Annotated in this window: 40 protein-coding genes, 3 pseudogenes and 1 riboswitch; of the genes and pseudogenes, 21 read left to right on the top strand and 22 right to left on the bottom strand. The window is 64.5% G+C overall.

Going from position 1 to position 56,830, the window contains the following annotated elements; genetic code table 11:
• From hemH to ACLL97_RS08755, 3 genes are all read right to left on the bottom strand, one after another.
• A partial coding sequence (gene hemH / locus ACLL97_RS08765; protein ID WP_411280091.1) for a ferrochelatase occupies positions 1–654 on the bottom strand: 654 nt, incomplete at its 3' end.
• 100 nt (positions 655–754) lie between these two features.
• Positions 755–2,827 carry a penicillin-binding protein 1A gene (locus ACLL97_RS08760; protein WP_411280090.1) on the bottom strand — a complete coding sequence of 691 codons (2,073 nt, stop codon included), beginning with the start codon at positions 2,825–2,827 and terminating at the stop codon, positions 755–757.
• Between the two features lie 84 nt (positions 2,828–2,911).
• Complete coding sequence (locus ACLL97_RS08755; RefSeq protein WP_411280089.1) at positions 2,912–3,385, bottom strand: hypothetical protein; 474 nt, start codon at positions 3,383–3,385, stop codon at positions 2,912–2,914.
• 42 nt (positions 3,386–3,427) lie between these two features.
• Here ACLL97_RS08755 and ACLL97_RS08750 point away from each other — a divergent pair.
• From ACLL97_RS08750 to ACLL97_RS08740, 3 genes and pseudogenes are all read left to right on the top strand, one after another.
• A pseudogene (locus ACLL97_RS08750) lies at positions 3,428–4,504 on the top strand (nitrilase-related carbon-nitrogen hydrolase); the annotation flags it as partial.
• 258 nt (positions 4,505–4,762) lie between these two features.
• Positions 4,763–5,593 carry an NAD+ synthase gene (locus ACLL97_RS08745; protein WP_411280092.1) on the top strand — a complete coding sequence of 277 codons (831 nt, stop codon included), beginning with the start codon at positions 4,763–4,765 and terminating at the stop codon, positions 5,591–5,593.
• 35 nt (positions 5,594–5,628) lie between these two features.
• Positions 5,629–6,222 (top strand): HupE/UreJ family protein, encoded by a 594-nt coding sequence (locus ACLL97_RS08740; protein ID WP_411280088.1) that lies wholly within the window; start codon positions 5,629–5,631, stop codon positions 6,220–6,222.
• Positions 6,223–6,533: 311 nt separating this feature from the next.
• Here the strand turns inward: ACLL97_RS08740 and ACLL97_RS08735 are convergent, their stop codons facing one another.
• From ACLL97_RS08735 to ACLL97_RS08725, 3 genes are all read right to left on the bottom strand, one after another.
• Positions 6,534–8,252, bottom strand: a complete 1,719-nt coding sequence (locus tag ACLL97_RS08735; protein ID WP_411280087.1) for a serine/threonine protein kinase — start codon at positions 8,250–8,252, stop codon at positions 6,534–6,536.
• 10 nt (positions 8,253–8,262) lie between these two features.
• Entirely contained in the window at positions 8,263–8,823 is a 561-nt protein-coding gene (locus ACLL97_RS08730; protein WP_411280086.1) for an ECF-type sigma factor, read from the bottom strand.
• 65 nt (positions 8,824–8,888) lie between these two features.
• Positions 8,889–9,935: a hypothetical protein gene (locus tag ACLL97_RS08725; RefSeq protein ID WP_411280085.1), complete on the bottom strand. Its 1,047-nt coding sequence runs from the start codon at positions 9,933–9,935 to the stop codon at positions 8,889–8,891.
• A 354-nt stretch (positions 9,936–10,289) separates the two neighbouring features.
• Between ACLL97_RS08725 and ACLL97_RS08720 the strand changes: the two genes are divergently transcribed.
• The 3 genes from ACLL97_RS08720 (at position 10,290) to ACLL97_RS08710 (ending at position 13,478) form a co-directional block, all read left to right on the top strand.
• Complete coding sequence (locus tag ACLL97_RS08720; RefSeq protein WP_411280084.1) at positions 10,290–12,407, top strand: M12 family metallopeptidase; 2,118 nt, start codon at positions 10,290–10,292, stop codon at positions 12,405–12,407.
• Positions 12,408–12,504: 97 nt separating this feature from the next.
• Positions 12,505–12,894, top strand: coding sequence for a DUF4377 domain-containing protein (locus ACLL97_RS08715; RefSeq protein ID WP_411280083.1), 390 nt, complete (start codon positions 12,505–12,507; stop codon positions 12,892–12,894).
• 59 nt (positions 12,895–12,953) lie between these two features.
• Positions 12,954–13,478 carry a DUF6702 family protein gene (locus tag ACLL97_RS08710; protein WP_411280082.1) on the top strand — a complete coding sequence of 175 codons (525 nt, stop codon included), beginning with the start codon at positions 12,954–12,956 and terminating at the stop codon, positions 13,476–13,478.
• A 487-nt stretch (positions 13,479–13,965) separates the two neighbouring features.
• Here ACLL97_RS08710 and ACLL97_RS08705 read toward each other — a convergent pair whose 3' ends face one another.
• The 5 genes from ACLL97_RS08705 to ACLL97_RS08685 form a co-directional block, all read right to left on the bottom strand.
• Positions 13,966–14,757, bottom strand: a complete 792-nt coding sequence (locus tag ACLL97_RS08705) for a creatininase family protein (protein WP_411280081.1) — start codon at positions 14,755–14,757, stop codon at positions 13,966–13,968.
• A complete protein-coding gene (locus ACLL97_RS08700) occupies positions 14,758–15,618 on the bottom strand; it encodes a neutral zinc metallopeptidase (protein WP_411280080.1) in 861 nt (286 codons plus the stop codon).
• 16 nt (positions 15,619–15,634) lie between these two features.
• Entirely contained in the window at positions 15,635–17,623 is a 1,989-nt protein-coding gene (locus ACLL97_RS08695) for a DUF3857 domain-containing transglutaminase family protein (RefSeq protein ID WP_411280079.1), read from the bottom strand.
• A gap of 38 nt (positions 17,624–17,661) precedes the next feature.
• On the bottom strand, positions 17,662–18,009 hold the full coding sequence (locus ACLL97_RS08690; RefSeq protein ID WP_411280078.1) for an HNH endonuclease: 348 nt from the start codon (positions 18,007–18,009) through the stop codon (positions 17,662–17,664).
• A gap of 305 nt (positions 18,010–18,314) precedes the next feature.
• Positions 18,315–18,779: an HIT family protein gene (locus tag ACLL97_RS08685; RefSeq protein ID WP_411280077.1), complete on the bottom strand. Its 465-nt coding sequence runs from the start codon at positions 18,777–18,779 to the stop codon at positions 18,315–18,317.
• 176 nt (positions 18,780–18,955) lie between these two features.
• Here ACLL97_RS08685 and ACLL97_RS08680 point away from each other — a divergent pair, with 176 nt between their 5' ends.
• The gene (locus ACLL97_RS08680; RefSeq protein ID WP_411280076.1) at positions 18,956–21,082 is read left to right on the top strand and encodes a thiamine pyrophosphate-dependent enzyme; all 2,127 of its coding nucleotides are present in this window, start codon (positions 18,956–18,958) and stop codon (positions 21,080–21,082) included.
• 31 nt (positions 21,083–21,113) lie between these two features.
• Here ACLL97_RS08680 and ACLL97_RS08675 read toward each other — a convergent pair whose 3' ends face one another.
• From ACLL97_RS08675 to ACLL97_RS08665, 3 genes are all read right to left on the bottom strand, one after another.
• Positions 21,114–23,084, bottom strand: coding sequence for a methyl-accepting chemotaxis protein (locus ACLL97_RS08675; RefSeq protein ID WP_411280075.1), 1,971 nt, complete (start codon positions 23,082–23,084; stop codon positions 21,114–21,116).
• 125 nt (positions 23,085–23,209) lie between these two features.
• Positions 23,210–25,171: a polysaccharide biosynthesis protein gene (locus ACLL97_RS08670; protein WP_411280074.1), complete on the bottom strand. Its 1,962-nt coding sequence runs from the start codon at positions 25,169–25,171 to the stop codon at positions 23,210–23,212.
• Positions 25,172–25,355: 184 nt separating this feature from the next.
• Complete coding sequence (locus ACLL97_RS08665; protein ID WP_411280073.1) at positions 25,356–27,851, bottom strand: SLBB domain-containing protein; 2,496 nt, start codon at positions 27,849–27,851, stop codon at positions 25,356–25,358.
• Between the two features lie 434 nt (positions 27,852–28,285).
• Here ACLL97_RS08665 and ACLL97_RS08660 point away from each other — a divergent pair, with 434 nt between their 5' ends.
• The 4 genes from ACLL97_RS08660 to ACLL97_RS08645 all read left to right on the top strand — a co-directional run bounded on the left by ACLL97_RS08660 (position 28,286) and on the right by ACLL97_RS08645 (position 33,764).
• Positions 28,286–31,228, top strand: coding sequence for a prolyl oligopeptidase family serine peptidase (locus ACLL97_RS08660; protein WP_411280072.1), 2,943 nt, complete (start codon positions 28,286–28,288; stop codon positions 31,226–31,228).
• A gap of 120 nt (positions 31,229–31,348) precedes the next feature.
• The gene (locus tag ACLL97_RS08655) at positions 31,349–31,918 is read left to right on the top strand and encodes an RNA polymerase sigma factor (protein WP_411280071.1); all 570 of its coding nucleotides are present in this window, start codon (positions 31,349–31,351) and stop codon (positions 31,916–31,918) included.
• On the top strand, positions 31,915–33,174 hold the full coding sequence (locus ACLL97_RS08650; protein ID WP_411280070.1) for a hypothetical protein: 1,260 nt from the start codon (positions 31,915–31,917) through the stop codon (positions 33,172–33,174). Before ACLL97_RS08655 ends, ACLL97_RS08650 begins: the two co-directional genes overlap by 4 nt.
• Before the next feature lie 98 nt (positions 33,175–33,272).
• Positions 33,273–33,764: a hypothetical protein gene (locus tag ACLL97_RS08645; protein WP_411280069.1), complete on the top strand. Its 492-nt coding sequence runs from the start codon at positions 33,273–33,275 to the stop codon at positions 33,762–33,764.
• 10 nt (positions 33,765–33,774) lie between these two features.
• Here the strand turns inward: ACLL97_RS08645 and ACLL97_RS08640 are convergent, their stop codons facing one another.
• The 3 genes from ACLL97_RS08640 to ACLL97_RS08630 are packed head-to-tail and all read right to left on the bottom strand — an operon-like array spanning position 33,775 to position 39,287.
• A complete protein-coding gene (locus ACLL97_RS08640) occupies positions 33,775–35,571 on the bottom strand; it encodes a Mur ligase family protein (RefSeq protein WP_411280068.1) in 1,797 nt (598 codons plus the stop codon).
• Positions 35,568–38,432, bottom strand: a complete 2,865-nt coding sequence (gene cphA / locus ACLL97_RS08635) for a cyanophycin synthetase (RefSeq protein ID WP_411280067.1) — start codon at positions 38,430–38,432, stop codon at positions 35,568–35,570. Before cphA ends, ACLL97_RS08640 begins: the two co-directional genes overlap by 4 nt.
• 6 nt (positions 38,433–38,438) lie before the next feature.
• Positions 38,439–39,287 (bottom strand): cyanophycinase, encoded by an 849-nt coding sequence (locus ACLL97_RS08630; RefSeq protein WP_411280066.1) that lies wholly within the window; start codon positions 39,285–39,287, stop codon positions 38,439–38,441.
• A 105-nt stretch (positions 39,288–39,392) separates the two neighbouring features.
• Between ACLL97_RS08630 and iadA the strand changes: the two genes are divergently transcribed.
• The 3 genes from iadA (at position 39,393) to ACLL97_RS08615 (ending at position 46,047) form a co-directional block, all read left to right on the top strand.
• A complete protein-coding gene (gene iadA / locus ACLL97_RS08625) occupies positions 39,393–40,556 on the top strand; it encodes a beta-aspartyl-peptidase (protein ID WP_411280065.1) in 1,164 nt (387 codons plus the stop codon).
• A 138-nt stretch (positions 40,557–40,694) separates the two neighbouring features.
• A riboswitch (cobalamin riboswitch) is annotated at positions 40,695–40,899 on the top strand.
• 189 nt (positions 40,900–41,088) lie between these two features.
• Positions 41,089–43,509, top strand: a complete 2,421-nt coding sequence (locus ACLL97_RS08620) for an ATP cone domain-containing protein (RefSeq protein WP_411280064.1) — start codon at positions 41,089–41,091, stop codon at positions 43,507–43,509.
• Between the two features lie 123 nt (positions 43,510–43,632).
• Complete coding sequence (locus ACLL97_RS08615; protein WP_411280063.1) at positions 43,633–46,047, top strand: TonB-dependent receptor domain-containing protein; 2,415 nt, start codon at positions 43,633–43,635, stop codon at positions 46,045–46,047.
• A gap of 118 nt (positions 46,048–46,165) precedes the next feature.
• Here the strand turns inward: ACLL97_RS08615 and ACLL97_RS08610 are convergent, their stop codons facing one another.
• Positions 46,166–46,660 (bottom strand): hypothetical protein, encoded by a 495-nt coding sequence (locus tag ACLL97_RS08610; protein WP_411280062.1) that lies wholly within the window; start codon positions 46,658–46,660, stop codon positions 46,166–46,168.
• A gap of 196 nt (positions 46,661–46,856) precedes the next feature.
• Here ACLL97_RS08610 and ACLL97_RS08605 point away from each other — a divergent pair, with 196 nt between their 5' ends.
• Both ACLL97_RS08605 and ACLL97_RS08600 read left to right on the top strand, forming a co-directional pair.
• Complete coding sequence (locus tag ACLL97_RS08605) at positions 46,857–49,655, top strand: M14 family metallopeptidase (RefSeq protein WP_411280061.1); 2,799 nt, start codon at positions 46,857–46,859, stop codon at positions 49,653–49,655.
• A 75-nt stretch (positions 49,656–49,730) separates the two neighbouring features.
• Positions 49,731–50,426, top strand: coding sequence for a TVP38/TMEM64 family protein (locus ACLL97_RS08600; protein WP_411280060.1), 696 nt, complete (start codon positions 49,731–49,733; stop codon positions 50,424–50,426).
• A gap of 46 nt (positions 50,427–50,472) precedes the next feature.
• Here ACLL97_RS08600 and ACLL97_RS08595 read toward each other — a convergent pair whose 3' ends face one another.
• Together ACLL97_RS08595 and ACLL97_RS08590 are read right to left on the bottom strand one after the other, a co-directional pair.
• Positions 50,473–50,826 (bottom strand): hypothetical protein, encoded by a 354-nt coding sequence (locus ACLL97_RS08595; RefSeq protein WP_411280059.1) that lies wholly within the window; start codon positions 50,824–50,826, stop codon positions 50,473–50,475.
• Between the two features lie 285 nt (positions 50,827–51,111).
• Complete coding sequence (locus ACLL97_RS08590) at positions 51,112–51,447, bottom strand: hypothetical protein (protein WP_411280058.1); 336 nt, start codon at positions 51,445–51,447, stop codon at positions 51,112–51,114.
• 228 nt (positions 51,448–51,675) lie between these two features.
• Here ACLL97_RS08590 and ACLL97_RS08585 point away from each other — a divergent pair, with 228 nt between their 5' ends.
• Together ACLL97_RS08585 and ACLL97_RS08580 are read left to right on the top strand one after the other, a co-directional pair.
• Positions 51,676–52,383, top strand: coding sequence for a TonB family protein (locus ACLL97_RS08585; RefSeq protein WP_411280057.1), 708 nt, complete (start codon positions 51,676–51,678; stop codon positions 52,381–52,383).
• Between the two features lie 111 nt (positions 52,384–52,494).
• Positions 52,495–53,955 carry a cyanophycinase gene (locus ACLL97_RS08580; RefSeq protein WP_411280056.1) on the top strand — a complete coding sequence of 487 codons (1,461 nt, stop codon included), beginning with the start codon at positions 52,495–52,497 and terminating at the stop codon, positions 53,953–53,955.
• A gap of 16 nt (positions 53,956–53,971) precedes the next feature.
• Here the strand turns inward: ACLL97_RS08580 and ACLL97_RS08575 are convergent, their stop codons facing one another.
• Complete coding sequence (locus ACLL97_RS08575; protein WP_411280055.1) at positions 53,972–54,151, bottom strand: hypothetical protein; 180 nt, start codon at positions 54,149–54,151, stop codon at positions 53,972–53,974.
• Between the two features lie 21 nt (positions 54,152–54,172).
• Here ACLL97_RS08575 and ACLL97_RS08570 point away from each other — a divergent pair.
• From ACLL97_RS08570 to ACLL97_RS08560, 3 genes and pseudogenes are all read left to right on the top strand, one after another.
• Positions 54,173–54,475 (top strand): annotated as a pseudogene (locus ACLL97_RS08570) (HNH endonuclease); the annotation flags it as partial.
• A gap of 102 nt (positions 54,476–54,577) precedes the next feature.
• Positions 54,578–54,730 carry a hypothetical protein gene (locus ACLL97_RS08565; protein WP_411280093.1) on the top strand — a complete coding sequence of 51 codons (153 nt, stop codon included), beginning with the start codon at positions 54,578–54,580 and terminating at the stop codon, positions 54,728–54,730.
• 145 nt (positions 54,731–54,875) lie between these two features.
• Positions 54,876–55,592 (top strand): annotated as a pseudogene (locus ACLL97_RS08560) (M48 family metalloprotease); the annotation flags it as partial.
• 237 nt (positions 55,593–55,829) lie between these two features.
• Here ACLL97_RS08560 and ACLL97_RS08555 read toward each other — a convergent pair.
• Positions 55,830–56,432, bottom strand: a complete 603-nt coding sequence (locus ACLL97_RS08555; protein ID WP_411280054.1) for a PEP-CTERM sorting domain-containing protein — start codon at positions 56,430–56,432, stop codon at positions 55,830–55,832.
• Between the last annotated feature and the right edge of the window lie 398 nt (positions 56,433–56,830).

Here is a 56,830-nt window from a genome sequence, read left to right as displayed (position 1 = left end):
CACCAGCACGTCGTCCCGCTCCTGCTCCGGATACTGTTCGAGGCCGTCATCGATGGCGCTGGCCATGGAGCGCACGAAGCCATCGTGCTCTCCCCACCGATCGATGATGCTCCAGGTAAAGGCATCCTGCAAGCCGGTACGATCGAGTGCACGCCAGAGGTCGTTCAAGCTCGAGCCGGTGGTCGAGCACGACCACTGCGGGTACTGGGTGAACGCCACGGCGCGCGTGATGCCGTCGGCCTTCATCGCCTGCAGGGCATCATCCGCGAACGGCGGCGCATAGCGGAAGGAAACATAGAACTTGTGCGGCGCCGTGTCGGGAGACATCTCGTCGAGCCGCGCGCACATGGCCTCGCCCTGCGCCTTCGTCCACGTCAGAATCGGCGATCCGCCCCCGATCCCATCATACAGCTTGCGCACCTTCGGCGCTCGTCGCGTCGCGATGAACTTGCCCAGCACACTCTGCCAGGGCAGCTGAATGATTTCCTTGTCGGCAAACAGCCGGAGCAGGAATGGCTCCACTTCATCGAGTGTGGCCGGCCCCCCGAGATTCATCATCACGATACCGGTGCCGCCGCCGGCGCGGGGCTGTTCGTGCGCGTGTTCGTGTGCACTCGACGGGCGACGGAACGGGAGAATATCGGAGGGCGTCATACAACGAATAGTCGACGCGCGCACCACGGCATTCCATTGGGGTGAATACGTGGTTCACCCCTCCGTAGCATTACGGACCACGCCGAGCGCACCGCAAAGCTCAGTACCCGATTGGTCCCAACCGGAACAAGCTCCACGGCCAGACCGGTGCGCCTGGTTCCGTGCCCGCCATGAACCATTCGATGTACCGCCGTTCACTGGGCGTCGTGGTGTCCGATGGCCGACCGCTGGCCCGATCGAGCTCCACCGGCACGAGCCCAGGCGGCGGAGTCCAGGCTCCGCTGGTGCGACTGCCATACGCGGCGGCGATGATTTGCCCCGCGATTGGCGCCGCGAGGGTGCCACCCACCGCCCCCGGTGAAATCATGGCGGGCTTGTCGAAACCGATCCAGACGCCCGTGACCAGCTCGGGCGTCATCCCCACGAACCAGACATCGGTATTGTCGTTCGTGGTACCCGTCTTGCCCGCCACGGGGATGCGCGACGGCACAAATTTGCGGAGCGCCGTGGCGGTGCCGCGGGTGACCACGTCCTGTAGCATGTCCCGCATGATGAAGGCCACCCGCGGATCCATGGCCGATCGCGGTGGTGCGAACTGCGGCGTGAACACCGTACGGCCTGTGCGGTCCTCAACGCGTAGAATGAATCGCGGCTCGACCGCCACACCGCCGTTGTCGAACGTCGCGTACGCCGCCACGAAATCGAGCGGCTGCACCACGCTCGCGCCCAGCGCACTCGAGGGATATGGCGCGATAGGCGCGCGAAGACCCGCACGGCGCGCGAGGCCAATCACCGAATCCATCCCGACGGCCAGCGCCAGCTGCACCGCCACCGGATTCCGTGACTTCGTGAGCGCCTCGCGCAGCGTGATCGCGCCGAGGAACGCGTTGTCGGCGTTGTCGGGGCTGTAGAATTGCCCGTTGTCGAGCCGAATACGCAGCGCGGTATCGGCCACCATAGCGTTGGCCGTGAGCCCCTCCGCGATCGCCTGAGCGTAGACGAACGCTTTGAAGCTCGAGCCGGGCTGCCGATTGCCGTCCACGGCGCGATTGAACGACGATCGCGCGTAGTCACGGCCGCCCACGAGCGCCCGCACATCGCCGGTGGTGGGATCGAGTACTACCGCCGCGCCTTCCAAGCAGGCCGCGACCTTCGCCGTCTTCGCGGCGATGGCCGTATCTCCCGCCACGCGGGCGCAGCGCTGTCCACGAAAGCCCGGACGTGTTTCGATCTCGTCGATCCCGCTGCTGAGCGCTTGTTGCGTTGCCCGCTGTAGCGCGACGTCGATGGTGGTGTGAATGCGGTACCCACCCTGCATCACCATGATACCCGCGCGCTCGGCCTGCACCCGCACCACATCGACCACCCACGGCGCCGGTGACCGCGTCGTGGTCACGGTACGAACGAGTTCACGTTGCGCGGTCGCTGACTGCGCGGCGGTGAGGTATCCCTGCTCTGCCATGAGCGCGAGCACCGTGTTGCGGCGCGTGCGATTGCGATCGGGATAGCGCGCCGGATCGTACTGTACCGGGCTCTTCGGCATGGAGGCCAGCGAGGCGGCCTCGGCCAGCGTGAGCTCGGCCGCGCCTTTGCCAAAGAACTGACGCGCCGCCATCTCGATGCCGTACGCGCCGCGACCGAAGGAGATCTGATTGAGGAACGCCTCGAGGATCTGCTCTTTGTTGTAGTGGCGTTCCATTTCACGCGCCGCTTGCTGCTCGCGCAACTTGCGTCCGGGCGACACATCCCGGCGATCGATGAGGTCGGGGTGCATGTTGCCGACCAACAGCTGCGTGATCGTGCTGGCGCCGCGCAGGTTGCCCTTGGTGACGGCGTCCTTGATGGCGCCAGCGACGCCCATCAGATCAACGCCGTCGTGCTGATAGAAGCGCTTGTCTTCCACGGCGACGAAGGCGTTGCCGACGTACTTGGGCAGCGAGCGCAGCGCGATGTTGATACGGCGCTCCCGGCCCAGCTCTCCGATGAGGGACCCGTCCCTCGCCAGTACGAGCGTGGCCTGGGCAGGCGCAATGATCTGCCACGCCTCGCCGGTGGAGGCGGGGGCTGCCTGCGCGGCGATAGCCCCAGGCAGGAATACCAGGGCCAACGACAACCAGCTCGGCGATACGAATGACGTGCGGGAACGCTCGTGTGGGGCGGTCGATGATCGCATGGCGGAATTGTACACGAATCGCGCGGGCCGGTTCACCCGCCGTGCTACCGGCTCACACCGGTGCCGACCGCGCACCGAGGAGCGCTACGGCCGCACGCCGAGCGTCAGGCTCCACGAGGTTCGCTCCCCAGTCGGCGGCAAGCGGGATGGCACCAGCGACTGCGCCCGCGTTTGCTCCATACGGACCGACAGCCAGAATGGCGTCGCCCCTCGCTGGACTCGCACAGTCGCCCATACCGCTACCGCGCGGGAATCTGCCGCATCATAGGCCAGCATCGGGGCGATCAGTCGACGATAACTCGCGCCTTGGTTGCTCACCGAGGGTACGGTCCTCTCGGGTGACACCGCCGTCCATGAACTACCGACCGCCACGCCATTGGATCGCGCATTTCCGGCCGCGCTTTGGCCGAAGCTCCGAGCGATCTCACCACCGGCGAACGGCGTGACGGCCTCGATGCGCGTGCGTAACGCCACCACATAGTCGAAGCGCGCATACGAATGTTTCGTCGCGCCAGCCGTGGCCGCCGCCTGCCAGCGTGAACCAAGGCGCCATCGCACCTCAGCCTCCACGGCGTTGCGAGAATCGCGCCCGTCGGTACAATGATGACGCCAAGCATGGTGATCACGGACGCAAAGCCGAGAAATCGCCGAGCCGAAAGAGTCATCGAATTTCACATGTTTGCCGTGCGGAGTTTTTTGTTCAAGATCACGATGCAGATAATGGAGCGAAGCGTCAAGCTGAACCGTGACTGTATCTGTAACGAGGCGGCGTGGCGCGGGATCGATCGAGCGGCGCGCTCGACTTTAGGCGATCCGTGCCCCGTCATCTATTTTACAGGCATGCCTGGTGATCCGATTCGTCCGCTAACGCTGGCCCTATGCCAGTTCGCCCCCCGCAAGGGCGACGTCGCCGCCAACCTTGCCCGTATCGGGCGGTTGTGCGCGCAAGCCTCCACGCTCGACCCGCGCCCGCAGGTCGTGCAGTTCCCGGAAACCGCGCTCTCCGGCTATTTCGTGGAAGGCGGCGTCCGCGAGGTGGCCTGCACGGCCGGCGCGCTGGCCTACGATGTTGACGACACCTACCGGTCGGCCTGCGCGGCCGCCGGGATCGACTGCGTGGCGATCGATATCGTAATCGGCTTCTACGAGCGCTGGCGCGATACACTGCACAACAGCGCGGCGTATCTCACCATCGGCCTCGACGACGGCCCGCCGGTGATCCGGCACGTGCACCGCAAGAATTACCTGCCCACCTACGGCCTCTTCGACGAAGAACGCTTCGTGGAGCGCGGCACTGACATTCGGGCCTTCGAAACGCCGTGGGGCCGGGCCGCCATTCTGGTGTGCGAAGATGCCTGGCATTCGATCAGCGGCACGATCGCCGCCCTGGATGGTGCGCAGGTGGTGTTCGTGTCGTCGGCCGCCCCTGCCCGTGGCATCTGGCCCCGTGACGACGGCGTGGCCGGGCCATACAGTGCCGCCCGCTGGGAGCGCCTCATTCGCGACATCGCGGAAGAACAGGGCGTGTACACCAGCTTTGTGAATCTGGTCGGTACCGAAGGTGGCAAGCGCTTCTTCGGCACGTCGCATCTGGTTGGTCCCGGTGGCGACGTGCGGGGCCGCGCGCCGGTGTGGGACGAGTCGTTCGTGTCCATCACCCTCGACCTCGACGACCTCGTCCGCGCGCGCGCCGATGGTCCACTGCTGAGTGATCTGCGTGTGGCGTTACCACATGTGATCGACAATATCCGGCGCGTGCAGGACGGCACGCCGGTGCCCTTGTCATACGACGGGCCAGAACCGGCGGCCGCCGACTTGCTGCGAGGGGCCGGTGGGTTCACCACCGGCGAATTCGCGATCCCCACCGAGGCGCTGCAGCGTGCCAACTCGATCGTGCGGGCGATTCCGGAATCGCTGCCGGTGATCCGACACGAAATGCGCGACCACGGTGGTCCGCCGCCGTTGGCGATCGACGCCGACATGACGGAAGAATGGCTCACCGGATTCCTGCGCGAAGAGCTCACGCGACGCGGCTTCGGCAAAGCGGTGATCGGCCTCTCGGGCGGCGTGGACTCGGCCGTGACCGCATTTCTCGCTGTGCGCGCCCTTGGACGCGAGAACGTGATCGGCATTCGCCTGCCCTACCGCACCTCGAGCGCGGAGTCACTCGACCACGCCCAGCTCGTCATCGACGCCCTCGGTATCGAATCGCGCACAGTAGACATCAGTCCTGCGGTTGACGGTTATCTCACCGCCGAACCCGACGCCGACGCCTCGCGTCGGGGCAACATCACGTCGCGCACGCGAATGATCGCGCTGTTCGATCTCTCCGCCCGCTATCGCGCGCTCCCGCTCGGCACCGGCAATAAAACAGAACGACTGTTCGGCTACTTCACGTGGCACGCCGATGATTCGCCGCCGATCAATCCGATCGGTGATCTCTACAAGACACAAGTGTGGGCGCTCGCCCGCCATCTGGGCGTCCCCGACATCATCATCACGAAGCCGGCCACGGCCGATCTCATCGCCGGACAGACCGACGAAGGCGATCTCGGTATCAGCTATGCACGCGCGGACGACATCCTGAATGGCATGCTGCACGGCTTCTCACACGAGGCGCTGCGCTCGCGCGGGTTCCAGTCCGACGAACTCACGCTCGTGTCACGACGCCTCAACGGCACACACTGGAAGCGCCGTCCGCCTGCAACCGCGTTGGTCAGTCATTCGGGGATCGGCGAATCGTATTTACGACCGGTGGACTATTGATCGCGTCCGCGCGATCGATGACCTTCGCGTAATCGATGTTCGACGACTTTCGCATTTACGCCGAACTCGGCTGTCGGCATATCGCCGATCTGGCTGGCTACGATCACATCCTGTTCGTGGCCGCACTTGCCATCCCGTTCCGTATCCGGGATTGGCGACGGCTCGCCATTCTGGTCACGGCGTTCACGTTCGGCCATAGCATCACCTTAGCCCTCGCCACGCTGCAATTGGTGTCGGTGCCGTCGCAGTTGGTGGAACCACTGATTCCGGCCACGATCCTGTTCATGGCGCTCGATGCGTACACGTCGGCCACGCCGCAGCGACCGGAGAATCCCGTCACCTTGCAGCGCTATGGCGTGGCGCTGCTGTTCGGACTCATTCACGGTCTCGGCTTTTCGACGTACCTGCGCGCCTTGCTGGGGACCGAGGAGAGCATTGCGTTGCCGCTGCTGGCGTTCAACGTCGGGCTCGAGATCGGTCAGCTCCTGATTCTCTCCATGGTGCTCGCGGTCGGAGCGGTACTCGTGCCAGCGGTCCTCCAGCGTCGCCGGTGGGTACAACTATGCGTGGGCGTGACCGGTGGTCTCGCGCTCTTGCTGTTGGTCCAGCGCCTTGGCGCTTGGAGTTGACCACCGACTTCATCGTCGGTCGCAGGCGAATCGCTGTCCACCATTTTCCGGCCGCATTCGTGGTGCCGCCTGCCGCCCCGCCGAGCGGCCGTGGCGGAACGCCGAGCAGAACAGCAAGGTCATCGCGTCGTCACCTTTGCTCGCGCACTGCCGGTCGACGCACCTACATCGCTTCCCGTGGCGCTACGTGCAGGACCATCCCTGAGCGATGATGGAGCCAAACGGCGGGCGGTCGCCGGCTCATGCCTCGAACGAGGTATACCCTGCCCAGGCCGCGAATCTCGCGATGACGCCGACTGTACTGCGAACCATTACGGCCGCGCTGGCCGGCTCGGTACAGGTGCCGGCGGAAGCTGCCCAGTGCGCAACGTGGCTACGTCGAGCAGCCTTCGTACACCTACGACGCTCAGCCCGCGATAGCTGCCCGATCGCTCGAGAATGGTGATCGCCTCGTGCGCATAACGGACGGCGGCTTCGGGAGTGCCGATGTACATCTCGAGCTGTGCCAGTTGGTGCAGCACCAGCGCGCGTCGCGGATCGTCGGCGTCCAGCGACGCGTGCTGCAGCGCCGCCGCCTGGACCAACAGTTCGTGTTCGCGCTGCCATTCGCCCAACGCATGGTAGGCTGGCGCGATCAGCGCGAGCAGATGGCCGCGGATCTCCGGTCGCGCTACCAGCGTGGTCTCGGCGCGCTGCGCCCCTCGATCCAGCACCTCGCGCAGGGTGGGCGGAACCGGGCCTCGTTTATGCGAATCCGTCGCGGCCAATGTCTGGGCTAGAAACTCCGAGACCTGTTCGGCGTTCTCGCGTTCCAGCGTGATGCGAAGGGCCTGCTGTCGGGTCACTGCGGAAAAGCCGATCAGCGCCACGACGGCCAGTGCCGACGCGCCCATGCCCACAGGATGCCGCGCGATAAACTTGCGGGCCCGATATACGGCGCTGTCGCGCCGGGCATGAATTGGTCGCCCGTCGAGCACGGCCTGCAGATCACCCGCAAGCGCCGCCGCCGACTCATACCGGCGGGCCGCATCGCGGTGCATCGTGCGTTCCACGATCACATCGAGATCGCCGTGCAGCACACGCGCCAGTCGACTGCTACTGAGGCCAGCCACAGTAAGCGAGCGGCGACGCACATGCAGCGACGGCCGCTCGCTGAGTCCTGCCAGAATCCGTAACTCGAGCGCGGTGCGCCCGTCGCGACCATCGCCAAACGGCAGCGCTCCCGTAAGCAGCAGATGCAGGAGTACGCCCAACCCGTAAACATCGGTGGCAGTACTGACCGGCTCATCGCGCAGTTGTTCCGGGGCCGCAAACGGCAGTGACATCGGCGCGCCACCCGTATACGTAAGCGGCGCCCCCTCGGCGCTGTCGGTTGCGACCAGCTTCGCGATGCCGAAATCCACCAGCCGCGGAGTACCGTTCGCATCGACCAGCACGTTGGACGGCTTAATGTCGCGATGCACGACTAGGCGCTGATGGGCGTGCTGCACAGCGTCGCAGATGCGAATAATCAGACGCAGCCGTTGCGGCACCGGCAACAGCTGCGCGGCGCACCACTGATCCACTGGCACGCCGTTTACATACTCCATGGCAAACCACGGCATCCCGTCTTTCGAGACCCCACCGTCCAACAGCCGCGCGATGCCCGGATGCTCGAGTCGCGCGAGAATCCGGCGTTCCTCGCGAAACCGTCGCACGCCGTGTCCGTCAAGCGCCACGGTGTCACGCTGTCGTTTGAGCGCTGCGCGCATCGGCATTTCGGCGTCGGTGTGTTCCACCAGATAGACCACACCCATGCCGCCGCGTCCAAGTTCGCGCACCACCCGCCAAGGCCCGATCCGCGACCCCGTCACCGGCGCATCAAGAAATCCCTGCACGTGATCGCAGCCGGCCAGCCAACGCTGCGCCGCATCACGCACAGCCAGGTCGCCGACGGCCAGCTCGTCGATCAGCGCCTGCCGAGCCTCCGGCGGCGTATCAAGTGCCGCATCTACGATCGGTGCCACGCGATCCCAGCGCATGTTGCTCATTGGCCGCTCACTAGGTCGCCAGTGCCGCGTACAGCCAGCCGCGCGCCTTCACCCAGTCTCGTCGCACCGTCCGTGCCGTGACACCGAGCGCCGTGGCGGTGTCCTCCTCCGACATACCGCAGAAGTAGCGGCATTCCACCACGCGCACCAGGCGCGGATCGACGCTCCCCAGTCGCTCCAGCGCTTCATCGAGCGCCAGCAACATGTCGTCGCGTAACTCCACCACGCCAATCGGTCCATCAAGTGTGGTGGGACGCACGCCGCCACCACGCTTCTCCGCGCGGAGCTCGCGTACATGATCGATCAACACACGGCGCATGGTCACGGCGGCGGCGGCCAAAAAATGGGGACGATCAGACTCGGCCAGCTGCCGCTGCGTGATCAAGCGCAGAAACGCTTCGTGAACAAGCGCCGCCGTGTCGAGTGTCGCCAACTCCGCGTCGCGCCGGCGCTCACGGTGTGCGATGTCACGCAAATCACCGTAGCAGCTCTCCGCCAGCGCGTGGATCGACCGCGGGGGCCGCGGGTTGGTGTCCGGTTCACGCGAGAGAATACGCCATGTCTCCAACAAGGGGGAACGGAAAATTGACGCGTCCTGACAGCCTATGGCAACCGGTGGGTCGGCTCGCCCACGCCTCAGTGACCACTGAGCCACCGCACCAAACGTGCGTCCGACTGCGCTGCACGCAGCAACCAGCTGCCAGGCATTGTGCGACGGTCCACGAATGTCGACTCGGCAAGCACCAGCGAGGCCGCACGTGACGGGTTGCCAAGTGCCTCGGCAATTATCGCGCGCGCCATCACGCGGCCGGATCGGAGCGCGGCGACCGTGTCTGCGGCCAGGACACGTTCAATACGTTGCGCCGCCGCTCGATCCCCGAGGCGAACAGACGCTACACCCAGCCACCCCTGCCGAAGCATCTCGCGGCGATCCGTCCGCAGCGCCGGCGTCACCAGCAGATCACGGGCCTCCGCCTTGCGCCCCAGCGACAGCAGCAGTCGGCCTCGACTGAGACGCACCGAGTCGGCTCCGGCAGGACCGCGCAGCGCTGCTCGTGGCGCGGTGGAGTCGAGTTTGACGAGTGCACGGGTCCACGCCGTGCGGGCCAGCGCAGCGTGCCCATGGCGCTGCAGCAGGTCACCGGCCGAGGCATACACCGAAACCGGATCGATGCGAAAACCTCGCGGTTCACTGGCCAGCAACGAGTCTACACGTGATGCCAGCCCGGCCGTGGTACCGGTCTGTACCCGCCCGCCGATCTCGAGCAGCACGGCAAGATGATGCCGCTCCCATCCGGGGTACCGGCGCATGGCGCGGCTGGCGCGCAGCATCGCAGTTCCGTCTCCGCGTAGCTGCGCGACGGTGGCCACGATCTCCTCGCGGAACGGCCGCGCCGGCTCAGCGAGTCCGGTCTTCCAGTGCGCCACCGAATCGAGCGCCTCGGAATATTCGCCCGCCGCCACCAATAACCGGACCATCCCCACGAAATAGTCGCGTCCGCCACGCGCCTTCGTCATGTCACGATATGCCGCGAGCGAGGCCGGAATGTCTCCCACGGCCGCCGCATGTAGGTAGATGATCTGCCTGAACTTGTCAGCTGGCATATCGCGTCGGCGCTGCAACAGTTCAGCAAACATTCGCACCGCTTTCGCCGGATCGTCAGAGAAAGCGAGATCGGCCATTGTCAGCACACTGTTGAGCGACGCCGAATCCAGCGGACCCGGCGGCGCCACGCGGTCTTGTGCCGCCCCCTGACGTGAAGTGATTGCAATGAGAAGCGACGCGCGCAGCACGTAGCGAGACCATGCATAACAGGTCGCTTGCCAACGCGCCGCTGAAAAGCTGTCGCATGCCATTTCGCCCAAATGACTCGACTTGCGCGCTGATCGCAATACCCGCTCACACGTTCTCAACGTTCGATCGCCCGACGGCAACCCGTGGCGCACCATCCGACGAATGTCCGCTTTGGCGTTCGCTTTCCGCCATGACCAGTCACACCCGCAGCGTAGCAGTCGACCTGTTCATGGGAGCACACAATGCAGAGGAGATCGTGGCGCGCCGTTGGCGCCTTGACGGTGGCATGGCTGTTGGCTGGTTGCCAAGACACGCCCGTAGCGGTGCCAGCCGGAATCGACGGCACGGCAGCGCGGGACAACCGCATTCCGCACGGTGAAGGCTACGCCGAGCGTGGTGAGAGACGCACGGGCTATGTGTTCGGGCGTGATGGCTCGCCCAAGCGTATCACCTATGAAGTTCAGGGTGAGCTCGCGGTTTGGCAGGGCGACATCATTCTCGGGCGGGCGCGGGACATCGCGGCCTCGGCGGCGAAGCTATCTCCCGCGACGGCCAGTGGCGTGCGCAAGGCGGTATACATCGACGGCGATGGCTTCCGCTGGCCAGGCGGTGTGGTGCCGTACGTCATTGATGCCAGCCTGACGAATACGGTGCGCGTGACCGATGCCATTGCGATGGTGGATCAGGCCACCGCCGGCGTCACGTTTGTGGTGCGCACGAACGAGGCGAACTACATCCGTTTCCAGCCTTCCACGGGGTGTTCATCGTCGATCGGTATGGTTGGTGGCGAGCAGGCAATCAACCTCGACACGGACTGCAGCACCGGAAACGCGGCGCACGAAATTCTTCATGCGCTCGGGCTGTACCATGAACACACCCGGTGTGATCGCGATGGTTTCGTCACGGTAAACTTGAGCAATGTCGAGTCGGGCAAGGCACACAATTTCGACAAGCAGTGCGACGATGCGAGCGATCATGGCGACTACGATGAAGGTTCGATGATGCACTACTCTCCGTTCGGCTTTGCCGTCGACCCGACCATTCAAACATTGACATCATCGCGCGGGCGGGACAATCTCATGGGACAGCGCGCCGCGCTCGGCCCGACCGACATCGCGACCATCACTTTTCTGTACGGGGCCAACAACGCGGCGCCGACGGCTGATCTCGATGTCTCCGCTCCGCCGTACACCGAAGGTGTCTCGGTGGCGTTCGATGGCACCGGATCCAGCGATCCGGACGATCTCGTGCTCACGTACGACTGGAACTTCGGCGACGGCAGCTGTGCCATTGTACCGAAGCCGGCCAAGTGCACGGCTGCGCAGCCCAGCCATAGCTACGCCGACGACGGCAACTACACAGTTACGCTCGTGGTGAGCGATGGGACGCTCACCGACGACGCCACGACATCACTCACCGTGCTGAATGCCCCGCCGGTGGTGAATGCTGGAGCGAACGGCGCCCGGAACGAAGGGCAACAGTTCACACAGTACGGCTCGTTCACCGACGCCGGGACAGACACGTGGACGGCCACCGTAGACTACGGTGACGGCTCGGGTGAACAGGCGTTGACCCTCACCGGCAAGACGTTCACGCTGGCGCACACGTACATCGACAATGGCAACTACATCATCACCGTAACGGTCTCTGATGACGACGGTGGTGAAGGCAGCGACGACGTGGCCATGACGATTGCGAATGTGGTGCCGGTAGTCAATGCGGGTGTCGACGGCACCGTGGTGTCCGGGTCCAATTACACGCTCATCGGTGGCTTCACCGACGCCGGCGTTATCGATTATCCGTGGGCGTGGACGGTAAACTGGGGCTTCGGCAGTAACTCGACTGGCTCCACCAATACACAAGGTGTCGGCGTGATCAGCGCCATGACCAGAGCGTGTGCGGCAGGCAACTATCAGGTCAATCTGGCGGTGAAGGACAAGGATAACGGCAGCGGCTCAGACCTTATGACGCTCGCGGTGACATACTTCGCCGTGACGATTGACATCACCCCCACGAAGACGCCCAATCCGATAAACATCGGCAAGGGTGGATTGGTTGCGGTCGCGATCCTCAGCACCCCCACATTCAACGCCACAAACGCTGATCCTTCCAAGATCACGCTTGGCAACGAAGTCGGGGCCGATACCCCCGTCGCGAAGCAGAACAAGGGCACCTATCACGCCAAGTTTGAAGATGTGAACGGCGACGGGCGTACGGACCTCATCGTGATGTTCGAGGCGCCAGCACTTGCCGCGAATGGCGATATCGTGATAGGCACGACGCAGCTCGTGCTGCGCGGGTTCCTCAGCGACGGTTGCACCAACTTCCGCGGTACCGACTCGGTGATCATTCTTCCGTAGCCGTGCGGTGACAGTCAGTATCGGATGGGCCAGGCGACGCGGGTGCTTCGTCTGGCCCATCCGGGTTATCGCCCTCACGCCATTCCGGAGTTGCACCATGCCTGGTCTGCATTTTCGCATGTTTGTGCTGGCCGGGGTTCCGGCCGTTGTCACCGCTTGCGCGGCGAGCTGGCCGCAGGCGGCGCAGCTGTTCACCTTGGATGTTGCCGCCGAGCGGCGACGCTGCGTCGGGGAAGCCGTGCAGCAATGTCTCGTGGTGCGGTGGCAGGGCGACAGCACGTGGAGCAACTTCTACGGTGTGATCGATGGATTCACGCACGAAGATGGCGTGCGCTTCCGACTCGAGGTGGAGCGTACCGCGGTGTCCCGGCCACCGGCGGATGCATCGGCGTACCGATATCGGCTCGTCCGGATCATCACGCGGGCTCTGGGCGATTCCGCGGCGTCGGCGCCGCTCGCTGACCCCGCCCAGGAGAAAATGCTGTAGAGTACGCTCGCGCTTGCGAGACGTCGGGTTACCTATCGGCCGAACACGAGGACCACCACATGAAACTGGCAACGCTGGCGCTGGCCGCGGTGTACCTCGGCAGCAGTAACGTAGCGGCTCGCGTAATCCACGATGTGCACAGCACGCACACGCGCGCCGTGGTCGAGCATGACGCGGTGATGTGGACGGTGCGACTGTTCAGTGATGACTTGGAGAAGGGGCTGCGGGCCTATGCGCGTCGCCCCACCTTCGAGCTGGACCGCGACGCCAAGGCCGACTCGCTGTTCACTGCCTACTTCAACGCCAAGGTGAGCGTGTCGGCCGATGGCCGCGTACTCAAGGCGTCGCTCGTGCAGCAGGGCGTAGACAAGGATCTTGTCGGCGGCACCGTGCACTGGTACCTGTTGCAGTTTGCTGCGGGCCGCGCACCAACGATTCTTTCGATCCGCAACGCGCTGCTCGCCGAGCTGTTTCCGAATCAAGCGAACATCGTTGTGCTGTTGTCGATGCCGGGCGAGAAGCGGCATTCGCTGTACTTCGGCGACGGTAACATGGCGGCGCAGACCGTCGACCTGCACCGCTGACGCGAGCAGTCGAATGGCCGACCGTGACTGGCAAACCTGCCTGGGCGCGCAGCGTAGTCGATCCCTGACCACGCTCATGTTGTCGTCGTCCTAAGCGCGGTCCAATCTAGGACGCCATCCCGCCTCGGTACGGTCCGACTGGAATGTCAGCTTCCGTGACCGAGAGGGCGGTCAGTGGCGGACGCTGATGGCGGATCGGTCGCGCCTGAGTTATCAACGACGGCGATCACTCGAGCGCAACGGTACTTCGGACGGTAGACCCTTCGGTCGTTCGAGACGAACTGCTATACCGCGGATGGCCGCAAACAACGACACGGACCCTACTCACACAACGGCAACTCAACGCGCAGCGTGAGCACGCTGTTGTCGATGTTGTAGTTGATCGGCGAACCGCCGTGCCAATCTGCGGTAGGGCAGTTCGTCAGATGCCGCCGCGCCCCGTAGAATCCCGAGTGATCACCGTAGGTGGAGAGTACACCTCCCCAGCTTAACGCTCCGCCCACATCGCGTTCGCATCAACACCCGCCAGATGCACGCAGAACGCCGCAATCCGCTCCACCGCCTGCGCCACAAACGCCTCACCCTTTTCCGCGGTTGCCGCACGCGGATTGCCCACCCCCGTGTCCACCGTCACCTGGGTCCAGCGGCGCGGCATCCACGCCCATCCGCTGCGCACGCCGTCGAACACACTCGGCTTGGCGTTTCCTTCGCCCCACGTACTGCGATCGGGCACCACCAAATGCGGCGCCACGTGCATGATGGCCGCGGTCTCGAGTTCGCCGGCGTGATCACCCGCCACGCTGAACACGTCTTGATCGGCGGCCTGCCACCAGTTCACGATCGTGAGCACCATCGACGTGCTGGGCTGCAGCTCACGCACCAGCGCCCGCAGTTCATTGCCACCGTGGGCATTCAGTAACACGAGCGCGCGCACACCATGCGGCTCGAGACTGCGCACCACATCACGCAGCACCGCCAGCTGCGTGCTCGGCATCAGGTTGATCGTGAACGGCAAATCGAGCTGTGTGGTATTCACACCGAACGGCACCGCTGGGAGCGCTGCCACCATCACGCCCTGTGTGGCACACGACGCGGCCACGCGCGCCGCCACTTCACGCCCCAGGATCGTGTCGGTACCGTACGGCAGATGCATGTTGTGCGGCTCCGTGGCGCCGAACGGGAGCAGTGCCACCGGCCACGCGCCCTCGCGCATCGCGGGCCACGTTTGCTCTTCCAGCACACCGACGCGCGGTGCGTATCCATCGTGGGCCAGCCCCACTCAGCGCCCTCGACCGAACGTGTCGCAGACCCGCGGATCGCCCGATTCAAACCCTTTTCGGAACCACGCCCGTCGATCTGCTGACGACCCGTGGGTGAACGACTCACGGTTCACACTCCCCGTCGACATTTTCTGGAGGCGATCATCGCCGACCGCGGCGGCGGCCGAGAGCCCCTCATCAAGATCGCCCGCCTGCAGAATGCCAGCGCGCGCGGCCGTGTAGCCCCAAACCCCGGCGTAGCAGTCGGCCTGCAGCTCCATCGCGACGGACAACTGATTGCCGGCCGCTGGATTGCGTTGCACCGCGTTGCGCATTTCGCGTTCGGTGCCGAGCAGGTTCTGGACGTGATGACCGATCTCGTGCGCCAGTACGTAGGCCTGCGCGAAATCACCGGGCGCCGCAAACTGTCGCTCCAGCTGATCGAAGAAGGAGAGATCGACGTACACCCGCTGATCACCAGGGCAATAGAACGGCCCCGAGGCCGCGCTGGCGGGTCCGCAGGCCGACTGCACACCCTCGCGGAAGAGCACCAGCCGCGCGTCGCGATACTGCGGAATGAGTTGATGCCACGAAGCCTGCGCCGTGTCGAGCACGAACGACACGAACTGCACCATCTTTTCTTCGTTCGCGTCGGCCAGCGGCGCTTCCTGCGCCGCCGAGGCCGGCTGACCGCTCGGTACGCCGCCGCCGCTGAACTCGGTCAGCAGGTCACGCTTGAAGATGAGGCTGAGCACCAGCAACACGACGGTGCCGCCGAGGCCGAGCTTCATGCCGCCACCGCCGCCGCGAAACCCACCGCCGCCACTCGCACCACGACGATCCTCGAGATTGTCGCTCCGTCCACCTGGGGTCCAACGCATGTCGTTCGCTCCGCGATTACGGCGCCGTAGTCAGCTTCACCGTCAAGAAGTCCTGATCATCGGCCCCGACCGTGCGCAGCCATACCAACACCTCGGCGATGCGCTCGGGGCCGAATATTCCCCGCTGTCCCTGCAATCTGCGCACCACACGTAACTCGCGCCCGTTCTGTGTCCACGAGGAACTGTAACTGCCGAAGAAGCTCGTTGCCGCCACATTCGCCGGAAGATCAACGGTCCAGCCCGGCGGCAGCGTTACGATCCACTCCGTCACGTTGGTGAGCGGTGCAAGAATCCGGCTCGCGTCTAGAGGTAGCTGGCGTGAGCCGCGACTCTCCAGCTCGCCGAGCGCGGCGCGAAAGCTCCGCGCCGGCCCGCGCACCACTGATGGCACCGCCAGCACTTTCGTGGTGCCAATGGTGCGGATCAGCTCGTTGGATGACACCGTGTACGTGATCTGCGGCGTGGCGCTGAAGTCGCGACCGTTGAAGACCACGAGCGAATCGACGCGCGAGCTCCCGGCGCCTTCGGCGCCAAAGATGCGTTGCATCAGCGACCGGGAGAACGCCGCGCGCCGCGTTGAGTCGAGCGGTGTGCTCAGCCCCATGCGCAGGCCATACGTCGGTGACCCGTCCGCCCGCTCAACCGCCTGTCCCACCGCGCGACCGTCCGCGCTGATCTGCATCGTGAGGTGCAACGTGGCCACGTTCCGCTCGGTGGGCCGCACCGGCAGCGTGACAGGCAGCGCCGTGCCATTATCAGCGATGATGATCGCGAAGCTACCCTGATACGCGTCGGGTAACTCTCCATAGGGAATCGACTCGGCGGTCAGATCGGTGAAGCTCCAACCGGCGCCGTCGCGCACGGCGGCGATGGCGTGATTGAACTGCAGCAGTGACGGCAGATTGGGATCGGGACGTTGCGAGAGGGACAGCAACACCGGATTTGCCGCGATGCGATACCGGCGCAATGCCGCCACGAACAGCGTGGCCTTGTCCTTACAGTCGCCGAGCGATGTGGCGAGCACGTCGTCGGGGGTGCGGGGTTGATAGCTGCCCATGCCGAGTGCCACGGAAAGATACCGGATGTCCTGCGCCACGAAGCGATGCACCGCACGGATGGTGTCGCGCGTGGTCCGCGCACCGCTGGCGCGCACGATGGAATCCATACGCGCGGCGGCCGTTGCACTCAACGCGTACCGGTCCTTGGAGAGCCCGTGATACCAGCTCGCGATGTCGGTCCAGGTACCGCGCGGTCCGACGGTGATCGTTTGCACGACGCCATTGGAATCGGCAGCGAACGGCTCCCCGCGAATACCTGGCTGATCGTTCGAGGTCCAGACGTATCGACGGCGTCCATTGGCAATGTCGTCGCGGCGCTGCACGGTCAGATTGCGCTCCACGATCGTGGGCGCGTACCCATCGGGAACGTCGACTTCGATCAGCGACCGCCGGATCGTGACGGGACCGTTCAATCCCGCGCGAAAGAGAAAGTCACCTGGGCGCGGCGGAGCCGACTCCTTTACGGACCAGGCAATATCCACCACCGTACCGGCTGTCACACCCGCCAGCGAGAGACGACGTACGCGCTGATCCTGATAGATCGGATTCGCCATCGCGGCCGGCACGTCGGCATCCTGCATCTGGGCCGGTTTATCGCCGATGACGACCCCCGTGGTTCGCAGCACGCGCACCCATTCGATTGTGAGCGTCTGATGCGTGGACGCAAACGCAAACGCCTGCTCGGCCATGCCGCGGGCGGCGCTCTCGTCGATCACCTGCACCGCCCGCCGGTTCCGGTGGACCCATCGTCCGTCGGCGTCCACGCGAACGCTCGACTCCTGCAGCAGCACCACGAATGGCTGCCCCTTCACGCGCGCCGGATCGACCGCCAGGCGCAACACCGAATCCGACGGCATCAGTGGCAACGGTGACGTTGGCGTCACCTGCGCCGATACCGCGCGCACGCACGCGAACAGGAAGGCGCTCAGCGCCAGGGAACGAAGCATACGGAATGGTCGCATGCCCGCGTCGCCAGCGCGAGTCGCTAGGCAGCCATCGCGTCGTCCCGGGCAAACGCCAAACTCACGGCGCGGCGTGCGCCACGCTTGAGTGCCCGATGCACCGAGCGTGCGTAGCGCACGAAGTTCGAACCGGCCCATGGATGTCGCTCGAAGAAATCGAACGGAAGCATGTCGCACTTGAGGCGATTACAGGGACCACAGGCCGTGACCAGATTGCCCGGATCGTGCGCCCCGCCGCGGGCTAACGGCACGACATGATCGAGGGTGGCGCTGCGATGATCGAGACGCACCGCGCAGTACACGCAGCGTTGGCCGCACTCGCGCAGGGCGGTGCGACGCCTGGCCTGTTTCGCCGCCACATGGGCCGCCACGTGTGGCCGAAGTGACGAGCGACATGACGACGCCCCGGCGGAGGCGGTGAGCCTCACGACGGGGCGTTCAGAACGGTCGATGCGAAGGAGCCGGCGCGACGAGGGCCGGGATTGTGCCGACCGGTGGGCCGTACGGCACGGGCAGGAACTACCGCGAATGGAACGCATCATCCTCCTGGAAAACCGGGTGGACACGCACACCAACACTGACGCGACCGCTGCTTCGATCTTTCGTACCTCGCGACAATACGATCACGTTCCTGCTCCCGTCAAGACAAGAGCAGGACCGTTACATGGTCTCCCGCCTACCCCTTCATTCCGCTATTCGTGAGCGGGTCTCGTAGCATGCTGCCGATCCGGGCCGCCATGCCATCGAGCTGCTGCCGGTTCGGCATCAGGGAGCCCGGGAACGGTAAGGGCACATCGAACCCGTCGCCTTCCCGACGCGGGATCAGGTGAATGTGATAGTGCATCACGTTCTGGCCGGCGGCGGCGCCCGAGTTCACGACGATGTTCATATCGCTCGCCCCCGACGCGGTCTGCACCCTCGGGATCAACTTCGTCGCCACTTGATACAGATGGGCACCCACGTCTTTCGGGATGTCCTGTAGCACTTCGTAGTGCTCGCGAGGGACGACCAGCACGTGACCGGGGTTGACCGGCTGAATATCGAGAAAGGCGATCGCGACCGAATCTTCGTAGCAGATCGACACCTCGGCGGCGCCGCGAATCAGATCGCAGAAGATGCAGTGGCCGCTGGACGGCGTCATGGGAGCAGTGGGTGCATGCATGGGAGTTCACAAGAGAGAAAAGACCGTGATGCCAACCTGTCCCGGAAACCAACGCTCGGCAAGCACCGCCTGATCCCGGCCGCCGAAAGTCCCTTCCGCTCGCGCCCGGCGCTAAGTTTAGGGGTTGTTTGTCTCCAGCCCTCCAGATCACTTCGATGGCCACTTCGACCCGCCCGAGCCGCCCCCGCAAGGGAGCCGCCGCCGAGCCTGCGCTTACGCGTGAGCAGATGGTGAACGCCTACCGCGTGATGTACACGTCGCGCCGGCTAGACGACAAAGAGATTCAACTGAAGCGCCAGAACAAGATTTTTTTTCAGATCTCCGGCGCGGGTCACGAGGCCGTTCTCGCGGCGGCCGGCATGGTGTTACGTCCGTCGTACGACTGGTTCTATTTGTACTATCGTGATCGAGCGCTCTGCCTGCAGCTCGGCATGACACCGGCCGAAATGCTGTACAGTGCCGTCGGCGCCGCGATCGATCCGAACTCCGGCGGCCGGCAGATGCCGAGTCACTGGGGGCAGAAGGATCTCAACATCGTGTCGGTGTCGTCGCCCACGGGAACGCAGTTCCTGCAGGCCGTCGGCAACGCCGAGTCCACGCTGCGTGCGCGTCAGAGCAGCCTCACTGACGGCTTCCCCGGTGATGACGTGACGCTGGTGACCACGGGCGACGGCACGACCAGCGAGGGTGAGTTCTGGGAGTCCCTGAACACCGCGTGCAATCTCAAGCTGCCGATCGTCTACCTCGTAGAAGACAACGGCTACGCGATCTCGGTACCCGTCGAAGTGAACACGGCGGGCGGCTCGATCTCCAAGCTCGTGGCGTCGTTCCCGGGGCTCTACATCGAAGAAGTCGACGGCTGTGACTTCCTGGCGTCGTACGCCGCCCTCGACCGCGCCGTCGCCTACGCCCGAGAGCGCCAGGGACCGGCCTTTGTGCACGCAAAGGTGATCCGCCCGTACTCGCACTCGCTGTCCGACGACGAGGTGTTTTATCGTCCCCAAGAAGAGCGTGAAGCCGATGCCGCGCGTGACCCTCTCACGACGTTCCCGCGGTATCTGATCGCCGAAGGACTCGCCACGGACGACGAGCTGCAGGCGTTACGTGACACGGTGGACGCCGAGATTCTCGCGGCCACCGACGACGCGCTCGAGCAGCCGCAGCCCGGCGCCGACACGGTCAGCTTCGGCGTGTACTCGCCCGATGTCGACCCGACGGCCGAACAGTTCGATACCGAAGACGATCCGCAGTTTACCGGTGAGCCGACCACCATGGTGGATCTGCTCAACGCCTGCATGCGCGATGAAATGGCGCGTGACGAGCGCATCCTCGTGTTCGGCGAAGACGTGGCCGACGTGTCGCGCGAGGAGCATTTAGGCAAGGTCAAGGGGAAGGGCGGCGTGTTCAAGGTGACACACGGCCTGCAAACCAAATTCGGCGGTGGACGGGTGTACAACTCACCGCTGGCCGAAGCGAACATCATCGGACGCGCCATCGGCCTCGCCCACCGCGGGTACAAGCCGGTCGTCGAAATTCAATTCTTCGACTACATCTGGCCCGCCTTCATGCAGATCCGCGACGAACTCGCGGTCATGCGCTGGCGTTCGAACAACGCGTTCAGCGCGCCGGTCGTCATCCGCACGACGTACGGTGGCTACATCCGCGGCGGCATTTATCACTCGCAGACGGGGGCGTCGTTGTTCACGCACACTCCGGGTCTGCGCGTGGTGTGCCCGAGCAACGCGCTCGACGCGAACGGCTTGCTCCGCACCGCCATTCGCTGCGAAGATCCGGTGCTGTTCCTCGAGCACAAGCACCTGTACCGCCAGACGTACAACAAGGGCCGCTACCCCGGTCCGAACTTCATGATTCCGTTCGGCAAGGCGAACGTGCTGCGCGAAGGCACCGACGTCACGCTCGTGACCTACGGCGCCACCGTCCAGCGTGCCCTCGTGGCGGCCAATCAGATCGCCGAAGAAGGGGGACCGAGCGTCGAGGTCATCGACCTTCGCACGCTCTCACCGTGGGATCAGGAAACAGTGTTCAACAGTGTCAAGAAGACCAGCCGCGTGATCGTGGCCACCGAGGATTCACTTTCGTGGGGCTACGGGGCGGAGATCGCCGCCAAGATTGCGGACGAGTGCTTCGCGTGGCTCGATGCGCCGGTGAAGCGCATTGCCAGTGCCGATGTGTTCGTAGGCTACGCGCCGTCGCTTGAAGACGCGACCCTGCCGCAGGTCGAAACGTTCCGGAAGGCGTACGTCGATATCGTCGCGTTCTAGTTCACGCGTGACACGGTTCGGGGTGTCCCCCTTACGCCGCCTTGCGGCGGCGTAAGGGTTCAGCATCCAGCTTGAACTCGCTCACCAAATTGGCGAGCATCTGTGACTGACCAGCGAGCTCCTCTGAGGCGCTCGAGGATTCTTCCGCACTCGCCGCGACCGACTGCGTGACCTGGTTCATCTGCTGCATCGCGACATTGACCTCGCTCACACCTTGGCGCTGACCTTCGGAGGCGGTCACGATGCTACCGACGCTCTCGTGTACGCCCGCCACGTGCTTGTCGATTTCGGCCATTCGCGCTTCCACTTGCCGCGTGATCTCGGCGCCGCGATTTGCCCGAGTCACCGACTGCTCGATCAGTTCCGACGTCTGACGCGCCGCTTCCGCCGACCGCAGCGCCAGGGCGCGGACCTCTTCAGCCACCACCGCGAATCCCTTGCCCGCGTCACCGGCCCGCGCCGCCTCTACGGCGGCATTGAGTGCCAGCAGATTCGTCTGGAACGAGATCATGTCGATCGTCTTGACGATCTGCGCTGTCTTCGCGGATGACGTGCTGATCTCCTGCACCGCGCGACTGAGCTCCTGCATTTCGCCCACACCGATCATCATCGCGTCACGCGCCCGACCGGCCATGTCACGCGCCGACTTCGCATCGGCCGCGTTGCGCTGGGTCGCGCCACCCAGCGCTTCCAAGCTCGCTGACGTCTCTTCAAGCGAGGCCGCCTGTTCGCTCGATCCCTGCGCCAATGACTGACTCGTGGTGGCGATCTGGTCCGCTGCGCTCGCGATCTGCGACGTTGAACTTACGACGCCACCGAGCGCGTCTCGCAGGGAGAGAATCGCCCCGTTGAGCGCATCCTTGATCTGCGCATGGTCGCCTTGGTAGGCGCCCTGCACCATCACCGTGAGATCGCGCTGGGCCAACCGCTGCAAAACACCAGACGCTTCTTGAATCGGCAGCACCACCGCGTCGAGGGTCGAGTTGATGCCCGAAACCACCTGACGAAATCCACCGTCGAACTGCTCCGCGTTGCCTCGAGTGGACAGCTGCCCAGCGGTCGCCGACGTGGCCAGTCGCGTCGTCTCGTCGATGACCGCCTGCAGCGTGGTCCGAAGCAGCACGAAGGCGTGCCCAAGGTCGTCGCGGTCACTTCGCGCCGTCACCTCGACATCCAGATCACCCTTCGCAATGCGGGCAGCGGAGGCAGCGAACGCCCGCTGCGACGCCACCATGTCTCCGAAAGCGACCGAGAGCATGCCGGTCTCGTCCTTCTGCGTGAGTCGTTCGCGAACCTGCAGGTCACCGAGTGCAATGCGACCGGCTTCTTCCGCCATGTCCTTGAGCGGTCGTCCGATCAGGCGCGCGAGCACAATACCCGCGACCACGCCGAACAACACGGTCAGTGCCACGAGTGAGGTCACGACGATGGCGGAACGGTTGGAGGCCGCGACGTTGGCGTCAGCGAGCGTCTTGGCGTCGGCGACTTTCGCCTCCTGAATGGCGTCGAGCGAGACTTCGACGTCCTTCAATTTGTCGAAGACGGCGCCGTTGAGTGCCGCGACCGCCAATTCGTGCTGCCCCGTGCGGGCCAAGTTCATCACGCCGTCGCGAATGGGCACAAAGGCTCGGCGTGCCGTGACCAACCGTTGGTATCGTTCCCGCATCTCGTCGCTAACGATCGTGGTCGCGAACGTCGACAGTGTGGTGTCGAGATCCGCGCTCAATGCCGAAAGCGTCGCCTGCCTTTCGGCGAACTTCGCCGGCGTGGGGGAATTGAAGATCGCGTCGCGGATATTTACCTGAATCCGCTGAAACTGTTTGGTCGCCCGTCCGATCTCTGCCAAGGGCACCGTCATCCGGTGGTACAGCACCTCATCGGCACTGGCCATGCTCCGAAGGGTCAGGATGCTGACCAGGCCGGTGGCAGCGGCAATCGTAGCCGCGACAAGGAAGGCAAGGAGAAGCTTGACACCGATGCTGCGATCGAGAAACCACGTCATATGGACTGTCCAAACGGGAGAGGGCGGCGAATAGCGATACACGGTGCGCGACATCGCGCGTCGCTGCTCCCGGCGCTGCCTACTCGTATCGACCGGTGGCTCAGCTTCCTGAATGAGGTAGGCCCTTATGCGACGAGCGTCAATTCGCGTACGACCGGATGCGTTGTGCCAAGCGCGATATACTCCGGCACCAGCTCCGCGATGCGCTGCCGCAGCACGGTGTCGTCATCGCGACGCATGGCCGACTGCACCAGGGCATCCACATGGGCGTGTACGCCGGCCGGAGGAATACCGAGGCGCGAACAGAGAATGGTATGGTGCGACGTGGGCTGCAAACTTTCATCATCGCGCGAGAGCTCCTCAAACAGCTTCTCGCCCGGCCGGAGCCCGGTGAAGTGGATCTCGACATCGTCGCCGACGCGCAGCCCCGACAGACGAATCAGATCGGACGCCAAGTCGACGATTTTGATCGGCTTGCCCATATCGAGCACAAACACTTCGCCACCGTTGCCGAGCACCGCGGCCTGCAGCACCAGCTGCACCGCCTCGGGGATCGTCATGAAATAGCGCTGCATGTCCGGATGCGTGATCGTGATCGGCCCACCGGCACGGATCTGCCGCAGGAACGTCGGCACCACGCTACCCCGGCTTCCGAGCACATTGCCGAAACGCACACTGACATAGTTCCGGCCAGTCGAGACGGCGGCGCGCTGCACGAGCAGTTCGGCGATACGCTTGGTCGCCCCCATGATGCTGGACGGATTCACCGCCTTGTCGCTGGAGATCAGCACAAACTGCGGCGTGCCGTGGCGCACGGCCGCATCGACGAGCGTGCGCGTGCCCTTCACATTATTAGTGATCGCTTCGGCCAGATTGTCCTCCATCAGCGGCACATGTTTGTGCGCCGCGGCATGGAACACGGTGTTCGGGCGGTACTGATTGAAAATCGCGTCCAGCCGCGTTTCGTCGCGGATGTCGGTGATGAGGCACGTGAGTGGTACCGACGGGAAGTGCGCGCGCAGCTCCTGCTGGATGTCGAAGATCGAGTTTTCGCCGTGTCCCAGCAGCAACAGGTGCGCCGGCGCATTGCGCGCGATCTGGCGGCACAACTCGCTTCCGATCGATCCACCGGCCCCGGTAACGAGCACGGTCTGACCTTCCACAATACGCCGCACCGCACCAAGGTCGGTCTGCACCGGTTCGCGACGCAGCAGGTCCTGAATCTCCACCGGGCGCAACTGATTTACGCCAATGCGCCCGGAGAGGATCTCGCCGATCTGTGGCATCGTCCGAATCGCCACACCGGCGGCGGTGCAAATGCGCACGATTTCGCGGATCTTTGCACCCGATGCGCTCGACATCGTAATGATCACGTGACGCACGCCATACGCGCGGATACGATCTTCGAGCTCGTGCACCGAACCGAGCACGGAGAGACCGCCCACCTGCAGGTCGTGCTTCGAGACATCGTCGTCGAGATATCCGATCGGGCGCAGGCCCATGGCCGGATTCTCGAGCATTTCGCGCGCCGTGAGCCGTCCCGACGCACCGGCTCCGAGAATGAGCACCGGCGCCTGAATGGTCCGGTCACGACGCTGACGGCGGTGCACGATCCACACGCGCGCCAAGAGGCGCGGCAGTGTGAGGGCGACGATGCTCCACATCGTATGCGACGAAATTACCGACAGTGGCAGTCGCGTGGCTGACAACCCGAGCACCGGCAGCAGGAAGACTCCCAGCGTGACGTTGGCGATCGCCGCCACCAGCACGGCGGCCATCATCGCCTTCAGCTCCTCGACCGAGGCCATGCTCCAGGCCCGGCGATACAAGCGAAAGGCGGCCATGATGCCGAGCCACATCGGCACCGCGAGCATCAGGTGATAGCTCGCCGCGTCGCGCCAGCTCGAGTCGAGCCACTCCAATCCTTCGAAGCGCAACGACCAAGCAATGCCCCAGACCGCCGTCAGCAACGTGACGTCGAGTACGAACAATTGATTGTGCGTCAGCCACGGCGCCTTGCGGCACTCAGTGGATGACCCGGCCTCCAGCGATTGTGCCGGCGTCGGAAGAGCGGAGCTGGACGTCATAGAAGTTACTCTCTGCGGCGAATACATCATCGCGGCGTCGCGACGTCTCCTGGAGCCGACATGGCCCCGTCACGGGCACGACTCCGCCCACTCAATCCACTGCATCCCCCTTTCAATATCGGGATTGGGGATGCCAGTCTTGAGCGGGCGGATCGTACCAGTCCGACCACGGCGGCTCCCGTCCCTAGTTGGTGCGGCTCAGTACCACGGCAAGCGTTACCAAGCTGCCGAGGACCTGGGTCACCGTGCCCAAGAACTGCATCACATCGCGCTTGTCGGTCGGATCGCGCGACGGCACGATGATCCGACTCCCTGGACGGGGGGTCGGCTGCGTCGCGATCAGCAACAAATACCGATGGTTCGTCTCCACTTTCCCGTTGGCTTGCACGACATACGCCCGCTTCGCATCGGCATTGCGTGTCGTGCCACCGGCGGCGCGGATGTAGTGGGCCAGTGACGCGCCCGGCTCGTAGGGAATGGCCACCGCCGAATTGACGGCCCCGGATACCGACACGAGCGCGTTGTAACGTGGCACGTGCACGGAGTCGCCGTCGATCAGGAGTAAGTTGTCGCGATCCTTGGGATTGCGCAGCACACTCGGGAGATCCACCCCCACGCGACCCACGGCATTCTGGCCGCGGAAGAAGGCCACGCCAGCAGAGTATGCGGAGGTGGTGAGCCCTCCGGCGCGGGCGAGCACGTCGGAGAGTCGCTCCGTCTTCGAGGTCAGCGCGTAGGTGCCGGGAAACTGCACTTCGCCGGTGAGTGTCACGGTGGACTGCATCTGCCAGTCCGGCTGGCGAAGCACGAGCACGTTGTCATAGGGCGAGAGACGCGTGTCGCCGTTGGGCGTCGCGGCCGCCCGCGAGTCAATCACGTACGACGAGTCGAGGGGCACGCGGAACGTGATCGCCAGTTGGCCCGGCTCCCGCGTGTCCGGCAGTCGCGCGATCTCTGCTTCTTTCAACGACGCACTCGGCAACAAGCCACCGGCCTGCAGCATCAGGTCGCGCATCGTAATGCCCTCGCGATACGGGTACTGCCCCGGATTGCGTACCGCGCCGCTCAGCGCCACGTACCGCGGCGCGCGGAACTCCGTCAGTGAAAACACGGAGATCTCGTCGTCTTCCTGCAGCGCCACTGGCGTCGTGGTGGTCCCGTCACTGCGTAGCGTGGCTCGAATCTGTTCGCGGGTGGAGTCGGCCCGCAGGCGGGAGATGATCACGCGTCCGAGATAGGTGTCAGACTTGAGTCCACCGGACTGACGAATGGCGTCACTGAGGGTGCTGGCCTTCTCGATGCCCTGCGAGCCCGGCTGCCAGACGTTGCCGGTGACCGTCACACGACCACGTACGCGATTCGAGACGCGCGGCACTTCCACGACATCGCCGGCTTCAATGGGGATGCGCACAACCGCCATTCCCTTGGCGGCGTCCGGCACGCTCACGTCGAGCACGATACGATCGCTGCCCTCGGCCGTGCGTTGTGCCGGCGGGACGATACGCTGAATACGAATGCGCCGACGCGACGCATCGTCAGTGAATCCACCGGCGGTGGCGACGAGCTCGTCGAGCGATTCGTTCGGGCGCAACTCGTACGTGGCTGGTCGTAGCACTCCACCGCTCACGCGTACGCGCGCCCCATGTGTGGGCACGAAAAGCACATCACCGTTTTCCAGGCGAACGTCACCGCTGGCATCACCGCGCAGCAGATACTCGTACACGTCGAAGCGCTGCGACGACTTGCCACGGCGACGAATCTCCACCTGCCGCAAAGAGCCCCGCTCGCTCGGCCCACCGGCCGCGTAGAGGGCCGTAAGGGCGGTTCCGGCGCTGGAAATGCGATAGCTGCCCGGCTGCTGCACATCACCGACCACGAACACCTGATTGCTGCGCAGCCGCGCCACGCTCACCGAAAAGCGCGTGCTACTGCCGACCCCCGAGTACACGCGCTGCAGCCGTGCACGCAGCAAGACGTCGAGATCGCCGAGGGTGAGGTTTGCCACCGGCACCGTACCGACGACGGGAATCACCACGAAGCCTTCGCGCGTGACATCGAGGGTATAAGCCGCTTCGACATCACCGCTGAGAATGAGCACCAGCTGATCGCCGGCGCCCAGCTTGTACGAGGCGTCCACCGGTCCACCAGCGTTCGCATCGAACACCGTCGTGGGCTGTGAGAACAGCGCGTATCCGAACAGCGTGGAGCCATCGGCGGCGTAGCTGGTGCTGAGCTGACGTCCGTCGGTAGTCGTGCCAGAGCTGTTGACAGCGTTCGCCGCTGCCACGTTCGCCACTTCGTTCCGAGTGCCGCCGAGGGCGGCCCGACGTAGCGCCACGGCGTCGTCGGAGTCGACGATGCCGAGGGCTCGAACGGCGCTGATCAGCGAATCGGCCGGAGGAGTGGAGGCGCCGGGCGCGGCGCCTCCCATGACCTGCTCCAGCAACGACTCGGGATAGCCGGCGGCGCGAAGGCGCGCGCGAAGTTGATCGGCGGAGAGACCGGAGGCCTGAATACGCTGCCGCAGTTGCGCCACCAGTTCAGGGCGGTTCTGCACCAGGTCCTGTGCTTGGGCCGGAGTTGGGATGTTTGCTGGCAGCGACTGCGCGTGCACAGGCTCGACATCGGCGCCGGCCATGATGCTCGCCGCGAGCGCCAGGAGCACTCGTGAACGGGACATCTTCAAATATTCTGATAAAGAGAAAGGTCGTTCGTCTGGGAAATGACGAGCGACCTTCCGGGGCTGTAACAGTCCGTTGCAAAGCGGTGACGGTCGGTGGCGGCGCTTGGCTCAGATGACCATGGTCTTCACAACCGCGGGCGACAAGCGTGCGCCGGAATCGCGGTGTGCAGTCGTCATTCAAATCACTCCGACGTCACCGCGACGCCACCGCCTGCGCCACATCTTGTTCTTCAAGCCGCACCAACTCCGTCACCACGTGGTGCGCCGTAGTGGGATTTCATTTGAGCGCCTGACTCAGCATTGTGTACTAATTGTACTAGTACATCTAAAAGCCAAGAAATATTGAAAAGGAGACTCGGCCGCGCGATCGCGGTGGCGCTCTCCTTCGGCGGCCGTAGCTTCCCCTCCGTCCTCTCACACTCGGAGTTCTTATGTTCGCATTCCCTAGGCGGCCCCTCGCGATCGGTGCGCTTTTGCTCGCCGCCCCCGCCGTGGTGTTCGCTCAGCAAACCAGTGGCAATGCCGGCGCCCGGCGCGCCATCACCCCGACCGACATTTCGGCCTGGAAGTCCATCCGCGGCACCACGCTCTCCAACGACGGAGCCTGGTTCGCTTACACCGTGGCGCCCAATGAAGGCGACGCCGAGGTGGTGATCCGGCAGACCACGTCGGGCGGCAAGGAACAGCGCTTCCCCGTCGGCGAAGTGCCGGCGGCGGCGGGTGGGCCCGGCGGTGGCGGCAACCCTTCGCTGCAACTCTCCGGCGATGGCAAGTGGGCCGCCATGCTGGTGTATCCCAAGGCGGCCGACCAGAAGCGCATGCGTCGCGAACGTCGCACCGTGCAATCGAAGCTCCGCCTCGTGAATCTCGCCACGGGCGACGCGCGCGAGTTCGACAAGATCCGTCGCTTCTCATTCGGTGGCGAGTCGCCGACGTGGGTCGCGTTGCAGGCCTATGCGCCGGAAGCCGCCGCCGGTGGCAGCGGCGGTGGTGGTGGTGCTGGCGGCGGCCTGCCCGGCCCCGGCGCACCGGGCATGGGCGGCAATCCGATCGGCGGCGGCGCCGCGCGAGTGGAAGGCACCGACCTACTGCTGCTCGAGCTGGGCACAAACACGAGCTTCAACGTGGGTAACGTCGGCGACTTTGCCTTCGACGACAAAGGCCGTTGGCTCAGCTACACCATCGATGCCCGCGATCAGCTCGGCAACGGCGTGCAGCTCCGCGATCTTGCCAGCGGCACCGTGAAGTCGATCGACGCCGGCAAGGCGCTGTACCGTCGCCTCGCTTGGACCGACAGCTTCCCCGCCGTTGCCTATCTCAAGGGCACGATCGACAGTGCGACCACTGACACCACGTGGACCGCGGCCGCCGTGGCGCGCGTGGGCTCGCCCACGCAGCAGATGATCGCGGTGGGAACCGGCGCGACCGCCGCTCTCCCCGCGGGCATGGAAGTGAGCCCGGAACGCACGCCGCGTTGGCTCGAGCAGATGGACGGACTCGCGATCGGCTTACGTGTAGCCACGCCGCCGGTGCCGAAGAGCGAACAGCTTGAAGACGACGATCGTCCGTCGCTCATTCTGTGGCACAGCAAAGATGCCCGTCTGCAATCCATGCAGATCGTGCAGGAAACTGCCGACAAGAGCTTCTCGTTCTTGGCCACGTACCTGCCCGCCACGCAGAGAGTCGTGCAGCTCACCGATGACGTGGTACGCACGGGCACGCTCGGCGCGCGCGACCGCTACGTGCTCGGCACCGACAATCAGGCGTACGAGCGTCAGAGCAGCTACGACGGCGTACCGCGACGCGACTTGTACCTCATCGACGCCCGTACCGGAACGCGCACGCTGGTAAAGAAGGAACTGCGCGGTACGTCTACGCTGTCGCCCGACGGCAAGTCGGTGCTCTTCTGGGACGACGGCAACTTCCACGCGTACGATGTAGCCACCAAGGCATTCGCCAACGTGACGGTTGGCGCGCCGGTGTCGTTCATCGACACCGAAGACGATCACAATGTGGACCGGCCGAGCACGAACATCGTGGGATGGAGCAAGGACGGGCGCTTTGCGCTGATCAGCGACAACTACGACGTGTGGCGCATCGGGATGGCGGGCAAGAGCTGGGCGAATCTCACTGGCAACGGCCGCACCACGCGCACGCGATACACGCGCGTGATCAACACCGATCCGCGCGAGCGCAACATCGACTTGTCGAAGCCGGTGTACATGGCGGCGATGCAGGCGCTCACCAAGAAGGAAGCGATCGTGCGCATCGATCCGGCCAAGGCTGGCGCGGTAGCGATCACTGGTTGGCGCGATGCGCGGCATGCGCCGATGAAGGCGCGCGACGCCGAGGTGTGGGTGTCATCGATCCAGACCTCGACGCGCTTCCCCGACTACTGGCGCGTGTCCTTCGGCAACGGTGCGATCGCGGACTCCGTGCGCTTGTCCGATGCCAACCCGAACCTGAACGGCGCGGCGTGGTCGGCCGGTTCGCGGCTCGTGAACTACGTAACGGAAAAGGGCGACTCGTTACAGGGCGCGCTCTATCTTCCTGCGGGATACGAAGCAGGCAAGCAGTATCCCACGCTGGTGTTCATCTACGAGTTGCAGTCGGACGCGCTCAACAGCTTCTACTCGCCGAACTTCTCGAGCTCACCGAATGCGTTGATCGGCGTACACAATTCGCGCGGCTACGCGGTGTTCCTGCCGGACATCGTGTACAAGATCAACGATCCGGGCATGAGTGCGGTGTGGAGTGTGGTGCCGGCGGTGAAGGCCGCGGTCAAAACGGGCATCGTAGACTCGGCCAACGTAGGTCTGCATGGGCACTCGTGGGGCGGCTACCAGACGGCGTTCCTGATCGGTCAGACCAACATCTTCAAGAGTGCCGTGGCCGGTGCGCCGCTCACCGACATGGTGAGCATGTACAGCTCGGTGTACTGGAACTCGGGCAGCACGAATCAGGGAATCTTTCAGAGTTCGCAGGGCCGCTTCAAAGGCAACTTCCTGGACAACAAGGACGCCTACGAGCGCAACTCGCCGAACCGTTTCGCCGACAAGGTGAAGACGCCGCTCATCATCTTGCACGATGACAAAGACGGCGCGGTCGATTTCAATCAGGGCATCACGTTTTACAACACGCTGCGTCAGCTCGACAAGGACGTGATCCTGCTGGAGTACGTGGGCGAGAATCATGGCCTGGCGCAGCTCAAGAACCGCAAGGATTACGACCTGCGACTCATGGAATACTGGGACAGCTATCTCAAGGGTGAGAAGGCGCCGGAGTGGCTGGCCAAAGGTATTCCGCGCCTCAAGCTCGAGGAGCATCTGCGCGAGCAGAAGAAGAAGCTCGAGGGCAAGAAGATCGCGATGTAGCGCTCGGTTGTTTGCTTGCTGATAGGTGGCGAAGCGTCGAGGGTCTCCCTACTTCACGTGGAGCGCGCTTCCTATCCCGAATGTAAGCTTCCCCGCACGCCGGGCATTGATCCAGTACTCATGACGCCTTCCGTCTCCTCCTCGCTCCCCGACCCCGACGTTTCGCGACCGGCGACGCTGAACTCGTTGTCCGCGATTCGCGCCGGTGACCCGGACGCGTTGGCATCGTGCTACCGGGCGCACGCGCCGATGCTGATGGCGCTGGCGCTCCGGCTCACGGCCTCTCGGCAGGACGCGGAGGACATCGTCCACGATGTGTTCGTTGGGCTTCCCGAGGCACTGGTGCGCTACGACGAGCGCGGGCAGTTCGGCGCGTGGATTGCTCGCGTGACTACCCGCGTGGCGCTGATGCGCCAGCGACAGGTTCGGCAGCGCGGCGACGTGTCACTCGTGGACATTGCAGAGCCCGCCACGAGCACGCCGGATGGCGATCCGGTGCTCCAGGAGAAGGTGCTGCAGGCACTGGCGACGCTCACTCCACCGTTGCGGCACGTCTTCGTGCTCCGGGTGATCGAGGGCTATTCGCACGCGGAGATCGCTGGGCTGCTGGAGATTTCCACCAACACCTCTGAAGTCCGATTGCACCGCGCGGTGCAGCAGCTTCGCCGATTGCTGGAGGCTTTCGTATGAACCGCCGAGCGCTCTTCACGGACGATCACGATTTGGCCACGCTCGTTCGTCAGGCTACCGATGTCGTGCCCTCTGGCGCGCTGCTGGATCGGGTTCACGCCAGCCGCGCCGACGGCATGCGCGTCATGCTTCCCAATGGTGATGCCGCCACGGTACCGATTGCTCCCGCGGCACGGTCATCGTCGATCGATGCTCTCACCGTGGAGCAACTTGCCGGTCGGGTGTGGATGATCGGCCTCGCGGTCGCCGCCTCGCTTGTGGCGGCGGTGATGGCGCTCTGGCCGCGCCAGGCCGCGAATGGATCGTTGCAGGCCACGGCGTCGGCGATGGTCGACTCCGCGCTGCTCGACTCGTTAACCCGCACGACCGCGACGGCGTCGCCGCGCGAGAGCCTCGCCGAGCAACTGTCGCCGTGGCCTCGGGTGACATTCGCACAATCGCCCGGCGCCGCCGCGCGCAATGCACCCTATCCCGGACTTTTCGCCCTCGATGAGGGCCGCCTGAAGCCGGGTCGCCGCAGCTATCTGCGCAGCGTGGGCAATACCATGCACGAATTGCTGCCGTACACGACATACAGCGTCGAGCTCGCCCCCGTGGAGTTGGAGAAGCAGGGTGCATGGCGTCTGGTCACCGTTACGCAAACCTCGACGGGGCTTGCCGAAAACAGCGAACGCAACGCGGAGCACGACACGGTCTGGCTCCGGCGAAACGACTTGCGTCCGATCCGTCGGGCGCGTCATGCGGGCTTCCTCCGCATGCGTCAGACGTTCACCGACAGCATGTTGATCGAAACCGATTCCCTGATCGCACCGCGCGGCATGACACGGCAAAACGGCAGGCGACTGATGCCGTTTCGGGGCGGGGGCTCGAAGCATCTCGATGCCGCTGTGCCATTCGTGCCGACCGAGGAATCCATGCGGCTGTTGCTCCGCGCCACCCGTCTGCACGCGAACTGGAAGCGCACCGTTGGCGTCCTCTCTGGCGACGACCGCGCCTTTGCCATGGGCGAACCCGACTATCTCAACCTGCGTGTCGCGGGCTCTCGCGACGTCCAGACGCTGAGCGGCCGTTATGCCACCTGGCGCGTGATACTCGAGACCGGGGCCAAACCGGAAGTCTGGTACGTCAGCAAGGAAACGGGCGAAACGTTGCTGACCGAAGGCCCGTGGGGCGTCAGCTTTCTGGTATCTGAAACGCGACTCTTATACGGCTTCGAAGAGACGAAGCGCGTCCCGACCGAGCCGAGCCGCCGTTAGCAGAGGCCAAACGTCATTGACGTCCGGCCCTGTGCGCTGCAGCATCTAGGTGTACCGGTTGCTGATTCTTGAAGCACCCCAATGCCTCGGAGGTCCTGATGCGTTTTGCTCAGTCGCTCTGCCCACTCGCCGCGCTCGTGCTGTCGCTGCCGTCAGCACACAGCGCCTTGGCGCAGGCCATACCCCCCAAAGCCGTCCCCTCCGCGGCCCGGACGGCGCCAAACCCGAATCGGGTCACCTACGTAGCGGTGAACAGCGTCGATTACAACTTCTCAGCGCCCGATCAAGTGCCCGCCGGTGTCGTCGCTTTTAACCTCTCGAACGCCGGCGCCGACCTGCACGCCCTTGCCCTTCTCGAGCTCCCAGCCAATCACACGCTGCGTGAGTTCCTCGATATGTACCACAGCAAGGGCATCATTCCGCCGTGGATGCCGACGCTGGGCCAAACCGGTCCGATCGCGCCGAACCAGGAAACGTTTCTCACGGTGCGCATGAAGCCGGGTCGGTACATTCTCGCGTGTCTCATCCCTGCCCGCGATGGCCGTGCGCACACGGAGAAGGGCATGGTCAAGATGATCACGGTCAAGTAGCGCGTCGTGGCTACGCGAAAACGGGAGCCGCCGGCAGCGCGTCGCCCGCACGCCATCCGCCAACGCGCAGCTGATCGAGATAGCTGGAGACCCGCCCACGTTCCGCGTGGGTGGGAAGGACCAATACATCGCCCTTCTGCGCCCAGCTGAGCATCTCACACACGGCCTCGAACTCGCTCGGCGCGATTGACACGCGATCCGCTGGGGCGCCACAGCGTCGAAGCTCATCCACGAGCAGCGCCGGCAACTCCCCCTCGGGACGGCCACGCAACAGCGACACCATCTCCTTCACGATCACCCGGTCGAACGGCGCGACGCTCCACGCCGCCTGCGCCAGCGCACGCAGCTGATCATTGTCGCGATCGCCGGCGTTTCCGAGCACCAGCCCGCGTCGCGTGCCTGGGACCGAGGCGGCCGTCGCACACAGCGCTCGAATGCCTTCCGGATTATGCGCGTAATCGACGAACACGGTGATGCCGCCGAACGCGTAGCGCTCGAGACGCCCCGCGTTGTCGTGCCAAGCCGAACCGAAGCGACGAAGTGCCACCTGCACCGCCGACAGCGACACGCCGGAGCAGCTCGCCGTTAGTGCCGCAGCCAACGCATTCTCCACGTTGTGGCGCGCCGCGCCATCGGCGGTCACGGGCATCTCGCTCACGCGACCGACGTCGCCCCACACGCCCTCGCGACACAGCATCAAGTGACCGTCGTGCAGCACCGCACCGTCGCCGTGCGCGTCGATGCCTTCGGCCACCAGTGCAGTGTCGGCGTTCATGCTGAACCATGCAATCGGCAGCGCATGCCCCGCCGCGAGTCGCGCACCGAGCGCGACGACGGTGGGATCGTCGGCATTGAGCACCAGCCGCGCCTCCGGCCCGAGTGCGCGGGTGACGATCGCCTTGACCTCGGCGAGATCCTCGAGCGTGTGCACGCCATACTCACCGAAATGATCGGCCGAGATGTTGGTGATGACCGCCACCGTGGCGGTGGTCGTGCCGAGCCCGCGGCGCAGCATGCCACCACGCGCCGTCTCGAGGACACCCACCTGCACATCGGCGTCACGCATCACGAGTCGCGCGCCACCAGGTCCGGTGTAATCACCGATGCCCAGCGTGCGCTTTTCGAGATCGGACTCCACAAACACGCCGTCGCTGCAACTCCAGCCGGTGGTCGCCCCCGCCGCACGCCACATGGCGGCCACGAGCCGTGTGGTCGTGGTCTTGCCGTTGCTGCCGGTGACCATGATTAGTGGGATATCGCTGACGGCCGCCCAAGCGACCGACGACGACGATGGTGCCTCACCGTGGGCCCAGGTGAGGACACCGCGCCCGCTGCCGACACTCACCGCTTCATCGTCGATACTGAACGCCAGGCCGCGCGTGTGCGCACCGGCCGCCAGCTCGCGCACGTGCGGATGACGTACACATTCTTCAGCGTACTGTGCCGCCAGCGTTGGCGCCGCATCAGGCACTTCGCGCTGGTTCACGTAGGCTTCCGACTCCACCCACGCCATCTCCGCGACGGCGGTGGCCGTCATCAGTCCGTCCATCGGTGCCGAGAGATAGCAGGTGGCGTCGCGGATACTGTGACGGGCCACGAATTCGATTCGCTCCCAGCCGAGCGCCTGCGTCAGTCGACGCGCCGCGTAGGGCCAATGATCGACGGCACAACGCGCTTCGGCATCGACCACGAGCACGGTGACAACGGCTCCCGGTGTGGGACCATACCGGTTCGGTCCCTGCAGCCGTCGACAGTCGCTGATGCTCGGCGACGGATACTCCGGTTCGTCGACCGGCGTGTCGGTCAATCGCTAGCCTCAGGCACGAGCATCACGCCGCGTTCGTCGCGCACGAGCACGACGTCGTCCGTGACGCTGTTCCACTTGGCCGGTGGCGCTACCGTTGTCGCGGGTGCGGCCGTCGAACGCGCCGGCGCCACATCGTCGGCTGGCGAATCTTCCGACACCTCAGCCCGCGGTACTGCACGCGCAGCGCGTGGCGGCGGAATGATGCGCTGTTCGGCCTCCGGGCTGAAGTTCACGATCTGCTTCCATCCGCGGGCGAGCGCATCGGCGAACACGAGCACGAGGTCACCGGCGCGCGCCATGCGCAGCGCCGCGTCGATCGCCTCCTGCTCGTCGATGATCATCGTGACACCATCCGCCGCGATGCCGTGCGACAACAAGGCGTCGCGGAGCATGCTCGGCACCTCGTCGGGGCCACGGCCGCGCGGCGAATCGTCACGACGCACGATGTAATGATCGAAGCCACCCGCAGCAGCGACCGTCCCGATGGCTGCGATGTCCTCGTTGCGCCGGTCACCGGGGGCCGAGAGCACGCAGATGCGTCGTCCCACCGGCTTCATCCGATTCACGAGATCGCACAGCGCTGCGATGGCATGCGCGTTGTGGCCGTAGTCGAAAAGCACCTTGAAGGGATGCTCGTCGTACACGTTGAGCCGGCCGGGCGCCTGGAAGAACGTGGTGTCGAACGTTCGCAGGCCGTGACGGATATCCTCGAGCCGTACACCCATTGAAAATGCCATCGCCGCGGCAAACATGGCGTTCTGCACGTTGAACGTGGCGCGCCCCTCGAGTGTGGCAGGAATGAGGTGAGTCCAGAGCAGCGGGATGTGCGCACCATGATCGTAGATCGTGATCATCTGTCCGTTCACGCCGGCTTCCAGTGCGATGGCCCGGCCACCGGCGCGGATGTGTTCGCGCACCAGATCGTGCGCGGGGTCCATCGTCACGTAGCACACGTGCTTGGCCTTCGTGTACGCCGCCATCCGGAGCGTGTTCGGATCATCGGCGTTCAGCACCGCGGTATCGGTCGCGATCTCCACCACGGTGCGCTTCACTTCGGCCAGCTGCGCGAGCGTTTCGATACCCTTCTGCCCCAGGTGATCGGGCTGAATGTTGAGGACCGCGCCCACGTCGACGTGCCGCATCGCCATACCGGCACGCAACAGACCGCCGCGGGCCGTTTCGAGCACCGCCACCTGCACCGCCGGATCGCTGAGCACGATGCGCGCCGATGTGGGGCCGGTCATGTCGCCTTCGACCGTGCGCTGGCCGTCGATGTAGACCCCATCGGTGGTCGTGAGTCCGACCCGCTTGCCCGCGAGCTTGTGAATATGGGCCAGTAGTCGTGACGTGGTCGTCTTGCCGTTCGTGCCGGTAATCGCCGCGATCGGAATCGTACTCGGCGCCCGATCGGGGAAGAGCATGTCGATGACCTTACCGGCCACGTCGCGGGGGCGTCCTTCACTGGGCGCCATATGCATGCGGAAGCCGGGCGCCGCGTTCACTTCGCACACGGCGCCACCGATGTCCTTGTACGACTCCGTGATGTCGGGCGTGAGGAAGTCCACGCCGCCCACGTCGAGGCCGATCGCCTTGATGGCGCGCACCGCCATCTCGGCGTTGTCGGGATGCACCACATCGGTCATGTCGGTGGCGGTGCCACCGGTGGACAAGTTCGCGGTGAGGCGCAGGTACACATCTTCACCCGCCGGCGGCACCGTGGTCGCGCTGTAGCCTCGCTTGGTCAACAAATCGATGGCCGGCTCGTCGAGCTCAAGCTGCGTGAGAACTTTTTCGTGACCGATACCGCGGCGGGGATCACTGTTCACAATGGCGACGAGCTGTTCGATGCTGTGCACGCCGTCACCCGTAACCTTGCCGGGCTCGCGCTTGCTGACCGCCACCAGCTCGCCGTTGATCACGAGCATGCGGTGATCATGCCCGGTGATGTAACTCTCGACTATCACGCTGCGCGATATCTCCTGCGCGCGCTGAAAGCCGGCGACCACCTGCTCGGGCGTGACAAGGGCGATCGACACCCCGCGTCCGTGATTACCGTTGTATGGTTTTGTGACCACGGGATACCCGATCGTCTTGGCGGCGCTGATCGCCTTCTCGGCCGTCTGCACCAGACGCTGCTTCGGCACCGGCAGACCGAGGTTGGCGAGAATGCGATTCGTCTCTTCCTTGTCGCCCGCAAGGTCGACCGCAATGTGCGACGTCCGACCGGTAATCGTGGCCTGAATGCGCTGCTGGTAGCAGCCGTAACCCAGCTGAATGAGACTCTGCTCGTTCAGACGAATCCACGGGATGCCGCGCGCTTCCGCGGCGTGCACGATGCTCGCGGTACTCGGCCCCAATGCCCGACGCTGCGCGTAACGAATGAAGGTATCGCGGCGCGCCGCAAGATCGAAACTCGGATCGGTGCCGCGCGGACGCAACGCGTCGGGTAGCAGATGATGCAACAGGTCGAGGGCCACGTCGGCCGCCTCGTGCCCGACATCGGCCTGCTCGTACTCGAACACCACATCGTACACGCCGGGGTGCGCCGTTTCTCGCGTCTTGCCGAAGGTGACCTTCACACCGGCCACGTTCTGCAGTTCGATGGCCACGTGCTCGAGGACATGGCCTAGCCAGGTGCCGTCGTCTTCTGTCATGCGACGCACGAATCCACCGGCCACGCCGTACGAACAGCCATGCTCGTGCAAACCCGGCAGGGCACCCAACAGCGACTGAACGAACGCGCCGCCGAGTCGCTTGGTGGGCCACTCTTCGAGCGCTCCGAGATCGAGGACGAGCCGGATGACGGGAAAATGCGCGTAGTGGCTCGGCCCCACATACGTGGAGCGTTCGAGAATCTTCATGGTCTGCTATTCGGCCGTGACGAGGGAGTCGCCCAGCGCGGCGTTTAGCGCGTCGTGCGGTGATGTTGCCGACGCGGTCGCGACTGCCAACCGAGAACGGAGATTGAAGCTCGCACCGGCCGCAAGCAGGTGCAGTGTGGCGCCGAGCAGGGTAACGGCCTCGCCGGGTTCAGCCTCGGCGATCGACGAGAACGACACTTGGGTCGGATCGATGATCGTGATCGAGCCGGCGCCCATGACGTCAATCGTCTCGTCGGGCGCGATGAACGCAGCGGTGTCTTCATCGACGCCAAGGCCGAAGGCAAACGGATTGTAGGCCAGCGCGGTGAGCAGGCGCCCCAGTCGATCGCGCTGACGGAAATGCTGATCGATGATCACGCGGTTGGTGAGTCCCAAGCCGGCGCACATGGTGACCATACCGGCGCGCGGCGAACTGCCCTCGGCACCGTATGCGATCATATGCTCGCTGAGATACGCGGCGCCGGCGCTGGTGCCGGCGATGTGCATGCCCGCCGCGTGCCGCTCTCGCAGCAAATGGCCAACCGGAGTACCCCCAAGGGTGGTTGAAAGCTTCAGTTGATTGCCGCCGGTGATGAACACTCCCGTCGCGGAGCCAAGCCATTCGAGCCAGTCGCCATCATCGCAGTCGCTACGTCGCTCAAAATTGAGGGCCTTGGCCTGCTGCACGCCGTGGCGCTGAAACACGCGTTCATAGAACGCGCCCATGTCCGGTTCGGACGACGCTGTTGGAATGATGGCGATACGTGCCGCCGCGCCACCGCTCAACGCCACGAAACGGTCGAGAATGGTCGGGGTGAGCAGCTTGCCACCAATCGGGATGATCCAGCCGCGCATAAGTCGTGGATTCGCGTGAGCCGTACGTACTGTCGCGTACATCACCGTACGTGTCGAGCATGTTCAAAGCTAACGCTGGCCGTGGCCACCGGGTAACGTTCCGACATGCTGCTGCTACGCAATGCGACCGTATTCGCTCCCGAATCGCGAGGGCAGATGGATCTGCTCATCGGCGGTGAGCAGATCCTGTGGATGGGCGCGTCACTGAGCGCGCTGCCCACGGCATTGGGCGTGACCGAGGTCGATCTCGAGGGGCGCGTGGTGATTCCGGGGCTAGTTGATGGCCACGCGCACTTGACCGGCGGCGGCGGCGAAGCCGGACCGAATTCCCGCGTCCCCGCACCGCTGCTGTCGCAATACACCAAGGCCGGGGTCACCACGGCCGTCGGCGTGCTTGGCACCGACGACGTCACGCGGAGTACGGCCGAACTGGTGGTCGCGGCGCGTGGCCTGGTGGCCGACGGGCTCTCGGCCTGGTGTCATACGGGCGGCTATCACGTGCCTCCCGTCACCCTGACCGGTAGTGTGCGCGGCGACATCGTGCACCTCGACCGGGTGATCGGCGTGGGCGAGCTCGCGCTGAGCGATCACCGTTCCAGCCAGCCGACCCTCGATGATCTGCTGACGGTGGCAGCCGAGGCGCACGTGGGCGGCATCATGACCGGCAAGGCGGGCGTTGTGCACTTGCACCTGGGCGACGGGGGACGCGGACTCGCTCTCGTGCGGCAGGCGCTCGACACCAGCGAGATTCCGGCGCGCGTGTTCAACCCCACTCACGTGAATCGCAAGCGGGCGCTATTCGACGAAGCGATCGCGCTCGCCCGTCGTGGGTGCGTGGTCGACATCACGTCGTTCCACGTAGCACCCGAGGACGACGCGTGGAGCGCGGCCGACGCGCTCGAGCGTTTCTGGGCCAGCGGGGCGCCGGCCACACACGTGACGGTGAGCAGCGACGGTGGGGGATGTCTTCCGGTGTTCGACGCCGACGGTCGGGTGGTTGAGATGGGCGTTGGTCACGCGGGCTCGCTGCTGGACACCCTGCGGGAGCTCGTGGCGCGGGGGCACGCGTGGGAGCGGATCCTTCCCGCTTTCACCAGCAACGTCGCGGCGCTGCTCCGCCTCTCGGCCAAGGGCGCCCTCCGTGTCGGGGGCGACGCCGACCTGGTGGTGCTCGACGCCGAGCATCGTGTGCGCGACGTCATGGCCCGCGGCGCGTGGCACGTACAGGGCGGCATGACCGTTCGCCGTGGCACCTTCGAGACAGCGTAACGCCGGTGTCCGGACGTGCCGTAGCTCGCCCCAAAAATCGCGCTGATTGATGGCTCGTGTAAGGAAACAAGTATTGACATCCGCGCCTTTTGGCTGGAAGTTGCGCCTCCCGCTGTTGTTCGTGACAGCAGGCAACTGTATCAAGACATAGGCATTGGTCACCGACTCCGACGCTGGGGTCGGCGCTAAGAGGGAACCCGGTGCGATTCCGGGGCGGCCCCGCCGCTGTAAGGGAGGACGAAGGAGCAGCACGCCACTGGGCACCCATCGTTGGGTGCGTGGGAAGGCCGCTCCGGAGGACGAATCCCGAGCCAGAAGACCTACCAACTGCCGGAGTCCGCGCGCACCCTCGAGGGAGGGCACGCCGGGGATCGCTGTGTGCCATTCACTCGAGTGGCGCCAGCTCCGCTGGGCTCCTTGCTACGCATCGCAAGGAGCCCTTTTCGTCGCCAGGCGTGTCCGCCGGGTGGTGGGAAGCGTAGGTCCTCGGGGGTGTGCATTCAATTCGCTGGTTCACCCGAAGGAGGCACACTTGGCCGTTTCCGTCGCCCCCCGCAGTTCCGAGTTTCGAACCAGCTACGACGCCGCCAGCATCAAGGCGATCACGCAGGTCGTCAACCGCGATGGCCATGCGGCCCCGTGGGATCCGGAGCGCATCACTCGCGCAATCGCACTCGCGTTTTACGCGTCGCGTCACGACGATGCGCCAAACCCGCTCCACGACGATGCCGCCCACCGCTTCGGCTTGGGCTTCACCGACTTTGCCGACGTCTGCGCAATCACGCAGCTTGTGGTCAACACCGTCGAGCGTCGCGCGCAGGATCATGTCCCCACGGTGGAAGAGATTCAGGACATCGTGGAAATGATGATCGCCGCGCGCGGTCACTGGGACATCGCGAAGCGCTACGTGCTGTACCGCGCCGCTCGTGCGCAGCATCGCCTCAACGTGCACGGCGAGAACGGCATGCAGGACTACATCTTCCTCTCGCGCTATTCGCGGTACCGGGAAGATCTGGGTCGCCGCGAGACGCCGGCCGAGGCCTTCACGCGCGTGATGGACATGCATCGCGACCACTTCGCCGATCGCATCGACCTGTCGGTGGCAGGCTTTGGCGGACGCACGCTGCGGGCGCTTATGGCCGAAACGGAGGCTGCGCTGCAACGTCGCGCGATCCTGCCTTCCATGCGCTCCCTGCAGTTCGGCGGCCGAGCGATCGAAGCGAACAATGCGCGCATGTTCAACTGTGCGTTCACGCACATGGATCGTCTCGACGCCTTCAAAGAGTCGTTCTTCCTGCTCATGTCGGGCACCGGCGTCGGTTTCAGCGTGCAGAAGCAGCACGTGTCGCAACTCCCGACGTTCCCGCTCCGCGCGGCCGAGAACGAACTGCCGGTGGTGCACCATATGGTGCCCGACACCCTCGAAGGGTGGGCGGATGCACTGGATGCACTGATCCGCTCGTACCTCGACGGCACGAAGGTCGAGTTCAATTACAGCGCCATCCGGTCGCGCGGCCAGCAGCTGCGCACCTCAGGTGGTCGCGCGCCGGGACACTTGCCGCTCAAGAAGGCGCTCCGCGCAGCCGAACGCATGCTCGATCAGGTGCCGGGCCGCGCGCTCCGTCCGATCGAAGTGTACGACATCATGATGCACGTCGCGGTCGCCGTGCTCTCCGGCGGCATCCGTCGCTCGGCCACCATCTGCCTGTTTTCGTCCGACGACGACGAGATGGCGGCGGCCAAGACGGGCAACTGGTTCGAGACCAACTCGCAGCGCGGCAAGTCAAACAACTCCGCCGTACTCGTTCGCGAGTCGGTGCAGACGTCGGACTTCGCGAAGTTGTTCGAGTTCCAGAAGGAGTTCGGCGAACCGGGCTTCTACTTCGTGGACGACGCGGAGTACGGTGCGAATCCGTGCGTGGAAATCGGTCTCGCCCCGTACATGCTGGTCGACGAAGCGGCGCAGGCGAAGCTCGCGAAGTACGGCCGCCCCGACGTCGAGATCGGGTCGCGCGTGTCGGGCTGGCAGATGTGCAACCTCACCACGATCAACGCCGGCGCCTGCGACACGGAAGCGTCGTTCCTCGCCTGTTGCCGCGCGGCGTCACTGCTTGGCACGATGCAGGCCGCGTACACCGACATCCCATACCTCGGCGCCGCCACGCGGGTGATCAACGAGCGAGAGTCGCTGCTTGGGGTGTCAATCTGCGGCATTCTCGATCGGCCGTCGCTGCTGCTCGATCCGTCGGTGCTGGAGCGTGGCGCGAAGGAATGTCTTGACACCAACGCCGCGATCGCCGAACACCTCGGCATCGCGCCGGCGGCGCGCATCACCTGCGTGAAGCCGGAAGGCACGGCAAGCCTCGTGCTGGGCGCGGGCTCGGGGATTCACCCGCACCATGCGCGTCACTACTTCCGTCGCGTGCAGGCGGCGCGCACGGAGCCGTTGTATCAGTGGTTCAAGCTGCACAATCCGCACATGACCGAAACGTCGGTGTGGGATCCCGAGACGACCGACGTGATCACGTTCCCGGTGAGCGCCGAGCCCGATGCGATTTTGCGCGAAGACGTCGGCGCCGTGCAGTTCCTGGAATACGTGCGCCTGGTGCAAGAGCACTGGGTTCGCGCCGGCCGCCGTCATGAGCAGTACAACCCGGGGCTGCACCACAACGTGTCCAACACCGTGACGGTGAAGGACGACGAATGGGAAGCGGTCCAGCAGTTCATCTGGGACAACAAGGAATACTTCGCCGGCATTTCCTTGCTGCGTGAAACGGGCGACAAGATTTACGCGCAGGCGCCGCGTGAAGAGGTGACGACCGAGTCGGATATGATTCGCTGGAACGCGCTGTCGTATCGTGACGTCGACTATACCATGCTGTTGGAAGGCGTGGACATGACGACGCTGGGCGACACGGTGGCCTGTGCCGGTGGAGCCTGCGAGATCATCTAGCGCTGGGAGAGTCGTGGGACGACGGGACACGACGACGGGACACGACGAAGGGGGCGAGCCGACCGGCTTGCCCCCTTCGTCGTGCAACTGGAGGAATCATTCGTCGCGCGTCATCTTCTTTTCATGATCTCACTTCGTCTGCTCCCGTTTTTGTTGTGCCTGGCGACCGCCGTGCTCGCCCAGTCACCGGCCACGACTATCACGGTCTCGGGGCGAGTGCAGGACGCGCAATCAAAGGCGCCGCTACCGTTTCTCACCGTGCAGCTGCTCCTGGCCAAGGACAGCACGTTCGTCACCGGTCGCCTCACGGACAACGCGGGCGCGTTCGCGTTCACGGGGCTCAAAAAAGGCGTCTACTTGCTGGACGCGAAGATCCTCGGCTACAAGCCGTTACGCCAACGGGTTTTGATCGGCGAGCTCAGTCCGTTCCTCGACCTCGGCGTGCTTTCCATGGAGGCGGTGGCGGCGGCCCTCGGACAGGTCGTCGTGACGGCCAACGCGTCCGAGATCGCCAGCACGATGGATAGGAAAACCTTTCGCGTGGCGGACAACGTGAGCCAGGCGGGCGGATCGGTCGTCCAAGTGATGTCCACGTTACCGGGCGTCACCGTCGGTGAGGATGGCAAGATCCAGTTACGCGGCAGCGACAAGGTGGCCGTGCTGATCGATGGCAAGCAGACCGCGCTCACCGGCGCTGGATCGCAGCGCGGCCTGGAGAACCTGCCCGCCTCAGCCATTCAGAGTATCGAGATCATCAACAACCCCGGCGCCAAGTACGACGCCAATGCCAGTGCCGGCATCATCAATCTGATTCTCAAGAAAGAAGATCAGACCGGGCTCACCGGGAAGGTCGGCCTGATGACCGGTGCCGGCGCACTGTGGGAGAAGCGCGAGAACCTCCCCACCATTCGGCCGCAGTTCCGATACACACCCAAGTTCAATCCGTCGTTCTCGGTCAACTACCGGAAAAACGCGACCAACAGCTTTTTGCAGGGCGACTGGCTGTACGCGCCCACCTTGAACAAGAACGAATTCTCGACCCGCACGTACAACGACGGGTCCGTGATCACCCAGCAGATCAAGCGCAACCGCCGTACGGACTATGCCACAGTGAACGCGGGCGTAGATCACGCGTTCAATGCGCGGAACTCGATGAGTGTGTCGGGGCTGTTCAATCGGGAGAAGATCCTGGACGACGGCGACAATCCGTACTTCGACGGCAATCTCACCAATCGGTATCGGCTGTGGCAGTTCCTCGAGGATGAGGTCAAGTACACGGCGTTCAGCAGCGCGGTGTTCACACATCGGTACGCCCAGCCAGGTCACTCGCTGCAGTTCACGAGTAATTACTCGTTCCACCGCGAGGACGAGCAGTACTTCTTCACCAACACCTTGCCCAACTTCATTGGACAGGATGCCTTCAAGCTGCTGTCCGATGAACACATCGTGGACCTGAACGCGGACTATACCAAGCCGCTCAAGCAGGGGCGCATCGAGGCCGGATTCAAGGGTCGATACCGCTCGATTCCCGTCAACATGCAGTTCTTTCCCGGCGAACGGTCACCGCTCGATCCGGGCGCCGGTGGCCAAGCCACGTACCGCGAAACGATTCCGGCGCTGTATGCCAACTACGTGTTCGAAAGCCAGCACGTCGAGCTCGAGGGAGGGCTACGTGTGGAGTCGGTGCAGGTGGACTATAAGGTGAACCCGGATCACAACACGTACACGAGTGACGGGTATCGGTATATGGAGCCGTTTCCCAATGTACGGGCGGCGTACAAGTTCAACGATGATCACAAGCTTTCGCTGTTCTTGAATCGTCGGGTGGATCGTCCGAACGAAGTCGACATCCGCATCTTCCCGAAGTACGACGAGCCCGAGTTGATCAAAGTGGGTAATCCGGCGCTGCAGCCGCAGTTTACGACCTCGATGGACCTCGGCTACAAAACCAATTGGTCTCGCGGGAGCTTCTATGCGGCCGCGTTTCACCGCACCATTGACGCCACCATCACCCGCATCGCGACCCAAGCGCCGGGCAGTGTGCTGCTGTACAACGTGTTCCAGAACGCCGGTCGCAGCTGGAACACGGGGTCGGAGGTCGTGTGGCAGCAGACCGTGTCGAAGCGGGTCTCGTTGAACGCGAACGCGACGGTCTATCGCAACACCTTCGGGGCATTCACGGTGGTCAATCAGTACCCGGTGCCGGTCGCGTACTCGGCCGAGCGCCAGCGGCTCGTCTCTGGCAACGTGAAGCTGAACGCGGCCATCCGGCTCCCGCACAACTGGGATACGCGCGTCTCGAGCGTCTATCTGGCGCCGGACCTCCTTCCACAGGGCCGCATCGAAAGTCGGTATTCCCTCGACCTCGGCGCGCGGAAGGCCGTCCAGCACGGCCGAGGCGAGATCGCGATCAACGCCACGGATTTGTTGAACACGATGCAGCTCCGCCGCACCATTAACGGGGAAACGTTCCGGCTGGTGAGTACGGACTACCTCGAAACGCAGGTGATCCGCGTGGGGTACAGCTGGAAGTATTAGAAAAAGAACTGATCACACAGAGAAAAAGAGGAAAGGCGAACACAGAGGGCTCTCGCCACTCGAACGTGTCCTCCTTTTCTCCTTTTCTCTTGTGCTCCGTGTGATCAGTTCAACGGACTTAGTGTTTCATGCCGGCACCCGAGCCGGCGCACTCTTCGAGCACGTCAAAACGGTCATGCAGCACCTTAAGACCCGCCTTGAGATCGGCCTCAGCGGCCTTGGCTGCCACCATCGCCGCGACCTTCTCGGTCTCGACCGGCAGGCCGGCCTGCGCCTTCAGCAGCTCCGGCTTCTGGCAAGCCATCGGCCCCTTGGACGCTGCCACGAGCTTGGCCGACGCCACCATTTCGGTGGCCTTCGCGCGAATCGGCGCGAGGTCATTCTTGTCCTTGGCCGGGTGCCAAGTGGCCATCATGAGCATGTGGTAGGCATCGAGCTCCTTCCAGCCCTCAGCCTTGGCGCCAGTCGCCATCTTGGAATGGTCCATCATTTTCGAATGGTCCATCTCGGCAGCCGGCTTAGCAACCGGGGGCTTGGCCTGTGCGGCCAGGGGAGCGGTAGCGAACAGGCTCGCCAGTGCGGCGGCCGTGGCGGTCAGTCGGATCGAAGTCATCTGGCGGGGGCAAAGGCAAAAACGAGGAACTGAGGGACGTACGCCCTCTCCTACTCCAAAGTTGATGAACCGATCGGTGAGGACAAGAATTTGCCCAACGCCCTCTGCCCCGCCATCGTATGCCTGATGGCTCCCCCTGCGGGAGAATCCGGCAGCCGCGTCCGGCTGTCCCAGTATCCTCCCACCCGCCCCTCGCATGATCTGCCTGCGTCGTGCCACTCGGCTTTCCACCGCGATGCTATTCGCGGCGGCCCTGCCGGCCACGCTCCCGGCTCAGCAGCGCCTCACGTCGCCCAAAGAATTCTTCGGGCATGACATCGGCGCCGACTACGAGCTCCCCAATTACACCAAGCTGCACGCGTTCTTCGCCACCATCGCGAAGCAGAGCGACCGCGTCATTCTCGACACGATTGGCCTCACCGAGGAAGGACGGCCGCAGATCATGGCGATCGTGTCCTCGCCCGCGAATCTGAAGAATCTGGCGCGCTACAAGGAGATCTCGACCCGGCTCGCCAATGCCGAGGGCCTCGACTCGGCGGAAGCGGCCAAGCTGGCGAAGGAAGGCAAAGTGGTGTTCTGGATCGACGGCGGACTGCACGCCACCGAAGTGCTCGGCGCACAGCAGCTCATCGAATCGTTCTATCAGCTTGCTAGCCGCACCGACGACGAGACGATGCGGATCTTGAACGACTGCATCATTCTCATGACGCACGCGAATCCGGACGGCATGGAGCTGGTGTCGAACTGGTACATGCAGGAGCCCGACAAGCTGCGCCGCAATTCGAACATTCCGCGCCTGTACGAGAAGTACGCGGGTCACGACAACAACCGCGACGCGTACATGAATGCGCTGGCCGAAACGCGCAACATGTCGCAGCAGCTGTTCGTGCAGTGGAATCCGCAGATCATGTACAATCACCACCAGACCGGCCCGACGGGAACGATCATGGCGGCGCCGCCGTACCGTGATCCGGCCAACTACTGGTTCCATCCGGCGATGATCACCGGCCTCGATCTCGTGGGCGCGGCGCTCAACCATCGCTTCGTACTCGAGCACAAGCCCGGCCTCACCTTCCGCGCGGGCTCGAACTACAGCACGTGGTGGAACGGCGGCATGCGCACCGTGGGCTACTATCACAACCAGATCGGTATTCTCACCGAAACGATCGGCAATCCGACGCCCATCCGCGTGTCGCTGGTGCCCGATCGTCAACTGCGCTCGGCCAACCTGCCGATGCCGGTGGCACCGCAGGAATGGCACTTCCGACAGTCGATCGACTACTCGGTGTCGGCGAACTACGCGTTCCTGGATCTCGCGTCGCGGTATCGTGAAACGTTCCTGTTCAATCGCTGGGTGATGGGCAACGATCAGATCAAGAATGGGTCGAAGGACAACTGGACGATCTCGCCCAAGCGGGTCGACGCCATGATCGCACAGATCACCAAGGACCGCGGTACGGCGAGCCCGGAAGCGAATCGCGCCGGCGGCCCACGTGGTGCCGGTACAGCGCCAAACATCGGCAGTGCGGTGACCAACGATCGCTACATGGCCGAACTCAAGAAGCCGGAGAACCGTGATCCGCGCGCGTACGTGTTGAGCAGCGCGCAGAACGATTTCCCGACGGCAACCAAGTTCGTCAAGGCGCTGCAGTATTCCGGCATTCAGGTGCACCGCGCCACCGGTTCGTTCAGCGCGAATGGCAAGTCGTTCCCGGCCGGTTCGTGGGTCGTGATGACGAACCAGGCGTTCCGATCGCACGCGCTCGACATGTTCGAACCGCAGGATCACCCGAACGACTTCCGCTATCCGGGTGGCCCGCCGATCCCGCCGTACGACAACGCCGGCTGGACGCTCGCCCTCCAAATGGGCATCCAGTTCGAGCGCGTACTCGATGGCCTCACCGGACCGTTCGAAAAAGTGAATGGCGTCACGATGATGCCGATGGGCACGGTTGCAAAGGGCAAGGCAGGCTACTTCATCCGTCCGGAAGTGAACGACGCCAGCACGGTCGCCAACCGGCTTGCCGCGGTGAAGGTGAAGGCGTCGCGCATTCCGACGGCGTTCACCGACCGTAGTACCATTTGGCCGGCCGGCAGCTGGTTTATTCCCGCCGGTGGTGCGGCCGACAAGGTCGTGACGCAAGCGGCCAAGGAGCTCGGCGTGAACTTCTCCGCCGCCAACAGCAAGCCGGGCGCGGCCCAGCCGGTACAGCCGCTGCGTATCGCGCTCATCGATCGCTACGGCGGCAGCATGCCGAGCGGCTGGACGCGCCTGATCCTGGAGAAGTTCGAATTCCCGTTCGCCGTGATCTATCCGCAGGACGTGGACGCGGGCAATCTCAAGGCGAAGTACGACGTGATCGTCGTTACCGATGGTGCGTTCTCCGCAGCAGGCGCTGGCCGAGGCTTTGGTGGCTCGCCGGACACAACGCTCATCCCGGCCGAGTTCCGTCGCACGATCGGCCGCATCAGCCCCGAGAAATCGGTGCCGGCGCTCAAGTCGTTTGTGGAGGCGGGTGGTCGCATCGTAGCGATCGGTTCGTCGATCGAACTCGGCAACGCGATGGGCCTTCCGATCGACAACTACTTGGCGGAAGCCAACGGTCGTCCGTACGCCGGAGAGAAGTACTACATCCCCGGCTCGCTGCTCGAAGTGAAGCTGGATACGTCGGCCACGATCGCCACGGGCATGAACCCACGTCCGAGCGTGATGTTCGACAACAGCCCGGTCATGAAGCTTGGCCCCGACGCAGCCGCCAAAGGCGTGCGGGTGCTCGCCACGTTCGATACCGACAAGCCGCTCACGAGCGGCTGGGCGTGGGGGCAGGAACTGCTCAAGGGCGGCGTGGCCATGGCCGAAGCCAAAATCGGCCGGGGCACGATCTGGCTCTTTGGACCGGAGATTCTCTTCCGGTCGCAGGCGCACGGGACGTACAAGCTGTTCCTGAATGCGCTCGACGGCGGATTCCAGCGCCCGTCAAAGCCCCTCCAGTAACACACCGCGGCCCCTGCGTTTTTACGCCGGGGCCGCTGTCGTGGCGCGAGGTGATCCGTCGGTATATTCCGCGCCATGCCTCCCGATCTCAAGCGCGCCTCCACCGGTCTCCTACGTGCCGCCGGCATCGCGGTGCCACTGCTGGCCGGCCTCGCCATCGGTCAACTCGCGACGCCGTATCTGCCCGACTTCTCAGCCTGGGTGCAGACGCTCGGCATGTGGGCGCCGCTGGCGTTCGTGGTCGCGTACATCGGCGTGGTGCTCTTCATGCTGCCAGCCTTTCTGCTCAACATGGCTGGCGGTGCCGTGTTCGGCGTGATGAAGGGCAGCGCGCTGGTGCTCACCGGCGCCACCATCGGCGGGACACTGGCGTTCTTGCTGGGGCGCACGATTCTCCGGACCAGCGTCGCACGGCGCGTGGCGGCAAACCCTACGCTCTCGGCGGTCGACCGCGTGATCGGCGACGACGGACTTCGCCTGATGTTCCTGCTGCGTTTGTCGCCGGCGATTCCGTTCGTGTTGTCGAACTACGCGCTTGGCGTCACCCGCGTGCGCACGCGTGATTTCGTGATGGCGATGCCGGGTATGCTGCCGATCATCGCCTCGTACGCGGCCTTCGGCGCGGCCGGCGCCGACGCCGCGAATGGTAACGGTGCGTTGCCGATGTCGGTCCTCATGCTTGGCGTGATCGCGACGGTGGTGCTCGGAGTGTTCTTTGTCGGCATCACGCAGCGCGCCCTTCGCGACGCCGAGGCGCGGCGCGAAGCGTAGCGGCGCGAAGCGTAGCAGCGCGGAGGGCCTCGGCATTCCGTGGTGCCTATTTCCCGTTACCGTTGCTGTTGTCGATCGTACCGCCCACGATCGCGCTCATGCGCCCGAGATCGCGCACGATGCCTTCGAGCGGGCTGAATACGAATTCGCCGACGTCGGTGCGTCCCCACACGATGCCGAACAGAACGTTCTCATCGCCCGACTGCAGGAATGCCGGCGCACCGGAGTCACCGGCGTCGACGACGACATCGAGGCCCCGCACGAACGTCTGACAGAGCAGCGTGATCGGTGAATTCGCCACGTTGGCATTCACGCAACTGCGTTCTACCTGACCGGAAGTCCAACCCGTGGTTGCGCCGATCTTGTGGATCGTCTGTCCGATCGGGAATTCGCGCGTCAAATCGTCCTGCTGATTGAACGCCAGCGAACCGACGACGGTCGTGCTGCCGGTATTCGGTGCGCCGGTCGACGCGATGTATCCTTGGCTGGACGGTACGTTGGGCCGGTAGGCAATGCGAGCGGCATCGCTGTATCGGCAACGACGCGTTTGGGGGGCACGACTTGTTCGCGGTGTAGACCGGGTCGTCGGCTTCCACGCCGATGAGCGTGCCGAGGCCGACCTGGAGACCACCTTGCGGCACCGCGAACGCGTCGGACAGCGCGGCGGTGGTGTAGATCGGCGCCGTCAACACGATCGTGAAGTCATCCGCCTGAAACCAGCACGCGCTGCGGCGGCCTGCACCGACGTAGCCGCCGAGAACGGCTCGACCCCAAAGACCAGTCGTCCGAGCCGTCCATCGTGATCGGCATAGACGCTCCCGCTGACACCGAGCACTTCGGCCGAGGCGGCGTCAAACAATGAGGCGAGGCGGGCCTGTGCCTGCGCTGTGCGCGCGAATCGTGAGGCATCAGATGCAGATGGCGCCGTGACGCAGGTGGTGGTGGCGTCGCCGCAGGCGGCGAGCAGCAGGGCGGCCATCGTGGCCGTTCCTCGGGCATTCCGACGAAGAGCAGTGCGCATAGTGAATTGGATGTTCAGGACGTTCGGCCGCTCCCGCGGTCGGACTCAAAAAGACGCATTGTCGTGACAATCGGTACCCGCACCGTCACCCTCAAGACACGCCGCGTCCATCGACATGTCATGAACGCATTAGCGATCCGTCATGCGGCCGTCATGAAGGCTTCATGCTGCCATCCCACCGTGGAGTCGGACAGACCTGCTGTCCTCATCCCAACTCTGGAGGCATGCATGTTTCAGACATTGATTGAGTCGCGGGCCACACGCGCCCGGTCTGTTGGTGGATCGCTGATCTCGGTGGTAGGGCACGCTGGCATCGTGGGGGCGCTGGTGGTCGCGACCGCCCAGGCGACGGTCGCGCATGCGACCGAGCAGCGCGAGACGGCCGTCGACTTCACGGCCGCCCCACCATCACCGGCGCCGTCAACGCCGAGTGTGCCGGAGGTATTCACGGCGGCCCCGATTGCGCAGGGATTCGCCGTGCTCCGCGCCCCGATCGACATTCCCACGTCGTTGCCGGCGGTGGACCTGAGCCTGGCGCCCACCAACCTCGATGATTTCACTGGAATCGGCAAGCCGGGCGGCCGCTCGCACGGAGTCGACGGGGCCACACACGTGGCGCCGGCGCTAAACGGTGTCTTTCTTGTGACTCAGGTCGAAAAACCCGTGGTGGTGCTTCCAGGGGCCGCGGGGCCGGTCTATCCCGAGATGCTGCGCGCGGCGGGGATCGAGGGCCAGGTGATGGCGCAGTTCGTGGTCGATTCGGCCGGTCGCGTGGAGCTTTCGAGCTTTACCGTGCTGGACAGCCAGCATCCCCTGTTCACGGCGGCGGTGCGCACTGCTCTGGCGCGGATGCGCTTTCTCCCCGCCGAAGCGGGCGGCGCGCGGGTCGCGCAACTGGTGCAGCAGTCGTTTCAATTCAGTGTGCGACGCGACTGACTCGCCGACCTGGCGAAGGCCAGCGGTGGCGGCGTCGGCGACGTATGCTGAGGTTGCTGCTCGCTTTTCGCTTTTCGCGACTTCCCGTCCGCCTTCATCAGGACACCACCCATGTCCGCTCCATCGTTCGTCGTTCGTTTTCGTGTTGCGGCCACCGGGCTCCTGTTCTCGTCGGTTGCCGTCGGCTGTGCTGGATCCACCCGAGCGGTCGGCGGCGACGCACGCACCACACGCACGAACGGCACGCCGTCCGTCGGCCCGCGAAGCGGGTCGGTGATGGTGGTCGGCGGCGGGCAACAAGGGCCCGAAGTGTTTGCGAAGTTCATCGAACTGGCCGGCGGCCCCGACGCGTTGATCGTTGACGTGCCCACGGCGGGTGGTGATTCCATCGATACTTCCGACGGCGGACGCGGCCTCAAGACCGCTGGGGCGCGCAACGTCGTGGTGTTTCACACGACCAGTCGCACGGTGGCCGACGCCGACAGCTTCGTGGCAAAAATCGCCAACGCGCGCGGCGTGTGGTTTGGCGGTGGTCGTCACTACCGGCTCGTGAACTCCTACGCCGGCACGAAGTCGGAGCGCGCCTTTCAGGCGGTGCTGGATCGCGGCGGCGTGGTGGGTGGTTCATCGGCCGGTGCGTCGATCCTCGGTGACTATCTCGTGCGCGGCGCGCCGTCGAACGACAATCGCCTCTTCAATCATCCGCAGTACCTGAAGGGCTTCGCGTATCTCCGCGGCGTGGCTATCGACCAGCATGTGGTCGCGCGCGAGCGACTGCCCGACCTGCACGACTCGCTCACCTCGCGCCGCCCCGACCTGCTCGGCATTTCCGAAGACGAGGGCACCGTGTGGGTGGTACGCGGCGACAGCGCGGAGATCATCGGACGCAACAAAGCGTTCGTGTACAATGGCCGCGACGCCAACGACACCGGCAAACCGTTCCTCACGTTGCGTCCCGGTGACCGGTACAACCTTGCCACGCGCCGCGTGGTCTCGCGAGCCATCGACGCGACGCCACTGACGCAAAAATTCGTGGACAATGTGTTCGCATCGTATCGTGACGTGGCCAGCGGTGGCGCGACCGTGCTCGTGGCGCAAGATGGCAAGGTGCTGGTGAACCGTGCGTACGGTGTCGCCGTACAGCGCCGCCTGACGCCGGAAACGGGTGCGCCGAACTTCCCCCTTGGTGGATTGTCGGCCGTGCTGAACGCTGCCCTGCCTCCCGATAGCACCGGACGAACAAGTGCGACGTCAGTACGGCGCGTGACCGGTCTGGGCGGTGCTCAGCGTCTCGCGTATGACAGCACCACGAAGCAGTGGAGCGGCACCGTGGACGATCTGTATCGCTTCGATCAGGGACGGTCGGCGCAGCACGCAGAACCGACGGGATTCTGGATCGACACCGACCGCGGCGAGGTCGTGCATCGCGTGTTCAGCATCAGCGCAGGACGTCGCGCGGCGTGGGTGCGCTACCCGGGGCGCAAGACGACGATCATCATTCTCACGAGTGACGATCGCTTCGACGCGAAGACGGCGGCCGAGCGGATTGCCGAGCGGCTGTTCGCGCGGTGAGGCCGGTGGCGACGTTCTACTTCTTCTCGACCGCGTCCCGCACGTCGAGCAGGATCTCGAAGTACAGCTGTTCACGACGATAGGCGAAGTCGAGTGACGCCATCGCGGCGGGATCGGCCGTTTCTTTGGCGCGATCGAACGCTTCGCGGTACATCTCTTCGAGATTGTTCAGGATTCGTTCACGAGAACGCGACATACGCAGGCCCTCGAGGGCTTTATGGGTAAGGCGGGGCGGGACGTCATCTGGGGTCGCCGTACTTTCCTCGGTGTCGAGGAACCTGGTCAGTTGATCAAAGATCATCCGACGACCGCGATCCGGGAGATTCACAGGAGGAATGATGACAGGCAGAACCAAGTGAACCGCTTCGAAATCTTCGCGCGAGACGAGTTCCGCTGCGTGTATTGCGGGCTCGTGCAGGAACCGGAGGCTCTCAGCGTGGACCACGTGCAGCCGCGGATGCGCGGTGGAGACGGGTCTCACGGCAACGTAGTGACCGCGTGTAGGGCGTGCAACACGCGCAAGGGGAGCGGCTCGCTCCCCCGCTTCCTGGCGGAATCTCCGGAGGCCCGTCGGAACTTCTTTCAGTACGCGCGGTATGTATGGCCACGACACAGGTTAGCGGTGGCCGAGGAGCTTGCGCGCCGGGGCGTGGCGGTTGCCTCAACGGAGCTCGTGGAGGGGATCCGGGGGCTGCGCAGCTCCGAGGCCATCGCTAGTGTGGTGCCGCAGGGTGAGAAGTCGTGGAAGAAGTCGCAGGAGCCCGAAGGAGAGTAGCCGCCGACAGTTGCAGTCATGAGGCGGGACTTGGCCCACGGAACATGGCAGTTGGCCCTCACTGGCTCAACTGCTGCGTACCGCGAGCGGAGTCTCGTCTTTTTTGGGGGTTCCATTTCGAAAACCGACCCCATGAGATGCACAGATGAATAACGTCAAGGTGTTCGTACTGATGGCGGGGCTGACCGCGCTCGTGGTTGCCATCGGGCAGTCGCTCGGCGGCGGCCCTGGGGCGATTATCGCTCTGCTCATGTCCGCCGCGATGAACCTCGTCATGTACTGGGGCTCGTCGAGCATGGTGTTGCGCGCGTATGGCGCGAAGGTCATCACGCCCGGCGACGCGCCGGAGTTGTACGACATGGTCGACCGGCTACGCCAGCGCGCGGGGCTCCCCATGCCCACGGTGGCGATTGCGCCGCACATCGAGAATCGTGATAGGCTGCTGTAGACGATCGCCGCGACCATGGCGGGCGCGATCAGTAATCTGGCGCAGTTCGCCTTCTTTTTTGGGGGCCGGAGCGACGACGACGACAGCCACCCGATCGCGGGATTTGCGATGCTGATCGTGGCGCCGATCGCGGCGATGCTGATTCAGTTCGCGATCAGCCGCCAGCGTGAATTCAAAGCCGATGCGGTGGGCGCCGAGATCAGCGGCCGTCCGCTGTCGTTGGCCGGCGCCCTGACCACGGTGGAGACGGGCGCGCGGCGCATCCTGATGTAGCTGTCGCCCAGTGCGGCCCCGCTGGCGATCGTGAATCCACTGGCGACGTTCAGCCTGCGAGACGCAAAGAAGCTGTTCAGCACACATCCGCCCACCAAGGAGCGAGTCGCGGTGCTGGAAGTCTTGAGTCGGGGTGGCGAGTCGGGGGTAGGGCGGCGGGCTCGTTGTGCAGCTCCCCACCCCGCACTCCTCACTTCGTATTGCGCGATAGTCGATGTAAGACCGCGTCTTCCGGCCTGCCGTAACGCCTGCTTCGGCGGCGAGCCGGAAGCGCCCGCAACACGGCTACGTGGCGCCCAACGCCCGTACTGCGGCACGCAGAATAATCGTGGGACGCCGTTGCGACACCTTTTCTGGATCGCAACAAGAAGTCCCCCGTTACGCTGCGCGGCGGCGGCGGCTCGCCAGCAGTAATGCGCCGACTCCCGAGCCCAGAAGCAGCAGACTTGACGGCTCTGGAACGGTCGACACTTGGAGATTGATATTGTCGATGTTGTATGAAGAGGCGCCCGCGGTATTCAGCGAGATGCGGAGCTCGTCGACAAGCGTGGCGTTGGAATTTGCGTACGTCGCGAAGGTCGCACTCGCGGTGCTTAACGTCTGGCCGCCAGTGTATTGTGAGACCGACGACAGAAACCCCTCAAAGAAGTACGTCGACTGTCCGTTCTGTGTAGAAAGATCGGTACCGAGGAAACGAAATGAACCGCCGCCGCTTCTCGTGATGCTCAGAAGCGACGATGGGCTTTGAGAGCTGCAAACACCGCCACCGAACAGGTCTGGGATTGGATTACCGAAACTCTTCGCAACGCAAATGGCTCCGCCAACCAGAGCGACGTTGAATCCAGATTCGCCATAAGACCCGAACAAATCGCCGTTACTTCCCCCGAGGGCGCCGAACGTGATGACTTGCGCACGTGCCGTTGACGCCGACAGAATCGTCAAGACGGCGGCGACACTCGATGTCCATTTCGAGAACTTCATGAGCACCCTCTTTTGTGTGGAGGTGACGGTGTTTCGGTCGGGCCTTCACGACGACCACGCGAAGATCCGCCAGAGCAGACTGAACCGCAAGCTCTAGACCACGTTCGCGAAATGGACGGCATTCTGCTAACTGACTATAGAGGAATCACTTGTGGCCCACCGTGACGACGCGTCGATGGCGGCGGCGAGGGGACTGTCGCCCTTACTCATCGCATGGGTGATTCGTAAAGGCCACAGGTCACCGGCGTCCGAAACACTACACTCGACGAATACGGAGCGACGCTGCTCCTCTCCCACCCCGTACTCCTCACTTCGTATTGCGCGATAGCCGATGAAAGTCCGCGTCTTCGACGACGCGCCCGTTTCTCAAAGGCTCGGTGATAATGCGTTCCAGCAAT

This window comes from Gemmatimonas sp. (assembly GCF_046594945.1).
GTDB lineage: Bacteria > Gemmatimonadota > Gemmatimonadetes > Gemmatimonadales > Gemmatimonadaceae > Gemmatimonas.
The sequence above is the reverse complement of the archived record's forward strand: the minus strand, read 5'-3'. Positions and strand labels throughout refer to the sequence as shown.

Bases quoted from the DNA above. Each gene is read 5' to 3' on its own strand.
- ACLL97_RS08760 (WP_411280090.1), bottom strand. From the start codon at position 2,827: ATGCGATCATCGACCGCCCCACACGAGCGTTCCCGCACGTCATTCGTA.
- ACLL97_RS08745 (WP_411280092.1), top strand. From the start codon at position 4,763: ATGCGCGACCACGGTGGTCCGCCGCCGTTGGCGATCGACGCCGACATG.
- ACLL97_RS08740 (WP_411280088.1), top strand. From the start codon at position 5,629: ATGTTCGACGACTTTCGCATTTACGCCGAACTCGGCTGTCGGCATATC.
- ACLL97_RS08735 (WP_411280087.1), bottom strand. From the start codon at position 8,252: ATGAGCAACATGCGCTGGGATCGCGTGGCACCGATCGTAGATGCGGCA.
- ACLL97_RS08725 (WP_411280085.1), bottom strand. From the start codon at position 9,935: ATGGCCGATCTCGCTTTCTCTGACGATCCGGCGAAAGCGGTGCGAATG.
- ACLL97_RS08720 (WP_411280084.1), top strand. From the start codon at position 10,290: ATGCAGAGGAGATCGTGGCGCGCCGTTGGCGCCTTGACGGTGGCATGG.
- ACLL97_RS08715 (WP_411280083.1), top strand. From the start codon at position 12,505: ATGCCTGGTCTGCATTTTCGCATGTTTGTGCTGGCCGGGGTTCCGGCC.
- ACLL97_RS08710 (WP_411280082.1), top strand. From the start codon at position 12,954: ATGAAACTGGCAACGCTGGCGCTGGCCGCGGTGTACCTCGGCAGCAGT.
- ACLL97_RS08700 (WP_411280080.1), bottom strand. From the start codon at position 15,618: ATGCGTTGGACCCCAGGTGGACGGAGCGACAATCTCGAGGATCGTCGT.
- ACLL97_RS08695 (WP_411280079.1), bottom strand. From the start codon at position 17,623: ATGCTTCGTTCCCTGGCGCTGAGCGCCTTCCTGTTCGCGTGCGTGCGC.
- ACLL97_RS08685 (WP_411280077.1), bottom strand. From the start codon at position 18,779: ATGACGCCGTCCAGCGGCCACTGCATCTTCTGCGATCTGATTCGCGGC.
- ACLL97_RS08680 (WP_411280076.1), top strand. From the start codon at position 18,956: ATGGCCACTTCGACCCGCCCGAGCCGCCCCCGCAAGGGAGCCGCCGCC.
- ACLL97_RS08675 (WP_411280075.1), bottom strand. From the start codon at position 23,084: ATGACGTGGTTTCTCGATCGCAGCATCGGTGTCAAGCTTCTCCTTGCC.
- ACLL97_RS08670 (WP_411280074.1), bottom strand. From the start codon at position 25,171: ATGACGTCCAGCTCCGCTCTTCCGACGCCGGCACAATCGCTGGAGGCC.
- ACLL97_RS08665 (WP_411280073.1), bottom strand. From the start codon at position 27,851: ATGTCCCGTTCACGAGTGCTCCTGGCGCTCGCGGCGAGCATCATGGCC.
- ACLL97_RS08660 (WP_411280072.1), top strand. From the start codon at position 28,286: ATGTTCGCATTCCCTAGGCGGCCCCTCGCGATCGGTGCGCTTTTGCTC.
- ACLL97_RS08655 (WP_411280071.1), top strand. From the start codon at position 31,349: ATGACGCCTTCCGTCTCCTCCTCGCTCCCCGACCCCGACGTTTCGCGA.
- ACLL97_RS08650 (WP_411280070.1), top strand. From the start codon at position 31,915: ATGAACCGCCGAGCGCTCTTCACGGACGATCACGATTTGGCCACGCTC.
- ACLL97_RS08645 (WP_411280069.1), top strand. From the start codon at position 33,273: ATGCGTTTTGCTCAGTCGCTCTGCCCACTCGCCGCGCTCGTGCTGTCG.
- cphA (WP_411280067.1), bottom strand. From the start codon at position 38,432: ATGAAGATTCTCGAACGCTCCACGTATGTGGGGCCGAGCCACTACGCG.
- ACLL97_RS08630 (WP_411280066.1), bottom strand. From the start codon at position 39,287: ATGCGCGGCTGGATCATCCCGATTGGTGGCAAGCTGCTCACCCCGACC.
- iadA (WP_411280065.1), top strand. From the start codon at position 39,393: ATGCTGCTGCTACGCAATGCGACCGTATTCGCTCCCGAATCGCGAGGG.
- ACLL97_RS08615 (WP_411280063.1), top strand. From the start codon at position 43,633: ATGATCTCACTTCGTCTGCTCCCGTTTTTGTTGTGCCTGGCGACCGCC.
- ACLL97_RS08610 (WP_411280062.1), bottom strand. From the start codon at position 46,660: ATGACTTCGATCCGACTGACCGCCACGGCCGCCGCACTGGCGAGCCTG.
- ACLL97_RS08605 (WP_411280061.1), top strand. From the start codon at position 46,857: ATGATCTGCCTGCGTCGTGCCACTCGGCTTTCCACCGCGATGCTATTC.
- ACLL97_RS08600 (WP_411280060.1), top strand. From the start codon at position 49,731: ATGCCTCCCGATCTCAAGCGCGCCTCCACCGGTCTCCTACGTGCCGCC.
- ACLL97_RS08590 (WP_411280058.1), bottom strand. From the start codon at position 51,447: ATGCGCACTGCTCTTCGTCGGAATGCCCGAGGAACGGCCACGATGGCC.
- ACLL97_RS08585 (WP_411280057.1), top strand. From the start codon at position 51,676: ATGTTTCAGACATTGATTGAGTCGCGGGCCACACGCGCCCGGTCTGTT.
- ACLL97_RS08580 (WP_411280056.1), top strand. From the start codon at position 52,495: ATGTCCGCTCCATCGTTCGTCGTTCGTTTTCGTGTTGCGGCCACCGGG.
- ACLL97_RS08575 (WP_411280055.1), bottom strand. From the start codon at position 54,151: ATGTCGCGTTCTCGTGAACGAATCCTGAACAATCTCGAAGAGATGTAC.
- ACLL97_RS08555 (WP_411280054.1), bottom strand. From the start codon at position 56,432: ATGAAGTTCTCGAAATGGACATCGAGTGTCGCCGCCGTCTTGACGATT.